Source organism: Paraburkholderia sp. SIMBA_030 (genome assembly GCF_046535245.1).
In the GTDB taxonomy this organism is placed as follows: domain Bacteria; phylum Pseudomonadota; class Gammaproteobacteria; order Burkholderiales; family Burkholderiaceae; genus Paraburkholderia.
The window spans coordinates 1-56,772 of the sequence record NZ_JAWRXB010000013.1 but is presented as its reverse complement, the minus strand read 5'-3'; the positions used below and the strand labels follow the sequence as shown (position 1 = coordinate 56,772).

Below are 56,772 nucleotides of genomic sequence, written 5' to 3'. Positions count from 1 at the left end.
TGGGAAATCCGTCGAGTGGAGGGCATTCATGCGCCCGAACGGCGAAGTTAACGTAGGAACAATTTTTGTGATTCATTGATATGCGCCGCGAGCTAACTGATTCGGAACAAACATTCATTCGTGAGATTGCCGCGCGGCTTGGCAGCGTCGATGGTGCAACTCTTATGAGTGACTTGGAAAACGCTACCGCCGAACCCACTCTAGACGATGGTTCTATGATCTATTTCCATATCAACGGCTACGACCGGCCAAAAGAACGGGGGCAACATACGTACCCATACGAAGGTACTGTCAAAGATGCGGACGGCGCAGCCGTAGATGTTCTCCTGTTTGCTGATCCTGCTGGCCGTCTTTATCAGTTGGAGTACTTACGTTGGGGGGATGGGCCGTTGCAAGAACCCGATTGGACTTCGCTGAAGATTGTGCATATTAGCGAACGAGGAAAAACCTGACACTCCTTGGAACCTCAAAGTCAGGCTTAACAAAAAAGCGCGAGAAATCGCGCTTTTCTCTGCATGCGGCGCGGTGGCCGTTCCCTGGAAGTTAGTGCTACATTGCCACCTGTCGTGCATTGGCGGCGACGGGGGGCCAGCCGCGTCAATTCGGAATCTCTTTGCCAAACGCGCTGCGAGTAAAACGTGTCGTCTCGGCGCGACTTGCGCTTCCGGACTGGTGCATATATGCGGGACGAGAAGCGTCCAACAGTTGATCTCGGAAAGCTTATCGGCCGGAAGTACGCCAGAACAAAAAAAGCCACCGTCGCAGGCGACACCCCTAAGCAGCAAGACCAACCACTACGCTTCGCGGCTTGAGCAAGTGGCTGAAGCAAGCTGGGTTTGTCTGTTGTTCGGATGTGCTGCATCAATCAAAAAGGCGCGATTGCTCGCGCCTTTTTTGTTATTTACGGATTCGCGGCACCGTTTTTTGCCGCAATCACGTCAGGTACGAATCGAAGCGTAGACCAGTTTGGGGCTTGCAATGCGTCCCCGTCCCACCGCAGATATTCAAGCTCGAACAACCGATCTGCCGGGTCGGCGAACAGCAACAACTGCATCTGCGACCCATCTTTATCTTCCATCGCTCCTTCAACTGGAAATAGTCGCTGCCCGACATAGGGTGCACGCTGATATCCAACGAGATGAAATCGGACCAGTGCCCCGTCTGCCAGCAGAGGTTCGGCCTGCGCTCTGGACAAGTCATCCATTAACCTATCGCGCGCTTCGACGCCGAGTCGGTTAGCAACGCCACAGATGAAGGATTTTTCGTGACTGGTTAGTTCTCGAAGCATATCAATGTACCGGAAAGAGAGTTCCAACGTTCGCTATGCCGTTTGGTCGCGTAAACAATCGGAATTCCACAAGCACACCATCAACGGTCGTTCTTCCGACTGTGTAGGTATTGGGTAGCATGTCGGGCATCATGCCGCTTACGATATCGGCGACTTGGCCTTCAGCGTTCGCGACGTTCACGCCACATCCGCAAAGCTCCAGCCTCACCCATCGCATGCCGCGCCTGAACCAGCGAAGTCCGAGCCGCCCGGGCATCGACAGCAACCTGAATCAGCGCCCCGATCTGCGACGGCTGCCGCAGCAACTCCCGCAGAATCGGCGCAAGCGCAGTACTCCCATCATCCCGCAGACCAGCCGTAGCCGCCGCAGGCAACGTCCGCCAGGCCGGATCGACAATCGCCCGGCACACGGCAAACGGCAAACCATGCGCCGCCGCAGCAGCCCCGGCAATATGCGATTCCATATCAACGGCCAAAGCACCGGTCGAGCGATGCAACACGCGCTTATCGTCAGCGCTGACCAAAGGCGCAGTAACGGCCGCCATCGAACCGCGCCGCAGTCGCGCCACAAGCGGCCCAACTGCCAACGCCGCGGCCAGCCTATCCGCCCACCGCGGATCGGTTTCGAGCCGCCCAAACGGCCCTTCGACCGCATCCGCGACGATCAGCGTGCCCGGCTCCAGATCGGGCGCCAAACCACCCGCCGTGCCAAAACTGACGATCCCCGAACACCCACGCGCAACCGCCGCGCTTAGCGCGCGCTCCAGCAAATCGGCACGCGCGGCGTACACCGCCTCGACGCCCTTGCCGCGCGCGATGCGCGCCTCGAACGCCATGCCTGTCACCGCGATCACCGGCAAGGTACTGCTGCCGGCACCGGATAACGGCGTTGTCGAAAAAGGCATCCGTTACATCCCGACCGCGACGCGCGTCAGCCCGTTACGTTTCAGATGCCGGAAGCGCGCCAGCGCCCACAACGGGAAGAACTTGCGATAACCGTGGTAGCGCAGATAGAACACGCGCGGAAAACCGGTCGCTGTAAAGCGCGTTTCGTCCCACAGACCATACTCGCGCTGCTCGCGTTGCAGATACTCGATGCCGCGCGCGACCGCCTCGTGATTCACCTCGCCTGCCGCCATCAAACCCATCAGCGCCCATGCCGTCTGCGAGGCCGTGCTCGCCGCGCGTTCGTAGCCGCGGTAGTCGAGCTTGTAGCTCTCACCGCCCTCGCCCCAGCCGCCATCGTCGTTCTGGATCGACAGCAGCCACTGCGCGGCGCGCTTGATACGCGGGTCGTCGTGCGGCATGCCCGCAGCGTTCAGCGAACACAGCGCGGTCCACGTGCCGTAGATGTAGTTCAAGCCCCAGCGCCCATACCAGCTGCCGTCCGATTCCTGCTCCTTCAGCATGTAATCGAACGCGCGTTGCGCCGGTTCGCTGCTCGCCGGCAGTTCGCCGAGTTGCGCGAGCATCGACAGACAGCGCCCCGATACGTCCGCGGTCGGCGGATCGAGCAACGCGCCGTGATCGGAGAACGGAATGTTGTTCAGGTAGTACTGCGTGTTTTCCGGTTCGAACGCACCCCAGCCGCCGTCGCTGCTCTGCATGCCGACCACCCATTCGCGCGCCCGCGCAATGGCTTCGCGATCGACATCCGATTGCGTCAGCGCCGCTGAACGCTGCATCGCCATCGCGACCACTGCCGTATCGTCGACGTCCGGATAGTGCGCATTGTTGTACTGGAACGCCCAGCCGCCAGGCCGCACGTTCGGACGGCGCGAGATCCAGTCGCCGCGCACGTCGAGAATCTGCAGCGGACGCAGCCACGCCAGCCCGCGTTCAGCGGCCTGCTCGGCATGCGCTTCGCCGGTTTCGAGCAACGCATGCGCGGCGAGCGAGGTATCCCACACCGGCGACAAACACGGCTGGCAATACGCTTCGTCATCCTTGATAACGAGCAGCTTTTCGATCGACTGGCGGGCAACCGCGCGATTCGGATGATCGGCCGGATAGCCGAGCACGTCGTACATCATGACCGAATTGGCCATCGCCGGAAAAATCGCGCCGAGGCCGTCTTCGCCGTTCAGCCGTTCATCGACGAAGGCGACCGCCGCGCGCACCGAGCGTTCGCGTGTCGCTTTCGGTAACAGGCCGTCGACCGCGCGCAGCATCACGTCCACGCCGCGGAAAAAGCGGAACCAGCCGAGGTGCTGATGCGGTGCCCGCTCACGCATGCCGGTATTGACCGGTGCGCCGCGGAACAGCTCGTCGATGCGCACGCGGCGCGGATTGCGCGCGACCGGCCGCTTCGCGTTGAGCACCAGCAGCGGCACGATCACCGTGCGGGCCCAGTACGACACCTTCGACAGATGGAACGGGAACCACATGGGCAACAGCATGATCTCGACGGGCATCATCGGCACCGCGCGCCACGACACCACCCCGAACAACGCGAGCAGAATCCGCGTGAACACGTTCACCGTTTCCGCGCCGCCGTGCGCGAGAATCGCTTCGCGCGCGCGGACCATGTGCTCGGCGTTTTCAGGATCGCCGATCATCTTCAGCGCGAAATACGCTTTTACGCTGGCGCTGATGTCGAGCGCGCCGTCGGTGAAGAGCGGCCAGCCGCCGTTCGCCAGCTGGATGCGGCGCAGGTAGCGGGCGATCTTCTGTTCCAGTTCCAGGTTCGGCGTTTCGCCGAGGTAGTGAACCAGCAACACGTATTCGGCGGGAATCGTCGCGTCGGCCTCGAGTTCGTAGACCCAGTGGCCGTCCGGCTTCTGTGCGGCGAGGATCGCATCGGTCGCGCGCGTGATCGCGGCGTCGAGCGAGGCGACGGATGCTTGCGGCACAACGGCCGGCGCGTCAGGCGACGCATCGGCGAATTCAGGCAGGACGGCGCCCAATTGCCGGGCTTGAGATAAGTCGTTCATCGGCGTTCCATCGGTTGATTCAGCAGCATATCCGCGGCCTTCTGGCCGGAGCGGATCGCGCCTTCAATCGTCGCAGGCAGGCCGGTGGCCGTCCAGTCGCCCGCGAGCATCAAGTTATTCCAGCGAGTACGCGTGCCGGGCCGCAGCGTTTCCTGATCCGGCAACGCGGCAAACGTCGCGCGTTTTTCCATCACGACTTGCCAGGCCGGCATCGGTTCGGCCGGCAAACTGGCCGCTTGGGCGACTTCGGCCCAGACGGTTTTCGCCAGCGCTTCGGGTGGCGTGTCGAGCCATCGATCTGCGGCGTTGATCGTCACGGAGAGCCGGCCATCGAATGCGAACAGCCAGTCGGCACTCGCGTTGAGCAGCCCTGTGATCAGCGGCAAACCGAACGGCGGCTCGACCGCGAAGTGCACATTGGCGATCGCGGCGAAGCGATTGGGCGCGCGCAAGCCGGGCACGAGCGTCTGCGCGATATCCGGTGACACCGCGAGGACCACGGCCTGGTTCGCATCGATCGCGATGCTTTCATCGGCGAACTTCAGTGACGACACGCGACCGCCGTCCGCAAACTGAATGTCTTTCAGGCGCGAACCGAGCCGGATCGCCGCACCGCCATGTTGCAACAGGCGCAGCGCCGGATCGACAAAGGCGCTGCCCAGTCCGTTACGCGCCACCAGAGGCCGGCACGCCTGACCGCCGGCGATGAAGGTCTCCCTGACCATCGCCGCGGCCAGCTCCGCCGAGGCTTCGCGCGGCTCGACGTTCAGCATCGTGAGAAACAACGGCCGCAGCATGCGGTCCCACAGCACGCCGTTACAGCGCATGGTCTGTGCCATGCTGCGGCCAGGTTTGGCGAACAGCAGCGGCGCAAGCGTCAGATAGTCGGTCGGGCCGGTGTTCGGCACGCGTGTGTTCGGATCGAAAATCCACCAAGGCAAGCGGCCCGGCGACATGCGCACGGTCCAGCGCGCCCGCGTGGCCAGATCCACGAACGGATAGTCGGGCTGGGCCGGTCCGGTCAGTTCATCGGCGGCGCCGATCGCACGGGCATAGTTGAGCGTCGCGTAGTTGCCGGACAGCACCAGATGATTGCCGCTGTCGATGGTCGCACCCAGCGTGCTGTCGTAATACGAACGGCAACGGCCGCCCGCCTGGGACAACGCTTCATGCAGTACGACTTGCGCCCCGCGCCGCTGCAATTGCACCGCAGCGGCCAGACCGGCGAGGCCCGCGCCGATCACGTGTACGAGCTTCTGCATCAGCTCAGAAGAGCGCGTATCGCGCGACGATCCACAGCAGGCGCAGGCGCGGCTTGCTGACCTTCGTACGCGGAATGTCGAAGCCGCGATCGAGCGTGCGTTCGAGCAGCACGCGATAGACGCCCGACATGATGCGCGGCGCGCGAACGTGATTGCGCGGCTCGCGGTCCATGATCGCGTCGGAGGCGGCGAAATGCTTCCTGGCGCGCTCGGCGAGCGTCGCGCACACGCGCGGCAGCGACGGATCGTCGGCGATCTGCGCCGGACTCGTCACGGCGATGCCTTCGCGCGCCAGCAATTCGTGCGGCAGATAGCAGCGGTTGATGCCGGCGTCTTCGTCGATATCGCGCAGGATGTTGGTCAGTTGCAGCGCGCGGCCCAAGTGGTGCGACAGCAGGCGGCCGGGCTCGTCCTGCATCCCGAATATCCTCACCGATAGACGGCCGGCCGCGCTCGCGACACGGTCGCAGTACAGGTCGAGCATGGCTTCATCGGGCGCGCAGATGTCGGCGGCGGCGTCCATCGCCATGCCGTCGATCATCGCGTGAAAATCTTCGCGTTGCAGGTGGAACGTATGAATGTGCCGCGTCAACGCACGCAATGATGCGCGGGGCGCACCGGCGTAGCACGCGTCGATGTCGGCCCGCCAGCGCTCGAGCGCGGCAGCGCGCTCGGCGCGCGGCAGATCGCTGTCGGCGATATCGTCGACGGCGCGGCAAAAGGCGTAGACCCGATACATCGCGTCGCGCTGCGCGGCCGGCAGGATGCGCATCGCGAGATAGAACGAGCTGCCGGACGTGGCGGCAGCGGCGTCGATTTCTGTATCGTCCACGACAAGATTGGAAGCAGCCAAGACGATCTCCGCTGGAGGCGCCCGCTGAAAGGCGTTCAAGAATTCATGCTTACCCGCAGGGCAAGCGGCCCGCGCGCGCGGACACGCGCGAAACACCCGGCCGGGATGCCGGAAACGGCGAAAAGTATAACAACCTTTGTGAGATGCCGCAGTTCTGGGGACGAATAAGGGGTCTGAAGCGGACCCGCACTCGCCGGTGGCCTCGCATCCGATGGCGCGCGGCGCAGGCAAAAACCGTCGGCGTTGGCGTCAGATAAATGCAACCGACCGGTTGCGTCCCTGCCGCTTCGCGCTGTAAAGCGCCGCGTCGGCTTCGTTGATCAGCACGTCGTACGCCGGCACGCCCACGCGCGCCGCCGCGCCGCCGACACTCGCCGTCACCGGCACGCTCGTGCCCTGCACTTCGACCGGCGTGTCGCCAATCGTCTGGCGAATCTTTTCCGCCACCCGCATCGCGTCTTCAAGCGGCGTACACGGCAGCAGCAAGGCGAACTCCTCGCCGCCGAAACGCCCAAAGGTGTCCTGCGCCCGCACCACCTCGGCGACCCGCTGCGCCATCACGCGCAACACCGTATCGCCGACGCCGTGACCGAACTGGTCGTTGATTTTCTTGAAGTGATCGAGATCGAACAGCAGCACGGACATGTCGCCGCCGTAACGCTGCCAGCGCGTGTATTCGTCGCGCAGGCGCGCTTCGAAGTAACGGCGATTGGCGATCCCCGTCAGACCGTCGCGGTCCGCATATTCCTGCAGCTTGGCGACCGCCTCCTCGCGCTCGCGTTGCACGATGCTGACGTGCGTGACATCCGAGATGGTCACGCATACGGCCACCACCTCGCGATCACGCGTAAGCGGCATGAAGGTGCAATCCTGCTGCATGAAATCGACGCCGCCGGTAATCGGCCGGTCGTGATCGAACTTGAACAGGTACGGGCGCTGTTCCCATGAACTGAACGCGAAACTGCCAAGCTGGAACACGCTTTCGATCTTGCGCGACAGCCACACGCGCGGCAGTTCGGGAAAATGCGTGAAGATCGATTTGCCGACCACCTGTTCCGCCGACAAACCGCTGTGATCCTGCATGAACCGATTCCACATCAGCACGTTCATCTCGCGTTCGAGCACGAAAATACCGAAGCCGACACGTTCGACAACCAGATCGCTCAACGAATCAGCGGAAACGTTCATAGGCTGGACAGGAGGGCGTCGAGCGCCTCGTTCATGTGGCGGATCGATTCTTCGGCCATCAGCATCACGAGATGCGCGCGGAAGCTCTGGTCTTCGAGGGCGAAATTCACTTCGACCAGCAACGCGACTTCCCATTGCAGCACGCCGGGCTGGAACACGTCGTCGAGCGTCATGGCTTCGCCGAGCAGACCGGGCGCCGAGAAAACCGGTGTGCGGCCGAGCTGGTCGAGAATGCACGACACGCACGCGCCCGTCAGCACGTTCGCGACATCGAACACGAGTTCGTTCTGGCTGACCGTCTCGTAGGTGGAGCGCGCGTACGGGTCGTTCACGAGCGAACACAGTTGCTCGAGGTTGTCGCTGCGGCAGATCACCAGCGCCTCGCCCTTGATATCGGAGCGAAAGCCCTGGCGCACCGCGCTGACCGTGTCTTCGATCCCGGTCATCTCGCGCAGCGCCTGCGCGGCTTCGCTCACCGCCACCATCTTCACGCGCGGCACCGACAATTCGATGAACGCGTCGAGCAGCCGTGCGAGGCGCGTCGCGGCTTGGCCCATCGCCAGATTGGCGACCTCCTGCAGCGCGTCGCGCCGATCTTCGTTGAGGACTGGCTCAGACATACAACCCGTACTCCTTGAGGATGGGTAGTACCGCCTCGGGCGTGACGGGCTTGGCGATGAACGCCGCGGCGCCGAGCGCGCGCACGCGCGCCTGGGCCACCGGCTGAACATCGGCGGAGACGACGATCACGAAGGTGTTCAGATCCTCATGCTGCAACGCTTCCAGCACCTGATAGCCGGTCATGTCCGGCATCGTCAGGTCGAGGAACATCACCGACGCTTTGCCTTCGCGATACAGAGCAAGCGCCTCGCGCCCGTTCGTTGCGTAGGTCACGTCGACATCCCAGTCCGACGGCAATGCCTTGGTGAGCACCTTTCGGGCAAGCAACGAATCATCGGCGATCACAATAGGCAAAGACATGGGCAGGTCGGAAAAACGAAATTGGCTCTTGCGCGTTAACGGCGGGTAGCGGCGATTTCTTTAGCGCGGGGTCTGTCGACCGGCGGCAAGAAGGACTGATAGAACTGATGCTTGCGGGAATGCAGGTTGCGAACGGCCGGGGAGCGCGCGCCGCGAGGCGCTTGTGGTGAAACCGCCGGGCACGCATGAATGCGTGCGCGCACGGTGGACGACGGCGATGACCGGCATGTTCGAAGCCTACCCCGTAGATGAATCTGCGCGGCTTCGGGGATCGGGCTGGTCCTCTTGCCGCGCGCGTGATTCCACGAACGCCGTCCATCACGCGTTGTGCGCGTTGTCTGGTGGCCCTCGCGGCCGATGTGTCCGAACGTGGCGGACGCATTATTTATCGTGGTGTCGATTTTCGAAGTAATTGGGCGGAAAGGCAACACGCCAATTTGGCCTACACTAATCAGATTTCCCCAATTAATGCTATTTTTTAAAATATTCCCGTGGGCCTTGGCGGCTTTCTTTTACCTTTATACTTTTGTGTACGTTTGCGCTTGCCGATTCGTCGCTGATTCAGAAGGCAGACAAATCTGTACAGCCATTTGCCGCAGCAACGACTCGCGTCGCCACGAGTCTATGCTTCTCTTATGATGATGCCGGCTTGCCGTTTTTTCGTCTTGCACGACCGTAGCGCTAATCGAAAATGACACCTGACCGGTCCGACCCGCCTCAAGCGAACCGCCTTTCCGCTAACGGGCAGGACAAGGCGTTGTTCCCAGCCGTGCCGGAACAGAATTTCCACGTCCGGCGCATGACGCTGATCGCGCTGCTGATCGCAGCGATCGTCCTGCCATGCGTGTACGTGGCGACGATGGCGTTCAACGATCTGCGCGCGCGCGAGGCCGACGCCACCGACATGACGCTCCGCACGGTGCGGGTCGCCGAAGAACACGCGCTGAAAGTGTTCGACATGAACGAGACGCTCGATTCGCGCATTGTCGATCTCACGCAAGGACTCGACGACAACGGCATTCGCGCCGGCGAATCCGCCATTCACGACAAGCTGCGCACGATGGGCGGCGGTTATCCGCAGGTGGCCGCCGTGTCGATCTTCGGCCGCGACGGCGACTTGCTCGCCAGCAGCCGTTTCTATCCGGCGCCGCCGATGTCGATTGCCGGGCGCGAAGATTTCACCGGGATTCGCGACGGCAAGGACATCGAGCACGTGTCGAAGGTGATGACGGGGCACGTTGCCGGCGAACAGGTGTTCAACATGGGCGTTGAGCGGCGCACCGCCGACGGCGCGTTCGCCGGGGTCGTGTCGGTCGCGCTGCGGCCCAGCTATTTCAGCGCGTTCTACCGTGAACTGTTGGGCGGCAGCGACAGCACGCCGATGACCATGAGCCTGATCCGCACCGACGGCGCGATCCTCGCGCACTATCCGCGCAGTCCGCGCGAGCCGGTGACGGTGTCGCCGCAGTCGCCGCTCGCCCAGGCGCTGGCGCAAGTACGGCGGGCGGGCGTCGTGAAAATGCGTTCGGACATCGACGGCGACACGCTGATCCTCGCGTACCGGCGCGTCGGCGCGTATCCGGTGTACGTGTCGTGCGGCTATCGCGCTTCGGCGATCTGGGCCGGCTGGTACCGGCATCTCAGCATGCTGATCCTGTCGATGTTTACGCCGTCGGTCGTGCTGTGGGGCGTGATCTGGCTGTCGTTGCGGCGCCTCGGCGCCGAAGAGGAGGCGTGGGAGCGCTGGCAGGCCGAGGCGTCGATGCGCCGCTCGATCGAGTCCGCGTATCGTCAGTCGCGCAAGATGGAGGCGCTCGGCAATCTGGTCGGCAGCGTCGCGCACGACTTCAACAATCTGCTTATGATCGTGTCGGCCAACGTGCAGATCGCGCGGCGGCGTGGCACGCCGGGGCTCGACCGTGAGATGTCGGCCATCGAGCGGGCGCTCAAGAGCGGCCAGTCGCTCACGCGGCAACTGCTTGGCGTCGCGCGCAAGCAGCCGTTGAGAAACGAGACGCTTGCCCTCGAACGCTGGCTGCCGGCGTGCCGCGAATTGCTGCGCGCGTCGCTCGGCGCAAAGATTTCGCTGGTGATGGATATCGGCGTCGAAGTCTGGCCGATGCGCATCGACGTGGCCGAACTCGAACTGGCGCTGATCAACATCGCCGTGAACGCGCGCGATGCGATGCCCAACGGCGGCCGCTTCACCGTGCGCGCCACCAATATCAATTTCCGTCACGAGGACGGCTTTCCGCTCACCGGCGACTTCGTGCAACTGTCGCTCGAAGACACCGGCGGCGGCATGCCGCCTGAAGTGCTCGCGCGTGCCTTCGAGCCGCTTTTCACGACCAAGCAGAAAGGCATGGGCACGGGTCTCGGACTGCCGCAGGTGTTTGCCTTCTGCGAGCGCTCGGGGGGCCTCGCGGCGATCGACAGCGCGATCGGCGCGGGCACGTCGGTGCGTCTCTATCTGCCGCGCGCCGCGGCGGCGCCTGAGGCTGAGCGGCCGGCCGAACCGGGCGTCGAAGAAACCGGCGCGCACGGTCTGCGCATTCTGCTGGTCGAGGATAACGACGAAGTCGCCGCCGGCACCGAGGCCTTGCTGCAGATGATGGGTCACCAGGTCACCTGGGTCTTCAATGCCGACACCGCGCTGCGCCTGTTCGACGACGCTCACGCGAAGCAGGCCCGCACCGGCGAGTCGCTGCCGTTCGATCTGGTGCTGTCCGACATCCACATGCCCGGCACGATGAACGGCATCGATCTGGCTGAAGCGGTGCAGGCGTTCGATACCAGGCTGCCGGTCATTCTGGTCACCGGCTACGCGGAAGAACTCGACCGCGCACGGCATGTGGACGTGCGCGTGCTGTCCAAACCCTTCGATATCGCGTTGCTCGACAAGCTGCTGCAAACGATCCAGCGCGATCTGGCGCAGTCGGGTACGCACCCGGCGGCTCACCCGGCTGATTAACGCTCTTCAGAAATCACCGTGATTTACCGGCAATTGTAAAAACGCCGCGGCTGCAACGGGCGACACACCACGCTTTTTGCCTTCCGAACGGGCGCGCACGGATATGGGACATTTCCGGCATGAAGGTTGCGGCACGGTTGGGGAAGGAGAGCTGCGCGTTCGCGCGCTGGCCACTCCGCTCAAGACGTCGGGAGGCTGCAATGCGACACACCGTGATTGGTTTATTCGACACCTATTCACAAGCGGAAACCGCCCGCGACACGCTTGTGCAGACCGGTTTTGCACGCGAAACGATCGAGTTGCAGGCAAACCCGGAACCCTCCGTCGGCTCGGCAACCGATGAAGCCGCCAGCGCGGGTGTGCTGGCCAACATCGAACGCTTTCTGTCCAGCCTGTTTGCCAGCGGCCCGCGTGCGTTCGAAGCGGCCCGCTATGCCGAGGCCGTGCGCCGCGGCGCCGTGCTGGTGTGCGTGGACGCGGCGAGCGAATCGCATGCGGAACTCGCTCGCAATACCTTGAGGAGACTGGGCGCTACCGACGTCGGCGAGCGCTCGCCCGACTGGGACACGCCGCCGAGCCGCGACCATTCCATACTCGACGAACTGGGCATCGGCGCGATGACAGCGGGCACGCCTCGCACATCGAGCGTCACCACGCCGGGCGCGACCACCCGGCCCGCGACGCAGGCCGATCCGCAGTATTCGCCGCCGCCCGTGGGCACCGATGCCGGCGCGACCAAAACTTTTACGCCGCCACCGCGGGCCGAGCGGCCGGTCACCGATCCGGTCAACGAGCCCATGACCGATCCGCTGGTCGGCGATGCGGGACGCAGCGCGATTGCCGCCGGAGGCATGCCGGGTTCGGGCGCGATCATGCAGCCGTCGGAGCCCGACCCTGAAGCGCACCAGCCGACCGCCGGCACGGGCGAGCAGATCCCGAACGAATATCTGGAATACGAAGAGGATTTCCGCAGTCACTACGACGAGGAGTACGCGACCGACGATTCGCGTTACGAAGATTACGTACCGGCTTATCGTTACGGCGCGGCGATCGGCCGCGACGCGCGTTATCGCGACCGCCCGTGGGACGACGTCGAGCCGGAAGCCCGGCGCCACTGGGAATCCACCTCACCGGAGAGCACGTGGGAGCGCTTCAAGCTCGCCGTGCGTCACGGCTGGGAACGCGTGACGGGGCATCACCACGTATAGACAAACGGGAGCGGTAGCGCCGGCGTGCCGCGAGGTGACGGCAACGCCGGCGCTTTTCATTTACCCGATCGCTTTTGCAGCAACGCCATCAGGCGGCGGTATGCAACTTGACCCACGCGACGTAGCGCTCGACGAATGTCTGCAGGAACTTGCGCGCGCCGTCGTTCAGGATCTCGCCTTTCTCGTTGATGACCGCCGCGTCGTGCTTGATGAACACTTCGGGCTGGCCGAGCGTGGCGACATCGAGATACGCCAGCACATTACGCAGATGCTGTTGCGCCAGCGCCGTGCCGGTCGCGCCGAGCGACGTGCCGATCACCGCGCCTGGCTTGTTGGCCCATGAATTGGTGCCCCACGGACGCGAGCCCCAGTCGATTGCGTTCTTCAGCACACCGGGCATGGAGCGGTTGTATTCGGGAGTGACGAACAGCAGGCCATCGGCAGCTTCGATGCGCTGCTTCAACTGTTTCGCGACCTCGGGAAAATCGGCATCGTATTCCTGGCTGTAGAGCGGCAACGAACCGATGTCGATAAATTCGAAGGTAAAGTCGGCGGGCGCGAGCGAAATCACGGCGTGGGCCAACTGACGGTTGAAAGACTCGCGGCGCAGGCTGCCGACGACGACTGCGATGTGATGGGCCATGTCTCGTTCCTTGGGTGTGAGGCGCTTGACGCGCAAAAAGGTCCGGACTGTCAATCATAGGCAAAAGCCGAACGGGATGACGGCCACGGCGACAAAAACGCTAGCGATCGGGAAAACGGGAGCAAACGATGGCAGTGGCTGCTGGTGGATAACCCGGCAGCACGCAAAGTTATCCACAGTTTCACTGAATAACCTTGTGGATAAGTAGTACTTTTGCCTTGTCAATCAAGCCTGCTTCCGGTGTATGAAGATTTGAGGCAAATGGACGTTCTGCCTTGGCGGCATTCGCCGCAAGTGTGTTGGCCGTGAATGCAAGAAGGGCGCCGTTATCGGCGCCCTTCTTTTTACTTCGTGAGTCCGTTTCGTCGGCAAGCTGTGAGCCGGAATTTCGTCCGGCCATGCCCACCAGGCGATCAGTTACCGAAGAACACGTTGCAGTACGATGCCGGACCGTTGCATTGTGCCGGCGAGGCAGCTTGGGCCACGCCCGAAGCAGCGGCAAACAGGGCAACGGAAGCGATCAGGGCGGAAAGAATGCGTTTCATGGTGCTACTCCTCTTCAGCGTTTGGTTCGCGATCTGGTGCGATCGATGGAGTGAAGAATAGCGATTCAGCGTTCACATAAAAACATCGAAGTCGAGAAGATATTTTTTCAAATAATGAAATAATTGATGTGCTGTGTGACGATGGATGGATGTGCGTCCGCCTTGGCTTCAGTCGTGGCGCATAGGCTTCAGGACCCGGGTTGAACCCGAGTCTGCTTTCAATTTACGCAACAATGTATTTCACTGTCATAAAAGCCTTTCCGGCGCGACCAACGTCATCGGGTTATTGCTTTCCGGCGGGCACATGTTCAATACCGATTCGCTTGCGCAGGAACGTGCGGGAGAATGGCGCACGAGTCCAAAAACAGCGCGAGGAAAGTCACCCGCTCATGAACAACAACGATTCAATAGAAGACGTGCGGCAGCCGTTGGCGCGCCGACGGAGCGCGTCATGGCTCAGATAAGCGGACCCGCGCTCGACGATCCCGTCTATCTGACGCAGTTGCGGCGCGACCTGTTGCGCTTCGCCCGTTTGCAACTGCGCGATGCCGCAGCCGCCGAAGACGCCGTCCAGGAAGCGTTGGCAGCCGCGTGGACGCAAGCGGACCGGTTCGCCGCGCAGTCGGAACACAAGACGTGGGTGTTCGGCATCCTGCGGCACAAGCTCGTCGACACCTTGCGCGCCCGGCAGCGCACGGTGAACCTGTCGGCGCTCGAATCCGAACTCGACGGCGAGGCGCTACTCGACCGGGAACTGTTCAAGGACAACGGCCACTGGTCGCGCGAGACCAAACCGCAGCCGTGGCCGACGCCCGAAACCGCGCTGCGTCAGCAGCAGTTCTGGACCTTGTTCGAGATGTGTCTCGAACATCTGCCCGAACACATCGGGCGCGTGTTCATGATGCGTGAATTCCTCGATCTCGATACCGATGCCATCTGCGCGGAATTGCAGATGACCGCCAATCATTGCAGCGTGCTGATCTACCGGGCGCGGCTGCGCTTGCGCACTTGCCTGAGCGAAAAGGGCCTATCCAGAGAGGATGCGAATGGGGAAGTGTAAATACATCACGCGCCTGCTGTCCGATGCGCTCGACCGTCGATTGACGACCCGCGAATGGGTCGCGATCCGGCTGCATCTGCCGACTTGCAGCGGCTGCCGCAACTACCGCAAACAGATCCGTCTGCTGCGGGTGGCCGCGCATGCGGCAAGCGGGATTGAAGCGCCGGGCGCGGCCGGAGCCGATGATTGATGTGTGACGCAGAGTCTGCTAGAAGCGCGTCAACCAGGCGCCTTGCTTAGCGCTCGCCTGGCGGCGTGTTGCGGTAGTGGGCGAAAAAGCTCGCGTGCGACGCTTCGTCGATGCCGACGGGATGCGGTTCAGTGCGAGCCGGATGCCTGGCGAGCTGCGCCCGCGTACGGATCGGCCGATGCTGGAAATTGCCGCCGCAGTTCGGGCACACATTGCGCAGCGTGCTGAGCGCGCACACTTCGCAGAAGGTGCATTCGTAGGTGCAGATCATCGCGTCGGGCGCGTTCGGCGGCAGTGATTTGCCACATCCTTCGCAGGATGGTCTCAGTTCAAGCATGGTTCTGGCTCCGCATCGACAGGGGAAAGCGAGCGCGTATGCCGCGTAAACCGCGCGCGCTTGCCGGATGCGATGCAGTGTAAGCGGCAAGCTCGATGCGGAATTGACAGCAGCGCGTCAATTCCTGCCACCACGCCCGCTCGCGCGCGCCGGCAATCGCACCAATGCCTGGGCCGCTGCCAGGTCAACACCGTCCCACGTCACGAGCGTCAACGCGAAGCCGACGTCGCACGGTGAAGCAGGTGGACGGCCGGAGCGGTAGTGCGCCATGACGGCTGCCGCCTCCGGCGTGATTTGCTTATGCGAATTTATCGGTTCGTCCAGGTTTGCAGACGGCTTATCGTCGGTGGCAATCGGTCCGTTTTGCGTCCGTCTTTTTAACGAGCACTGCTATGTCCCGTCATCCGCCGCTTACGCGCCGCACATTTATCGCCGGCGTGGGCGCCTCGCTGGCCGCCACGGCCCTGCCCATCGTCTCCATCTCTGCCTTCGCCGCCGATGCGCGTACGAAGGAATTTCGCATCGGCTACCAGAAAGCGGCCAACACGCTGGTGCTGCTCAAGGCGCACGGCACGCTCGAAAAGCGGCTCGCGCCGCTCGGCATCACGGTCAAATGGACGGAGTTTCCCGCCGGGCCGCAGTTGCTCGAAGGCTTGAACGTCGGCGCCATCGACTTCGGCTATGTCGGCGAGGCGCCGCCGGTATTCGCGCAAGCGGCTGGCGCGGACTTCGTCTACACCGCCTACGAAATCCCCACTCCGCACGCGGAGGGCCTGCTCGTGCATCAGGACGCACCGATCAAAACGCTCGCTGACCTGAAGGGCAAGAAAATCGCCTTCAACAAGGGTTCGGACGTCCACTGGTTCCTGGTCGCGGCGTTGGAGAAGGCCGGCTTGAAATACAACCAAATCCAGCCGGTCTATCTGGCGCCCGCCGATGCGCGCGCGGCCTTCGAGCGCGGCGCGATCGACGCATGGGCCATCTGGGATCCGTTCCTCGAAGCGGCGAAACGGCAATCCAACGCACGCCTGCTCACCGACGGCGAAGGTATCGTGAATCACCATCAGTTCTTTCTGAGCGCACGGCCGTTCGCGCAGCAAAACGGCGATGTGCTCGCTATCGTGATGGACGAAGCCGGAAAAGAAGGCGCCTGGGTGCGCGGCCATTACAGCGAAGCAGCCGCGCAGCTTGCGCCGATTCAGGGCCTCGATGCGGGCGTGATCGAGGCCGGATTGCGGCACTACGCGCACATCTACAAACCAATCGATGCGAACGTGCTCGCCGAGCAGCAGCGTATCGCCGACACGTTCAACGATCTGCGCATCATCCCGACGAAGATCGTTACGAAGGACGCGGTGCTGGCCGCGAAGGCCTAGATCATTTCGTTTCGACGGTCAGCAAACAGCGCTTCGACATTTTCTGGCGGGCGGCCGATTACGGCCCGCCCCGTTTCGCACGACGATCGGGCGTTGCAAAAGAATCGGATGGCTGGCCAATGCTTCGTATAACTGATCGTTGGTCAGGGTGAGATCGGAAAGCTGAAGTTCCTTGTACCCAGCTTCTGTGTCCCGGATCATCCCGCGGACCGTGCAACCTAGCTGCGCGTTGAGTTGCTTCAGTTGCGCAATTGTTAGCGGCTGCTTCAGGTATTCGACGATTTCTGCCGGTTCGTTTGTGCTGTTGTAGGTGCTTGCGATCAGCTCACAGGCAGCACGCGATTTTGAACAGCGCGGGTTGTGATAGATGGTGATCATGGTGGTTTTTGTGGTCGCGGTTTCTGGGTGTTTTTTCGTGGTGAATTTTAGAGGCTGTGAGCGGCGCGGTGGTCTTTGATGGGATCCCGGTTTGTCGATGGGGTTGTGCGCGATTGATCGCTGGTGGGAAGCGCTCTCTGGGTCTGGCGGGTATGAGGCTTCCAGTGAGAACGGTCTTTGCGACAGCGATAGATCCGCATCGTCTTGCTCAACGGGAGCATGGGACGGGACAGGGGCAGGTGCCTGCTCTTCGCGCCCGGTGGCGAAGTAAAAGCGAGTGAAGGTGCATAAGAGTGTGGACGAGAGGCGATGTAGGACCGCCCACCCGCGCTGCAGCGAGAAGCGTATCGCTTTACTTTATGCGCATAAAGCGCGGACCTGTCACGTGAGCCTCTCGATTGGCACGCACCCGGCCGTACAGGTCGGCATTTTGCAGGCCGTTGAAACGGGCCTGCTCGGTAAGCACGAGTGGAGCGGCCTCGTTGCGCCTATCACCAAATCGTCGAATGCGGTTGCCGCCGAGACAATGTATCGATCTGGCGCGCCAAGACACCGCTGCGCAGCCTCGCACGTAAGCGGTTTCGGGAAGCACGTTTATGCGCATAAAGATCCGCCCGTTAACCGATTAAAGCGCCAATCCAAAACAGCACGAGCATCCGAGTCCACGGCTGTGACAAGCCGACTTAAGAACGAATACGCCTGGAATATTCCGAAATGGCGCGCCGCTCATCTCGTCCAATGCCGCCTCACAGTCTCCGCGCAGCGCCCTCCATCGTTTATGCGCATAAACCTATCCCGAATGGCTATTTCTTCGCGTGTTTACACAAAATCGATTGAAATACGAATTCATCCAGGTAAAATCCATCTGCGTCTAAAAAGAGGAGGTGAAGATTGGCAGCAGAAATCATCGCGGTAACTCAGCAGAAAGGCGGGGTCGGGAAGAGCACTATCGCGATGCACCTCGGCGCTGCGTTCCATGAGAAAGGCAAACGCGTCCTCGTCGTGGACGCAGATGGTCAAAACACACTGATCCATTGGGCCAGTGCCTCATCCGACGGCGAATCCGGCATCCCGTTTCCAGTCGTCAACCTCTCCGAAGCCGGCAGCCAAATCCATCGCGAGATCAAGAAGTTCGTCGCAGACTACGACATCATCGTGGTCGACTGCCCGCCCTCCATCACCGAGAAAGTGTCTGGCGTTGTGTTGCTCGCAGCGAGCGTCGCCGTTATCCCGACCTCATCGTCGCCCGCTGACTATTGGTCAAGCGTCGGTCTGGTCAAACTTGTCCAGCAGGCCCAGGTCATGAACGAAGACCTGCGCGCAGTCTTTCTGCTCAATAAGACCGAAGAGAAGCGGATGCTGACGCGTGAACTGAAGCGCGCATTAGAGGAACTCGGATTCCCGCTACTCAAAACCCAAATCCCAACCCGCGAAGCGTACAAGCAGGCGATGGCATTAGGGCAAACAGTGCTTCAGATGAACGATCGCGGCGCCAAGCTCGCCGGCATCGAAATACGGGCGTGCGCCAACGAAATCGCCGCCCTGCTTCCGTGAATTTATGCGCATAAAGGACCCTGAATGAAACCCTCCCAATTCGCCAAAGGCTTTCAAGCACGTCCTGACACGACCAGCAGCGAAAAGCGAACCGCTCTCGATCGCCTGAATGCCATCGACGGTTTGGTTAAGAACGGCCCCACGCCGAGCCGCGTGAACCAGCCTGTGATGCCGCAAGTCGTCGCGGACGCCGAATCGGCTGACACCGCCAATGAGTCGTCGGCCTATCGCGCGTGGCGCATCGAGCATGGCTACCGGCCGGGCCAGGTCATCGATCTCGCGCTCAAAACGATCAAGCCGAGTCCATTCAATCCCCGGCACTTCTATCTGAAGTCGTCGATTGCCGAGCTTGCCGTCAATCTGGCCAAGCAGGGACAGCAACAGGCCATTCACGTCATTCCGGATTACGACAATCCCGGCACGTACTTCGTCAGCGACGGCGGCCGGCGTGTTCGAGCGCTGAAAGAAGCGAACAAGGAATCGGTGAAGGCGATTGTTATCGACCTGCCGATCGGCATCCAAAGCTATAAGCTCGGCTACGACCTCAACGTCCAGCGCGATTCGCAGACGGTATTCGATAACGCCGTCGTGTGGAAACGCTTTCTGGAGGATCGGCATTTCCAGAGTCAGAAGGAACTTGCCGAACACCTTGGACTAGACGAGTCGACCGTTGCCGTCGCCTTGTCGATTGCGAAGCTGCCCGAAGTGGTGATGCATGAGATGGTCGCGAGACCTGACCGGTTCGGCTCGAACATGGCCTATCAGGTAGGTCGGTATCACACCGCCCGCGGCGCCGACGCGACGCTGCGTTTGATCAACAAAATCCTCTCGGATGATCTGAGCACGCGGCAAGTCGCCGACATCGTGAAGGGCAGGGCAAGCGCACAGGAAAGCACGAAACCGGCAGGCCGGCAGCGCTATGCGCAGCGTCTGGAAATCAAGCTCGGCGGTGTTTCGGTCGGCGATCTGAAATCGTATGGCGACGATCGAATCGAACTCCGCCTGAAGGGTCTCTCACGCGAAAAGCGCGACGACATTCTTCGTCAGATCGAACAGATGTTGAAATAAGAGAAGAGCAGGTTACGGCGGCGTTGAAGTGTGGCCGCCGTCCTGCAACAGGAATTACGCCGCGCGCGATTGGCTCAGCGTGAAGGCGAGCAGATCGCCATCGGTGGGCTCCCCCCACGTCTTACGAGCCAGCCAATCGAAGAACGCCGTTTCGACAATCTTCGAATCCAGTCCGCGCCGACGCCAGTCGTCCCGCATGTGAGTGCCGAGCCCCGGCAATTCGTCTTCTTCAAACGACTGCCGCGCGATCTCCCGCTCGGACTCACCTTGTTCGTCGTAAAGCTCGCGCGCCTCTTTGCGGCGATACGCCGAATACTCGCCAAGCAGACGGGCTTTCAGATCGTCTGCCGGCGCAACGACCGCCGCCTTGCTACCGCCGATGGACGGCACCGCTTCAACTGGCGGCGCATAGCCTTTCTTCAACGCATCCTTGAACAGCGCGGGCGCGCTGCGCACGGGCGGCAAGGACGTGCTGCGCATGCGTTGCTCAGTCATTTGCAAAGCTGCGCGAATACGATTTTCTTCGCTATCGGCGTACAGCGTTTGCGCTTCTTTCAGCGGAATGCCGATCTTCACCATGCGGTCGACCAGCGTGCTGTCGAACACGTTCGGATGTTCGTCGAGCGCGAGCATCGGCTGCTTGCGCTCCGTCACGCGGAACTGGATCTCGGCGACCCGCCGCCCTTCCCGATGCTCGATCAACTCGACAAAGATGTTAGTGACGGCGTTCACTTCGGCGATTGCTGGACGCAGGTAATCGCGCTTGAAATACTTGTATTCGCGTTTCGCTTCGTCGCCGGCTTCCGTGTCAGGCGTGCCCGAGAGGATAGGGCGCCACCACTCCCACGTTTCGCGCATCGTCAGATGACTCGGGTTCGTCAGGTAGCGCACGCAGATTTCGTAGAGCGCAAGGCCCGCGCTGCTGCGCAGCTGGCTCTGGAACTGCAGACTCAAGCGTGCGTACTGAACTGGATCGAGCAGCTTCTTCTTGATCTTCGGCGCAAACGAGAACTCGACCCACACGCGGCGAGTGGTGGGGTCTTCGAGAATTTCAGCGTCAGCGATCAGCGTGGAGATACCCCATTTGCGGCCCGGCTTCTGACTCGACGTACCGGTACTCCATTCGACCTGCACCGACACCATGCGCCGCAAGTGTTCCTTCACGAGCGCGGTGTCATTCGAATCGAACGCGGAATTGGCGACGATGTCCGAGAGCAATGCCCGATAGGTGTCGCCGGACTCGTCCGCTTGCTGCGCGACTGCGAGGAGCACGTTGAACAGCTTACGGGTGAGGAGTGTGATTTTGCCGCTCTTGGGCTGGATGGCGATCGCCTCGACGGCTTTTCGCAATTCGGCCGAACTCGGGCTCACAACATCGGTCTTCTTCGCGCGCTTCGTGGCCATGCGTCGGGTCGAGGAGGGATTTGGCGAGAGCATACCGGCTGTGGTGATGCACGTCTATAGCGAGCGTCTCACCGTTCCTGGTGAAGTGAGCTTACGAGTCGCAACTCACCTCGAGCAACTCCCGAAAACCCTCACCTCAAGCATTTCGCGCCAAGTTCGGGGCATCCTTGCAGGTCGCGGCGTCCGGAAATCCAGACCAATTTCGGACCTGCCTCGAACGGGACGCGTCCGATCCCGAATCTCCTCACCTTAAAAAAATCTCGTGAATTTTGGCTGCGCCCACGTTGCGTGTGGGCCAACTCGCGTCGGGTCAGCGCAGCGAAAATTTTATGCTCCGTTCTCGAGCGGCAGGGCAGGGGAGAACTGGATACTCATCCAACGTCGACCCGGGAGTCTGCGTGCGCCCGGCTTCGCCACGAGCGGCGCCAGTGGCCGGAGCCCGTTGTCTCGTACCGCCCGAAGCGGACTGGACGGCATACGCCCCACGCCCGCAAGCCTTTATCCGAGGTCCCACGCCGCATTGGCGCCGTCGGATCGGCCTCCCAAACCGGCGTCTACCCAAACAGCCGGCGCACCCACGCTGCCCCGAATGGAGACACGCAGCGTACGGCTACATGCCCTCGCCGCATAGACCGACAGTCGCGCCGAGGACCTCGGCGGCACATATCGCGGCATGCCTGCATCGAGCGAAGGGCGACCAAATGCCAGGCAAGCGTCTCAACTTACCGATGCTTGCGAGTCAACGCCCGACAAACTCCCCCGAAAAAGCTCACCTTTCAGCCTATTCAGCGCTTGAGTTGATGCGGCCTTCAGACCTGGTAGCCAGGAAAACCGCCGACAAACACTCCCGAAAAGCCTCACCATTGAGCGCGACTCGAGCTCGCGCATAGCATGATCAGCGCCTCCCGAAAAACCTCACCCTTGCCTCGCGACGATAAATTAATCCATATATTCATGTAGTTAGCAAAGCACCTCAGTCGACAACGCAGTCGTCCACTCCCGAATTTCCTCACCTTTCGCAGTTTTTCCACGAATCCCGCAGCTCCTGAGCGCGGTCCCAAAGGTCCCGAAAAAGCTCACCACTCAAACTCCGCAGCAGCTAAACCAGACTGCCTCCGAGAGCGCCGGTAGGGCATTTCCGGCGGATGATGACAATTTTGGTCCCGTATTTCCTCACCTTAACGATTGCCGGCACCTAAAAATCCTCCCGAAAAGCCTCACCTTTGGCAAAAAATAGGCCAATTATTGGCGCGCGGATCGACCCGCCCCCCATCTCCCGAATTCGCTCACCTTTGTCAAAAGGTCAGCGTCAATTCCAATAACGGTATCAACTGAATTTCGCCCAAAACGCGGCACACCTCCCGCAAACACTCACCTTAGCGGCCTGAGTGCCTAGATTTAAGGCAAAAACAGCACCTTGTTCCCGTAAAATCTCACCTGCGGTTCGCGTTCGGTCCCGCGTTGACTCACCAATGAGGTTTGGGAGGCTCAAATAAGGCCCAAAAATAGGGTCCAGAGCGGTCCCGAAAGCGCTCACCCCCAGCAGGGCCATGCTCTAAACGCACTTTCGAGCGCTGCCGGGCGATCTGCGCTCGTCAGGTCCCGCAAAACCTCACCTTTGGCTGAGCCTCATTTTTGCAGCGCCTCCTGAACCCGCTCACGTTCTGTCCCGGAGCCACTCACCGACGTCCCCGAACCCCATCACTCAACAGTCCCGCAAGACCTCACCACCTCTCCCGCAAAGCTTCACCTTACCGGGCTGGAAGCCTTGCCAGGTAAGGATCTGCGGTGGCGTTAACGTTTTTAACATGGGTTCAAGGGTGTTTACTTTTATTACTCTCTAGAATTTCCCCCGCGTGTCCCTCAGCCAAGACCTTCCCACCACCTAGCCATCATCGAGCGTTCGTGAAACAGTGCGCGATCAGTAAATAGCCGCCAAAACTTCTTTCTTTACAAGAACTTATTGGATACTCTTTATTTTGTTTCACGAAAAAGAGGCGCTGCTCCGATCCATTGGTCTGCTTGTCCCGATAAAACCATCTAATTCATCAAACCTTAACCGGCACACATAAATACGTAGCAAACAATACGTAGATTGTTATGATTCATCCAATTCGAGCAACATCGAGGTGTAAATGAATCTGGACGAAGAGCGTCAAGCCATACGTGATGAGCTTGAATCGATGCGAGCGAACGGCGCGCGACGCCAGGAGCTATCGCTCCACGCCTGCAAGCGGCTTTTTTTTGATCTTGGAATCCGTCCGTCGATGGCCGCCGTTCGCGACCTGACCCAAACAGGCAGCGCGAGCGACATTCCAAAGGACATCGACAGTTTCTGGGAACGCATCAGAAATGTGTCGCGTGTAAAAGTCGGCGCCGGCGCGATTCCAAAAGCGCTGGAAGACCGGGCCGGTGAACTATTGGGAGCACTCTTCGAAGAAGCCGTCGTGCATGCCCGTTCAACGCTCGACGGGGAGCGCGAGGAAATTCGCGCGCAGATCGCCGCCGCCGACCAGCGCACACGAGAAGCGGAAATCCGCCGCGACGCGTCGGAAGAAGCAGTCAAACGCAGCGAACTGCGAGCGGAAGTCGCGTGGGAGCGGGTCCGCGCGCTCGAAACCGAGTTATCCAGCGCCACCACACATGGCACAGCCCATCAGGAAGGCTTACAAGCAACGGTGCAGCGACTCGACCGTGAAAACGAAGCACTTCGCCAGCGCCTGGACACTGAGCAGTCGACCAATGCCACGCTTCGCGACCGGATCGACGCTTTGCATGTCGAATTGCGTCAGAGCACGGAACACTATGCGCAACAGATCAAAGACGCGGTCGCCGAGGCTGAGCGGCGCGTCAAACCGATGTTGGTCGAACTGGATTCCTTGCGCAGCATGGCCACCACCTATCAGTCAGGGGTACGCGACGCGAGTCGCAAGGAGTTCGATTTCATTCAGCAAATTGCCTCGGCCAAGGCCCGCGGCGACCGGCTGGACGCGCAATTGCGCGAACAGTCCGACGAACTGGATGTTTTGACGAAGGAAGTCGCCGAGTTGCGCGGTCAGCAAGGTATCGATCCGGCGGTTGCAAGGCTGCTGTGCACGCTGGTCGAAACCGGCCGGCTGACGAACGACGAGCTGGCGGCGATCGGCACCGCGGCCGACGGTCATGTCACGCTGCCGCTGCGATGTCCGAAATGCGAAGAAGGTGAGCCCGAGCTATCGCAGGTGGATCACCGCTTTGAATTGCAATGTCCGGAATGCGACCACTCGTCGGGACCCGGCGAGTCGCGCCTGGAGGCAGTCAGCCGGTTTTTGTCGAAGGGATCGATTTCCGCGTCGGCATGATGGTTCGACGCGGTCGCAATAGCGGATAAATTGCCAAAGGTGAGGAAATTCGGGACCTCGAAAGTGAGGATTTTCAGGACTCGCCCGACCCCGCTTTCCTCGTCAAACGCCCGTCATGCCTTGGTGTTGGCAATGGCGGGGCGGCTGGGTCCGGTTCGTCGACGGCCGGCGAATCCTGCTGTTCCGCCCATTTCTGCCACGCTCGATACAAACGATTCGCGGATACCGCCTGGACAAATCCCAGCCATTGTCCGACCAGCTCTGCCTCGACCCCGCTTTCGAACAGATCCGCGGCGAAAGTATTGCGCAATGTTTGCGGACTTGCGCGTGATGTTCTGGACGCGGCAATTCCGGCGGTGTCGATTAGCGCGTCGACTGCTCGCAACATGGTCGCCTTATGCATCGGCCGTCCCGACGGCGAAGCGGGAAATACAAGGTTGCCAGCCAGTTCGGAGAGCCGCCGCTCGGCAAGCCATGCATCGAGAATCGCTACCGCGAACGGCGCAAGCCGGGTACGGCGTGTCAGCATCGGATTGGCCGACTCGATCGTCACCCACGGGGAGCCCACGTTTGCGCAACTAACCGTTAGCGCTGCCGCTTCGCCCGTTTTCAATCCGCCGCCGAGAAATACCGCAATCAACGCGCGATCGCGCCGCTCTCTCCAGCGTTGCGCCGCGGACAAAGCCGTCAAAGGCGAAAACAGCTGTGCGATCAGCGCGGCACGTTCAGGATGGCTGAGAAAACCAGTTGGCTCGTTATCGCGCGCGTTTCGCCACGCGGCTTCACCGTCTTGAGCAATGAAGCGCGCTGGATTGGTGGAAGCCGATTCGATCTCGCGAACATGATCCAGCACGCGTTCGATCAGGCGCAGATATCGGACGCGCTGTGTCTTTTTAATCGCCAGGCCGGCGATGAATTCGGCAATCGTCTGCGCGTCGACTGTAACGAGACTCTTCTGGCGAAGCGCTAGCCAATCGAGGAACGATCCCCATTGTGCTTGATAGACCTCGGCGGAGGAACGCCTGAAATGCTGCTTGGCAAGCCACGCGTCGAAGGCAATTTGCGGGTCGCGGCGCCAGTCTTCGCGTTCCTGATCGAAGAGATCAGTAGACGGCGCTCGACGTTCGATCGGGTCGGACAGATGGGGAGGAGACATAGACTATCTTTCCGTTAGTTGCGCATATTGTAGGTTGCAACTATCGAAAATTCAGCTCAACCGCCCCACGCCCGTGCTCGTTTGAGCGACGGGCCACCGGGAACGGCTTGCGCGGCACGCCGTGACGCCTCTTCATAGGCCGACACCGCAAACGCGAACACCGCTGGCAACGCGGTCGAGGTGCCGAAATCCACCGCTTCGTCCGTTTCTGGGTAAGGCAAGTCGGACGGCCGTTGAAACAAGCCCAGCATCAACGCGTCATGACGGCTGGCAAACCCGAGATCTGCCAAGGCTTCAGCTTCGATTGCGTGTAGCAACCGCCACGTGAGCGGCACTTGCTGCACGATGTAGCGCACGGCGATATTGCGCACGATGTGTTCGAGGTCGCGCGCCGCGGTTTGAAAGCGCAGCGCGGCCAGATCATGGTCGGCATGGTCGGTCGTCAGGTCGTTCATTATCGGCTCCAGTCGATACCTGTACTGTACAAATATACAGTGTCACGTGCAACCTCGGCCGAACGGCCAATTCCGCCAACGGCTAGCAATGGTGCGCCCGGCGCTCAGCCGTGGATCACCACTAGCAGTGCTTTCGCCTCGCCTTTGCCGACGTTGCGAATCGCGTGCGGCTCGTCGGCGACGTAGCGTGCCGTGTCCGCCGCCTTCAGCCGTTTCGTCGCACCGGCCGCCTCGATTTCGATCGATCCTTGCAATACGGTCAGATGCTCGCGCGTGCCGGGTTCGTGCGCGTTCGATACCAGCGCCCCACCCGTCTGCAACGTGAGTTCGTACCACTCGAACTTGCCGGCCAACTCGATCGGCCCCCACACGCGCAGTTGATACTTGGCGTCGTGTCCGCTCAAGGTGGGAATCTCATGCGGACCGGACACGGCGATCGCCTCGGGCGCTTTTTGCGGCGCGAACAGTGAATCGAGACTGACGCCGAGCGCGTTCGTCAGACGCCAGGCCACCGCAATCGTCGGATTCGCCTTGTCGCGCTCGATTTCCGATAGCATGGATTTCGATACGCCGGCCGCGCGCGACAAGTCGTCGAGCGTCATGCGCCGTTCGGCGCGCAAGCGCTGAATCTGCTCGCCGACGCGAGGCGGCGCCGCGATCGCCGGGACCGAGGTCGAGCCTGAAGTGGGTGTCGCGCTGGGTGCGGCCTTGACTGCGGCGCGGCGGGTCCCCGAACTTGCCATTTACGGACCTATCGTTTAGAGTTGTTCGATATACCGGATTTTAGTTCGAAAAAACGAAAATTTCCGATAAAACTGACGGCTGACTATAACAGGCCGCCCCGTGGCCGCAAATGCCAGAACATGCTGGCCTCGGGTGCCAGCACCCTTTCAGGAGCCTGCTTCATGCGTGACCTTTACCTCGCCCACCTGCGCGGCACCCTCGAGCAGATTCGCGCCGACGGTTTTTACAAGAGCGAGCGCGTGATCGCAAGCCCGCAGTCGGCCGACGTCCGTCTCGCGAATGGCGCCGACGTGCTGAATTTCTGCGCCAACAACTATCTGGGCCTCGCCAATGACGAACGCCTGATCGAGGCCGCCAAGCAAGGGTTGGACAAAGACGGTTTCGGCATGGCGTCGGTGCGCTTTATTTGCGGCACGCAGACCGTGCACAAGGAACTCGAAAAAGCGCTCGCCGCCTTCCTGCAGACAGACGATTGCATCCTTTACTCGAGTTGTTTCGATGCGAACGGCGGCCTGTTCGAAACGCTGCTCGACGAATCCGACGCGATCATCAGCGACGAGCTGAATCACGCCAGCATCATCGACGGCGTGCGGCTGTCCAAGGCGAAGCGCTTTCGCTACAGGAACAACGACCTCACCGATCTCGAAGCAAAACTGAAAGAAGCCGACGCGGCTGGCGCGCGCTTCAAACTGATCGCCACGGACGGCGTGTTCTCGATGGACGGCATCATCGCCGACCTCGCGGGCATCTGCGATCTCGCCGACCGTTACGGCGCGCTGGTGATGGTCGACGACTCGCACGCGGTCGGCTTTGTCGGCGAACATGGGCGCGGCACGCCGGAACATTGCGGGGTGCTGTCGCGCGTCGACATCGTGACCGGCACGCTCGGCAAAGCGCTGGGCGGCGCATCGGGCGGCTATGTCGCCGCGCGCCAGGAGGTGATCGATTTGCTGCGCCAACGCTCGCGTCCTTATTTGTTCTCGAACACGCTGACGCCGAGCATTGCCGCCGCATCGCTGACAGTACTCGAACTGATGGCGAGCGACGAAGGCGCGCAACTGCGCGCACGCGTGCGTGAAAACGGCGCGCACTTTCGCCGCGCGATGAGCGCGCTCGGCTTCACGCTCGTGCCGGGCGAACACCCGATCATTCCGGTCATGCTCGGCGACGCGCAACTCGCGTCGAACATGGCCGATGCGTTGTTGAAGGAAGGCGTCTACGTGATCGGCTTCTCGTTCCCGGTGGTACCGAAAGGCCGCGCGCGCATCCGCACGCAGATGAGCGCCGCGCACACGTCCGAACAGATCGACTGCGCCGTGGATGCATTCGCGCGCGTCGGCCGTCAACTCGGCATTATCTGAAGCAAAGGCGCATATGAAAGCATTGGCAAAACTCGAACGCGCACCGGGCCTCACGCTCACGGACGTCCAGAAACCCGAAGTCGGCCACAACGACGTGATGATCCGCATCACGCGCACGGCGATTTGCGGCACCGACATCCACATCTGGAAATGGGACGACTGGGCGCAAAAAACCATTCCGGTACCGATGCACGTCGGCCACGAATACGTCGGCGAGATCGTCGAAATGGGCCAGGAAGTGCGCGGCTTCGCGATCGGCGATCGCGTGTCGGGCGAAGGGCATATCACCTGCGGTTTCTGTCGTAACTGTCGCGCGGGGCGCCGGCATCTATGCCGCAATACCGTGGGTGTAGGCGTGAATCGGGAAGGCGCGTTCGCCGAGTATCTGGTGATTCCCGCCTTCAACGCGTTCAAGATTCCGCCGGAGATTTCCGACGATCTCGCCGCGATCTTCGACCCGTTCGGCAACGCCACGCATACCGCGCTGTCGTTCAACCTGGTCGGCGAGGACGTGTTGATTACCGGCGCCGGGCCGATCGGCATCATGGCGGTCGCGATTGCAAAGCACGTGGGCGCGCGCAACGTCGTGATTACCGACGTCAACGACTACCGGCTCGAACTCGCGCGCAAAATGGGCGCAACGCGTGCGGTGAACGTATCGCGCGAAACGCTGCGCGACGTGATGGCCGATTTGCACATGACCGAAGGCTTCGACGTAGGGCTGGAAATGTCTGGCGTGCCAAGCGCTTTCACCAGCATGCTCGAAGCGATGAACCACGGCGGCAAGATCGCGCTGCTCGGTATTCCGCCGGCGCAAACCGCGATCGACTGGACCCAGGTGATCTTCAAAGGCCTCGAAATCAAGGGCATTTATGGCCGCGAGATGTTCGAAACCTGGTACAAGATGGTGGCAATGCTGCAAAGCGGCCTGGATCTGTCGCCGATCCTCACCCACCATTTCAAGGTCGACGATTATCAACAGGCGTTCGCCACGATGCTGTCGGGCGAAAGCGGCAAGGTGATTCTCGACTGGACCGCCGCGTGAGCTGAAACCACAACGCGACAAACCGCAGCACTCCGAATGAAACGCCCGCAGCGCGCTCAAGCGCCTGCGGGCGTTTTAACGAACTCGGCCTGAATGCGTACATGGATATCGTCGCCGACGGCCGGATACCACGTCGACAGACCGAACTTCGCGCGGCTGAGATGACCGTCCGCAGAAAAGCCGAGCGTGTCTTTTTTCGTGAGCGGATCGGGTGCGAAGCCGTTAAAGGTCACCTCCAGCGTGACCGGTTGCGTGACGCCGCGAATCGTCAGATCGCCAGTCAACGTTCCGCGTGATTCGCCAGTGCGCTCAAAGCGCGTGCTGACAAAACGCAACTGCGGATAGCGCGACACGTCGAGCATGCTCTCGCTTTTCACCATCTTGTCGAGTAGCGGTACATTCGTATCGATGCTCGCCGCGTCGATCGTCACGGCTACGGTACTTTTATCCAGACCGCCTTCGTTCCAGTCGAGTTGCGCCTGCTTGTGATCGAAGCGCATCGTGAAGCGCGAGTATTTGAAGTGATCGACATCGAAGGTAATGCTGCAATGGTCCGGATCGAGTTCGTAGTGGCCCACCGGCACCCGCGTCTCGTTCTGGCTGACCGTATGCGTGAGTACTTGCAGCGGCGTGCAGGCCGTCGACGTTAGCAGTGCCGCGCTGAGCAACGCGCGCATGAACGTTGCGCGGACAGTAAATGTGCTCATGAAGTTCGTCCTGGTTGACCGATCGTCATCACGATAGCAGCTAGCGTACTCAATCCGCAAAAGCACGCGAAAACTTGACGGAGGAGAATGATCGTTCTACCATCCGCGCATGGCTACGCAAACTGAAACTGAATCTCTCGCGCCGGGCAGTGCGCGCGAACGGCTGCTCGATGCCGCTGAAGCATTGATTTACGCCGGCGGCATCCATGCAACCGGCGTTGACGCGATCGTCAAGCAGTCCGGCACCGCGCGTAAAAGCTTCTACACGCATTTCGAATCGAAAGATGCGCTGGTGGCCGCTGCGCTTGAACGGCGCGATGAACGCTGGATGAACTGGTTCATCGCGGGCACGCAGCAGCATGGCAAGACTGCGCGCAAACGCCTGCTCGGTATGTTCGACGTGCTGCGCGAATGGTTTGCGTCGGAGGATTTTCACGGCTGTGCGTTTTTGAACGCGGCCGGCGAGATTGGTTCCGCGGACGATCCGATTCGAATCGTCGCGCGCGAGCACAAGGAACGTCTGTTGGCCTTCGTGCGAACACAGTGCGATGAATACGCGTTGGAATCCGACATGGACCGTCGCCGCGCCGCGCGTTTGTCGCGTCAATGGTTGATTCTGCTCGACGGCGCGATCGCCGTCGCGCTGGTGAGCGGCGAACCCGACGCCGCGCTCGACGCGCGCGCTGCCGCCGAAGCATTGCTCGACACCGAATCCACAGGCAAATCCGCACACAACTGGCCGCCATCCCGGCGGACCGCAACCTGACTGAGGAGCCATCATGGCCGACCCGTTCGAAACCCGCCCACCGCTGCCGCCGTTCACGCGCGAAACCGCGATCCAGAAAGTGCGCGCCGCGGAAGACGGCTGGAATACCCGCGACCCCGAGCGCGTGTCGCTCGCCTACACGCCGGACAGCGTGTGGCGCAACCGCGCCGAGTTCACGCATGGCCGCGCGGAGATCGTCGGACTGTTGCGCCGTAAATGGGCGAAGGAACTCGACTACCGGCTGATCAAGGAACTATGGGCGTTCACCGATAACCGCATCGCCGTGCGCTTTGCGTACGAATGGCACGACGATTCGAACAACTGGTTCCGTTCGTACGGCAACGAAAACTGGGAATTCGACGAGCATGGGTTGATGGCGCACCGTCATGCGAGCATCAACGATTTGCCGATCCGTGAATCCGACCGTTTGTATCGCTGGCCGCTGGGCCGCCGTCCCGACGATCATCCGGGCCTCTCCGATCTCGGGCTCTAAACCTTCGAGGTGAACGCCCGCCGTGCGTTCACCGCTCTGCCTCGGTTCCCCGCTATTGTTGTGCCTGGGCCGCAGGGCGCGTCCTGTGCCTGAGCGCCCGAGCGTGTCCTCCACATCGCGTGTGCGGGTTGAGGTACAGTGCGCGACGGACGGCAAGCAGGAATACCCAAAACGTGAATGACACCGGCACTCGACCGGTGACGGAGAGGACATGCATTTTCGGCAGATAAAAAGAAATATCCGACGCACCGCCGTGGCGCTCGTCGCGAGCCTCGCTGCGGTGTCCGCCGCGCATGCGGGCGACTGGTGCAAGGGCGGCATATGGGGTGACATGATGCTCGGCTCGTATCACATCAACCCCGACCCCAACACCCATTTCGAACCGTTCAATCCGGGTTTGGGCGTCGAATGCTGGCTCAACAACCAGTGGGCGCTGACCGCCGGCGGCTTTCGCAACTCGCTGCGGCGGCCTTCGTACTACGGTGGCGGCGTTTGGTCGCCTGACTTCGCGCACTGGGGCATCGTCCGGATCGCGGCGATCGGCGGGATCATCTCGGGCTACAACTACGGCAACTGGGGCCTGGGCCGCGACCATACGATCGGGCCGGTGGTCGCGCCGATCGTGATGGTCGAATATAAACGCGTCGGCGCGAACTTCATCGTGATTCCGCCGATTCCTTCGGACAATCTTCCTTTCACGATCGGGTTTCAGGTGAAGGTGAAGTTTTAGGCGTTGGACTGGAATTTCCTATCACTTCGTCTGGGAAAAAACCTAAGAATTCGGCTGATTCTGTTTCCCAAGCCGACCTCTCCGACGCGACCGCATCGACAGAACGTAACGCGTCGACGGTCGCGCTTCGATTTGATACAAATTGCCATGACTGTGGCCGTACTGGCGCGATAACCGCTTGCGCCGATTCCAGGGCGCTCAGCAGAGCGGACGCGTCCGGCGTGTAGACAACGAAGCCTTCATTGCTCAGCGCGACGCTGGCGATTCCGAGTCCCTCGCAAAGAGCGGCCTTTGCGTCGACGTCGGCAGCATCTGTGTTGCGCGACTCTGCGATCAACGCTGCGATTTGCGCATCGACGATTTTTCCTTGCCTAAGTAGCGGTGTGGTGGCCTGTGTCCACGCTTCGGGCGGACATCCTTTCTGCTCCGGGTTCAAGGGAATGAATGGGTTGATCTCCGCCGGATAGATACGGCACACCAGCGGCCGGCTTTCGTATACGCCGCACCGCATATCTTCCTTGAGGTTCGGACACGGACCATCGAACGCGGCGACAATCACCGCCACGACCCGTATCGGTAGAGAGCCGCTTGAGGCGGGAAACGAGCGCCGGCGTTTGTGTGCCGCCACCAAATTATCGTCCGCAGGCTCTTCGGGCCACGGGATAGCCTCGAGAAATAGCTGAACGTGGTGACCCCGTTTTAGCCAGGTGATTGCTTCAGCCACCGTCAACGGTAACCGAAGGTTGTGACAACACTTGCCGCACATTGTGCAGTCGAAGTCGATATCCATTCGTCAAGCTCCTCTGCCCGTTGGGCCATCCAGTTGTGCCCGCCTTCGTCTCGATAGCCTGGAAACGAACGAGCTATCGCTATAAGACAGGGCGTTGGACTTAGTCGGAGCATAGGCGCAATTCTTACAGCGGGGGCGGATAATAATTTTCTCGCGGTGGATAAGACGTTAGCGCAGGGGGATGGTGAGGAATTCCAGGAGATGGTCCGCAAAGGTGAGTCATTCCAGGAGTCAGGACGATCCGCTGCGAGCGTGACGACGCAATTAGGTGAGGATTTCCAGGAAGTCCACATCAGACCCGCCGACGGTGATGGTTGAGCACGACGGCGCAGCACCGCATGAATGCGCGCGAGCAGTTCCTGCGGCATGAACGGTTTGCCGAGATAGTCGTCGGCCCCGCGTTGCAGGCCGATCACGCGGTCCACGCCGTCTGCGCGCCCTCTATACTGCGCAGCAACAGCTCGCATCGGATAGTCTTTAGCGACAGGTCAATCTCGTAACCTGGTACAAGGTGCTGGGTGCTGGGTGCTGGGTGGTGGATGGGCGTGAGGCCGACCGTCGATAGGTGAGAACATTCGGGAACGCGCGTGGTGAGAATCCTGCTACCTGTCGACGCACTTCAAACTCAAAGGTGAGGATATTCGGGATGACACCCAACGTATTCGGCGACGAGATCAAGGCGGCGCTCGCCCCGCACGCCGATGCCCAGCGCGCGCTCGCGATGCGCGCTTATATGCGCAACCACTTCGAGTTCATCGGCGTGCCGACGCCGCTGCGGCGGCAAGCGATATTGCCGGTCTTCAAGCGGCTGCCGGTCGAGAGCGCGGAGCACCTGCTGGCATGCGCACACGTCTTATGGTCCATGCCGCAACGAGAGTACCAAAGGTTCGGCGTATCGCGATGATTCATCAACTCGGCTGGCGCGAGCATACCGCGCACGAGACGTTGTCTCACCGCTCACATTGCGTGAGGCCGCGAAGCATCTTCCGTCGATTCGCTGACGGTTTGTTCGTCGCGCGTGGCGTGCTATGTCGGTTTGCCTACGGCGTCGCCTTTCCTTGCCTTGATATTGGTTTATCAGCATTTAGTCATCGCTCGGTAACATGCGCCCGGAATAATCGTACGCGTTGCACGCATGACCAGATTTCGTAAAAAAACGCGCTGCCCCGCGAGAGGGCCGACGCACCAGGCCACACCCCCGGGGGTTCCACATGACTATCCGTCATCGCATCACGCTATTGGTTATCTTGATGTTCGTCGCCCTGTCGGCGATCGGGGCCTACGCCGTCTATCAGACGCGCGGCAGCGCGGCCGAAGTGCGGCAGGTGACGGAGGGCGTCGTGCCCAGCGCACTCGCGTCCGCCGACCTCGTGTCGCAAGTCAAAGACGTGCAACTCGCCACGATGACGCTGGTCTACGCGCCGGACGACAACATGGTCGCCCAGGCACAGGACGAACTGAAGAAGAAAAAAGTCTCGCTGCAACAGGCGCTCGCGCTGCAAGCGAAAGACGCCGCCAGCCACGCGCAAAAAGGCCTGGTGCTGCAAGCCAATGACAGCCTGGAAAACTACTTCTCCGCAATCGCCGAGACGGCGAAGATGAAGGCCGCGGGCAAGAACGAACTCGCGCAAGCCTATCTGTTTGCCAACGTCGCGCAGTATCGCGACGAACTCGAAGGCATCGTCGAAACCTTGCGCGTCGAGAAGAACCGCGAGAAAGACGAAGCGATTACCACGCTGAACGCAAGATTGGCCACCACCACGACGGCGATCGCCATCGTCACCGGCATCGCGATCATTCTGCTGACCTCGATCGGCTCGCTGCTCTACCGCCAGATCACTCGCCCGCTCAGCCGCATGCAGGCGATGATGAGCGAGATCGCCTCGAGCCAGGATTTCACGCGGCGCGTGCCGGTGGGCCGGTTGGATGAGATCGGCCACTCGATCGTCGCCTTCAACGGGATGATCGAAAAGATTCAGGAAAGCTCGACACAACTCAAACAGAAGACCGCCGACATTCAGGCGATGTTGCAGAACATGCAGCAGGGTATTCTGACGGTGATCGATGGCGCCGTGGTTCACGCGGAGTACTCGGCGTATCTGGAAGACATCTTCGAAACGAAGGACATCGCCGGCCGCAGCCTCATGGACCTGGTGTTTTCAGACACCGATCTCGGCTCGGACGTCCTCTCGCAAGTCGATGCGGCAACGCATGCGTGCCTCGGCGAAGACTGCATCAACTTCGCGTTCAATCAGCATCTGCTGGTGGGCGAGATTTCGAAGCGAATGGCCGATGGCCGCGTGAAAATTCTCGACCTGAGCTGGTCGGCGATCACCGACGAAAACGACGTCATCGTGCGCCTAATGCTGTGCGTGCGCGACGTTACCGAGTTGCGCAAGCTTGCTGCCGAAGCCAGCGAACAACGTCGGCGCCTCGACATGATCGGCGAGATTCTCGCGGTCAGCGAAGAGAAGTTCCATCACTTCATCGAAAGCTCCGCTGGGTTTGTCAGCGAGAACGAACGGATCATTCGCAAGCATTCGGAAGCGGACCACGCGGCGATCGCCGAGCTGTTCCGCAATATGCACACGATCAAGGGCAACGCGCGGACCTATAACCTCCAGCATTTGACCAACGTCGTCCACGAAACGGAGCAGAGCTATCACGAACTGCGCCAGCCGGACGCGGACCGTTCGTGGGATCAGGAACATCTGATGCAGGAACTGACGCGCGTTCGCGAAGCCATCGAGAGCTACGCGAAGATCAACGAACTGAGCCTCGGCCGCAAGGGCGCGAACCGCACGAGCAATGCAGGCGACGCTGGCCGCTACGTGATAGTCGAGAAGGAACACATCCAGCAGACCCTGCGATTGCTCGATGCAGCCAATCCGGGCGAGCTGCATGAGTTGCAGGCAATGCGCGATGCAATGCGCCAGAACTTGTCCGCACTGGGCAGCGAAAGCGTGCGCGATGCGCTGTCCGGCGTGCTCGACTCACTGCCGTCGCTCGCGCATGAATTGGGCAAGCAGGCGCCGAACGTGCGTATCGACGACAACGGCTATCGCTTGCGTGCTCAGGCAGGCGGCACGTTGAACAATGTGTTCATGCATCTGCTGCGCAATTCGATGGACCACGGCATCGAAACCGCCGAGGCGCGTACTGCGCAAGGCAAGACGCCGGCCGGCACGATCGATATCGAAGTCGGCGTGGACAGCGGCGCGCTGCAGATCACGCTCAGCGACGACGGCCGTGGCCTCGCGCTCGAACGGATTCGCGGCATCGCCATCGAGCGCGGCTGGGTCGGTCGCGACGAATCGCTCAGCGACGAAGCCATTGCCGATTTCATTTTCCGGCCGGGTTTCTCGACGGCGGAAACGGTCACGGAAGTATCGGGTCGCGGTGTCGGCATGGATGCCGTGCGCGACTTCCTTAAGCGCGAGAACGGCAGCATCGAATTGCGCTTCACCGACGATCACAAGGGCGCATCGTTCCGCCAGTTCCAGACGATCGTTTGCCTGCCGGACAACGTCGCTGTCGATACCTTAGGTGTGCGTGCGCGTGGCGACGCAGGCGAACTGCGACTCGACGCGATGGCTGATTGAGCTTTTTGATGGATTTCGGAAGGATCGGTTGTGATTCAACAGTATCTGATAGCCGCGGTAGCAGGCAGCGCAATCACTGCGCTGCTGGCATTCGCCGCGCACAAGTTGCAAAGCAGACAGACCGTCGCCCGGTTGCGCGCTGAAAGCGAAGCGCGCATCAACACGCTGCTGTCCGAGCATGCGGGTCATGTCGAAACGCTCCGTGAGCGCGAGCAGTCGGCGCTCGACCTGGAGGCGTCGCTCGCGCAGTTGCGCGAAGAGGTGGCGCAGCAAGCGGCCGCCTCTGAAGATCTGCGGGCAGCGTTGAAAGCCGCCGACGACGACAAAGATCAGTGGACGCATCACGCGCAACAGATCGCAAGCGAAGCCGCGCGTCTGAAGAGTCTCGGCGCGACGTTCGAACGCTGGCACGAGCAGATGATTTCGCTGATGACGCAGAACCACGACATGCACACAAAAAATCAGGAGCTTTCGTCGATTGTCCGGCACGTGGTGATCGTTTCGCTGAACGCGTCGATCGAAGCCGCAAGAGCGGGTACGGCGGGACGCGGTTTTGCGGTGGTGGCGAGCGAGGTTCGCGAGCTCGCGGCGCGCTCCGAGGAATTGTCGAAGAGCTACCGCGACAGCCTGCACCGCAATGACCTGACCACGACTTCGACGTTTCAGGACATCCAGGCGGGCGGCAAGATGATCGCTGCTTCGCTGAGCAGCGTCGAGTCGCTGGTCAATCAGTTTCAGGCAAAGCTTCACCAGGTGCCGACGTGATCACCGGCCAGGCGAAGGAGAGCTTCGAACGCATTTTTCGCAAGGCGGCGCAGGCGCGCCTGCCGCTGCAATCGAGCGATACGTGCGAGATCGTGCCGATCGCGGAAGCCGGTACGGGCGCAACCCGTGACACCCAGGTCGTCGTGCTGACCATCTCGTCGATCGTGTTCAGACTGCTGCTGATTCTTCACTTCGATGAAAACGACAGCGCCCGCAATTACTTCCTGAAAGATGCCGCCGACCAATCTTTCCAGGAAGCGTTTCTGGAAATCTGCAATCTGTGCTGCGGCGCGATGAATCAGGAACTGCTGCACTATTTCCCGGACCTCGGCATGTCGACACCTTACGTGTTGAGCGCCCGTTGCCTGTCGTATTTGCAGGAATTGAAACCGGATTTTCTGTCTTCGTATTCGATCACCATCGACGGTTCAGTGCAGCTTGCCGCGACGGTGTGCGTCTGCGCGGATGCGCCGATCGACTTCATGGCGGATATGAGCGCGATCGAAGAAACCAGCGGAGAGCTGGAGCTGTTCTGATTGTTGTCATAGGAAAAAACATGTCGAAGATTCTCGTGGTGGACGATTCGAGCACGGTGCGCGATGAAGTGGCCGGCTTCCTGAAGAAGAACGGCCTGGACGTCGACACCGCCGTGGATGGCAAAGACGGTCTCGCCAAGCTGAAGGCCAGCCCCGGCATCAAACTGGTGATCAGCGACGTCAACATGCCGAACATGGACGGTCTGACGATGGTCGAAAAGATTCGCGGCGAACTCGCGAACCAGACCGTCAACGTCATCATGCTGACCACCGAAAGCAGCCCGGCGATGAAGGAGCGCGGCAAGGCGGCCGGCGTCAAAGGCTGGATCGTCAAGCCGTTCAAGGGCGACGCGGTGCTGGAAACGTTCCGCAAGCTGGCGAGCTAAGCGATACAAACGCGGCGGCGCAGGCCAAAGGTGAGATTTTTCGGGAGCTGATGCGTGGCGCGCTCAACTGGCTGATGAAAATCCGGTAGAGGGCGCAGGCAGCATCATCGTCGATGCGCAACCGTGAGCAACGCCGGTCGACACATCGTCTCTTACCTGGGTATGCAAAATACTCAAACGCGTTCAAAGGTGAGGGTTTGCGGGAATAGCCTGTCCTGACCCACCGGTGCCACGCCCAGCATGCCTTTGCCGCCTGACCCTAAGCCCCGGCGGTGAGCTTTTTCGGGAGTGGACCGATCCCCGCCTCGCGCCTTGCCCCGGCCGCTCCGTGCCAAAGGTGAGACTTTTCGGGAGTTGAGCCGTGCCATGTGCGAACGGTGCGGAGATACGACGCTGTGTTCGTGCCGCGCGGTGAGATGGAGATTGGCGTTGCCGGGCGCGGAGCGATGGTCGCGCCCGGCATGTGCTTGATCGGCTAGTCAGCCGAAAGGTGAGAGTTTTCGGGAGCAGCGAAACCGCGCCTCAGGCTTGCTTCGCGATCTCGCGAATGTCGGCCACGGGTGTTTGCCCGAACGCATCGCTGAAGACGTAATCCAGCAACTGGGTAGCGCATTGTTCAGGTGTCGAAAGTTGACCGTTGCGCTTAAGGTCTTCGAATTTTTCGCGCATCGGAAATTGCTCGGCGTCGCTGCCGCGAATCTGTGCCTGCATATTCGTATCGATGACGCCCGGTGCCAGGCTGCAAATACGCAGCGCGCGATTCGCATCGAGTGCGACGGCGCGCGCATGATGGTCGAGTGCGGCTTTGGTCGAGCAGTAGATGCTCCAGCCGGGGTATGCATTGCGCGCCGCGCCGCTCGAAATATGCACGATGCGCCGATCGCTGGCGTCGACGCTGGCCGCCGCGACGGCGCTCGCCAGCATCAGCGGCGTCGCGACGTTCAGACTTACCGCGCTGGCGATGGCCGCGGCGTCCTGCCCTTCGAGCGGACCGATCGGCTGCACCATGCCCGCGTTGTTGATGAGCAGCACGCTTTGCGCGCCGCTGACAAAGCCGCGCAGTGCGTCGCCCGCCAGCCATTGCGCGACACGCGCGGGGTCGGCCAGTTCCAGTTCGATCTCTTCGAGCAACGCCGCGAAGCGCTGTGCAAGCGTGGCGTGACGCGAGCGGGACAAGCCCAGCACCGCGACATTGCGCGCGAGCAGTTGTTCTGCGAGCGCAGCGCCGAGGCCGCGAGTATGGCCGGTGACGATCGCGCGGATCGGAGAGGAGGTGGTCATGTCGTTGTGATGGATGGCCTGGAGAAGCCGCCATTTTCTCATGCAGCATTGCATGCTTGCAGCGACGCCGCCAATCGGGCTTCCTTCAGGCGGAGCGAAAGCGCTCCCGATACTGCATCGGCGTCACGCCGATTCGCCTCGTGAAGACAATGCGCATCCGGTCAGCGGTGCCGAAACCGCAATCGTAAGCAATCGTCTTGAGCGCCGCACCGCTGCTTTCGAGCAACTTGCGCGCCGCATCCACGCGGGCGCGCTCGACGAACTCGTGCGGCGTGACGTTGGTCTCCTGCACGAACACGCGCGCGAAGTTTCGCGCGCTCATGCCCGCGACGTCGGCCAGTTGCTTCACAGTGAAACGCTCGCGAATCCGCTCCATCACATGCGCCTGCACCTTGGCCACCGGTGAGGTTTCATCGGCCGGCGCACTCAGGTAGGGACTGAACTGCGACTGGCCGCCTTGCCGTTGCGCGAACACCACCAGCCGCTTGGCGACAGCCAGCGCCGTGCGCGGCCCATGGTCCTCCGCCACCAGCGCAAGCGAGAGATCGATTCCCGCCGTGACGCCGGCCGACGTCACCAGTTGCCGGTCGCGCAGATAGATGCGATCGAAGTCGACGCGCGCTTGCGGAAATTGTGCTGCCAGTTGTGCCGCGTGCTGCCAGTGCGTCGTGACGTCGTGCGCGTCGAGCAGTCCGGCATGGCCGAGCGCGAAAGCGCCGGTGCAGATCGAGCCGTAGCGGTCGCACTGCATGGCGACCTTCGTTAGCCATTCCAGCAGCCGCGCATCGGGCGCGGCGTCCGGCAACGCGGGGCCGCCCGCGACCAATGCGAGGTTGAAGGGGCGGCGCGCCTGTTCGAACGTGGCGTCGGCAGTGAGCGTCATGCCGTTGGATGCGCGCAGCGGTCCCGGCTCCGCGCTCAGCAGCGTTACCTCATAGCGATCTTGCGGTGCAACGAACCGATTGGCTTCGGAGAAAACATCGACGGGACCGGCGACGTCGAGAGCCTGCACACCCGGAAAGATAGCGATCACGACGGTAGGCATCGAATGACTCCCTTTAACGATGAACCGGATCCGCAGGGCGCGGCAGTTGACGCCGTGCGTTTGGCAGTGTTCGGCGGTCCACCGCGATTGCCCGTGATAACGCGTTCGCCAATACTGAACTTCATCGACGCGTGGTTTGAGCAGCAGAAAAAGCGTCACGAACCAGCATACCAAACGCGCTTTCAACTCACCAGGACCGCGCGCCTTCTTTACCGCATCATTCACGGAGCACAGCACATGACCACGATCGCAGGCATTCAGATTCCCGACAGCATGATGGCGCGCGAGGCCACCCAGCTCGTGCGCGATACCGAAACCGAATTGCTCTACCATCATTCGCGGCGCGTGTTCCTGTTCGGCTCGCTGGCCGGCACGCGCAAACAGCTCAAGTACGATGCCGAGCTGCTGTACATCGGCGCGATGTTTCACGACATGGGACTTGTCGCGCCGTATAGCAGCGAACACGATCGCTTCGAAGTGGACGGCGCGAACGCGGCGCGTGATTTCCTGCGGCGCCACGGCATCGGCGAGGACGATATCGAACAGGTGTGGAATTCGATTGCGCTGCACACGACGCCGGGCATTCCGCAATATATGAAGCCGGTGGTCGCGCTGGTCACGGCGGGCGTCGAGATGGACGTGCTCGGCCTCGCCTACGACGAGTTCACCGAGCAACAGCGGCATGAGGTGATCCATGCGCATCCACGCGGCGCGCATTTCAAGGAAGGCATCATCGATGCGTTTGCGCATGGCACGATTCACAAACCGGAGACGACTTTCGGCAACGTGAAGGCGGACGTGCTGGCGCTGAAAGACCCGCATTATCATCGCGAGAATTTCTGCACGATGATTCTTGGCTCGGCGTGGAGGGATTAGGGGGTTAGCTGGGGGCCGCACCTATTTTCCGTGTCTGGCGTCAGAATAGACGCATTGCTCAACGACGCGGCGCCACGCCATGGTAATCAAAAACCTTCTACGAAGGCTCGACCTCACCACGCTTCAACTCTTTCTCGCCGTCTACGAAGAAGGCACGCTCACGCGTGCCGCCGAGCGCGAAGCGATTGCCGTGTCGGCCGCGAGCAAACGTCTGCTCGAACTCGAACAGGCGGTCGGCGCCACATTGTTCCGGCGCAACGCGCGTGGCATGACGCTGACGCCGGCCGGCGAAACGCTGCTGCATCATGCGCGCCGCGTGATGCGCGACATCGAAAATATCGGCATCGAACTGGCTGGGCACGCAAGCGGCGTGCGCGGCTACGTGCGCATGATGGCCAACCTGTCTGCGATTGTCGAATTCCTGCCGGAGGATTTACGCGCGTTCCAGTTGCAGCACGAGCGCGTCAAGCTCGATCTCGAAGAGCGGCCGAGCGGCGGCGTGGTCGAAGCCGTCGACGATAGCCTCGCCGACCTCGGCATCTGTTCCGGCGACGCCGACACGCGCGATCTGCACGTTACGCACTATCGGCACGACTCGCTGGTGCTCGTGATGCGCGACGATCATCCGTTGGCCGGCCGCAGCAGTATCGCCTTTGCTGAAACGCTGGACGGCGATCACGTCGGCCTGCACGCGGCCAGTTCGATCAACGCCCGCACGCATATGGCCGCGCGCCAGGCGGGCAAACACTTGCGTTTGCGCATCCACGTGCCGGGCTTCGACGCAGTGTGCCGGATGGTACAGGCTGGCATGGGCGTTGGCGTCTTGCCACTGAAGGTCTATCAGATCATGGGCCGTACGCTTGGCCTGATCGGCGTGCCGCTGGAAGACGCCTGGTCCGAACGCAACCTGCTGCTGATAGTGCGCGATGTCGAGGCGCTGTCGCCGGTGAGCCGGCTGCTGTTCGATCACCTGCGCTCAATCGAGGCGTCGGAAACCTTGCCGGCAGTGTCCAATCGCTGAGCGTTCGCCGTTCGCGAACGGCCGTTGGCGAATTGCGGTTGGACGCTACTGCGGCTTCGCTTCTAAGCTGTCTCTCAACACGAAACCAGCTTCGGAGACAGCATCATGGGTGGACCCCTTCAGGGTATCCGCGTAGTCGAGATCGGAACCCTCATCGCCGCGCCGTTCGCCGCGCGCCTCATGGCCGAGTTCGGCGCCGAAGTCATCAAGATCGAAGCCCCGGAGATGGGCGATCCCCTGCGCAAATGGCGCAAGCTGCATGAAGGCACCTCGCTCTGGTGGTATCTGCAGTCGCGCAACAAGAAATCCATCTGTGTGAATCTGAAGTCGGCGGACGGTATCGATATCGTCAAACGGCTCGCCGCCGACACCGACGTCGTGATCGAAAATCTCCGTCCTGGCGCGCTCGAAAAGCTCGGTCTCGGCTGGGACGTGCTGCACGCGATCAACCCCAAACTGACGATGGTGCGCATCTCCGGCTACGGCCAGTCCGGTCCTTATCGCGACCGGCCGGGCTTTGGCGCGATCGGTGAAGCGATGGGCGGCATCCGCTATACGACAGGCGAAATGGACGGCGCACCGGCGCGCGCCGGCGTGAGCCTCGGCGATTCGCTCGCTTCGCTGCACGGCGTGATCGGCGCGTTGATGTCGCTGCTGCGCGTGAAGACGGGGCAGGGCGAGGGCCAGGTCGTCGATGTCTCGCTGGTCGAGAGCGTGTTCAATCTGATGGAAAGCCTCGTGCCCGAATACGACTTGCTCGGTCACGTGCGCGAGCGCAGCGGCGGCGCGTTGCCGGGCATCGCACCATCGAACACCTATCCGACCGAAGACGATGGCTACGTCGTGATCGCCGGCAACAGCGATCCGATCTTCAAACGCCTGATGCATGTGATCGGCCGAGCCGATCTCGCCGACGATTCCGCTCTCGCTCGTAACGACGGCCGCGCAAAGCAATGCGCGCTGCTCGATCAGGCGATCACTGCGTGGACCTCGCATCATTCCACCGAGGACGTGCTGGCCGCGCTCGAACGCGCCGAAGTGCCCGCGGGACGCATCTATTCCGTCGCCGATATCGTTGCCGATCCGCACTACCAGGCGCGCGGCATGCTGCTGCAAGCTGACCTGCCCGGCGGCGCCTCGGTGAAGATGCCGGGCATCGTGCCCAAGCTGTCGGACACGCCGGGCGAAGTGCGCTGGCAAGGGCCGGCGCTGGGCGAGCATACCGAAAGCGTGCTGAGCGAACTTGGCTTCGGCGGCGGCGATACCGAGCGGCTGCGCCGCGAAGGAGCAGTGCAATGAACGCTTCCAGCTTCGACAAGCTGATCGTGCAGGAAGTCGCGCCGCGCGATGGCTTGCAGATCGAACCGACATGGGTCGAAACCGCAGACAAGATCGCGTTGATCAACGCGCTTTCGATCGCGGGGTTCACGCGCATCGAGGCGGGTTCGTTCGTGTCGCCGAAAGCGATTCCGGCACTGCGTGACGGCGAGGCCGTATTCCAGCAGATCGAGCGGCATCCGAACGTGATTTACGTCGGGCTGGTGCCGAACCTGAAGGGCGCCGAACGCGCGCTGGCGTCGCGCGCCGGTGAACTGAATCTGGTGATGTCGGCGAGTCAGACGCACAACCGCGCCAACCTGCGGATGAGCTGCGAGGCGTCGCTGATGGCTTTCGGCGATATCGTGAAGCTCGTCAAGGGTTCGTCGCAGGCCACGCTCAACGCGACTGTGGCGACCGCGTTCGGTTGTCCGTTCGAAGGCAAGATCGATGAAGACCGCGTGATCGGCATTGTCGATACTTATCGCGAGATGGGCATGCAGGGCGTCACGCTGGCCGATACGACCGGCATGGCGAATCCGCGCCAGGTCGCGCGGCTTGTCACGCGCGTGCTCGAACGTCTGCCCACTGCGGCGCTGACGCTGCACTTTCATGACACGCGCGGTCTTGGCCTCGCCAACGTGCTGGCCGCGTATGAGGCCGGCGCGCGCCGCTTCGACGCGGCGTTGGGCGGCCTCGGCGGCTGTCCGTTCGCGCCGGGCGCGTCCGGCAACATCTGCACGGAAGACCTCGTGAATATGTGCGACGAGATGGGCATTCCGACCGCGATCGATCTGGAGAAGCTGATTGCGTTGTCGCGCGGCTTGCCTGCTTTGCTCGGTCACGAGGTGCCAGGCCAACTGGCGAAAGCGGGCCGCAATTGCGATCTGCATCCCGTGCCGGAATACGTTCTGCAGATTTGATCTTCTTTTAACCGACTATACGACCGGGCGGCGCTGCCGAATCCGGCATTGGAGATAACCATGAGTGACCTCGGCGCAGTCGCAACCGGCAGCCGTCAGCACAGCGGACACGACGCCGCGGCAATCATCCGCAAAGTTGCGTGGCGGCTGATGCCGCTGATCATGATCTGCTATCTGTTTGCGTTTTTCGACCGTATCAATATCAGCTTCGCCAAGTTTCAGCTACAGAGCGACCTTGGGTTGTCCGATACCGCGTACGGCCTTGGCGCGAGTCTGTTCGTGATCGGCTATGTATTGTTCGAAGTACCGAGCAATCTGTTTCTGTACAAGGTCGGTGCGCGTCGCTGGATTGCCCGGATCATGATTTCATGGGGTTTGGCGACGGCGGCGATGATATTCGTCCATATCGAATGGCAGTTCTACGGGTTGCGATTTCTGATCGGCGCGATGGAAGCGGGCTTTGCGCCGGGCGTGCTGTATTACCTGACGCTGTGGTTTCCGCCGAGCTATCGCGGGCGCATCACGTCGATGCTGTTTCTCGCGTCCGCATTTTCAGGTCTGGTCGGTGCGCCGGTTGCGGGTCTGGTGATCGGGCATATGAACGGCGTGCTCGGCATGCCGGGCTGGCACTGGTTGTTTCTGCTCGGCGGGTTGCCTTGCGTGGCGCTCGGCATTCTCGTGCTGAAGCTGTTGAAGGATCGCATCGAGGATGCAGGATGGCTGTCGGCGGCGGAGAAATCGTATCTGTCGAGCCAGATCGCACAACAAAGCCGGCACCCCAGTAGTGGACATTCGTTGATGGGTGCAATTAGAACGCCCGGTTTCCTGACGCTTGGGCTCGTCTACTTCCTGATTCAGGTTGCGTCGTATGGACTCAACTTCTGGGCGCCGCATCTGATCCGCGTCGCCGGCACCGACAATCCGACGGTGATCGGCTTGCTCACGGCAGTGCCCTATATCGCCGGTGCGATCTGCATGATGGTTGTCGGCCGGATGTCGGATGCCACGGGCGAGAGGCGCAAGTTCGTCTGCGGTCTGCTCGTGATGGCGGCGGTCGGCTTCTTTGCCGCAGGCTTCTTCGATAAACAAACCGCGTTGCTGGTCGTTGCGCTGGCCGTGATGGGCGCGGGCGTCGTCGCTTCCATTCCGGCGTTCTGGGCGCTGCCGCCGAAACTCGTAACCGGCGCGGGCGCCGCAGGCGGGATCGCGCTGATCAATACGCTCGGGCAGATCGGCGGCATTGTGAGTCCGGTGATGGTCGGCCGCGTGCGCGACCTGACGGGCAGCACCACGCCGGCGCTGTATGTGATCGGCGCGATGAGCCTGGTCTGTGCGCTGATCGTGCTGTACGGTCTGCCGGAATCGTTGCGTCGGAAGGATGCGTCGCAATGATGCGTGTCTTCAGGTGAGCGAAAAGCCGTCGAGACTATTTTCTTCCCTCTGTCATTTCCAGTCAGCGTCCGCGACTAAGCCCATGAAACACCCGGCCGGTGTTCTTAAGAACCGGTCCGGGTGTTGTGTTCCCAGAGCAGGCGTGTGTGACGGATCCCACCGGAGCCAGCCGTTCTGAGTGCTTGAACGTCGCTTATGCCGCCCGCCTCGATGGCCGGCTATTCACGTAAAACTGGAGATGACATGAAATCGATTCGAACCATCATTCTGTGCGGACTGCTGCCGCTGGCGCTCGCAGCAGGTTCGGTGCAGGCACAGGGAATCGGGCGCGCCGGCACCTACGTCATGCCGCCGAACTACAGCATGATGATGGATAAGCTCACGCCCGAACAACGCACGCAGGCCATCGGCATTCAACAGAAGATGATGCAGATGGAAATGGAGTACCAGGACACGATGGCGCAGATGGAGATGAAACATGCGCACGAGATGATGGCGATGCAGAACCAGTTGCTCGATCTGTTCAAGGGGCACTGATTTCGCCGATGGTCGACTGAGGCTGCGTCTGGATCGGCGCAGCTTCGTCGTGAATCAGGTCGGACCGATGCATGCGCAACAGTTCCTTGCGACCCGCCGCCGCGGTAATCATCAGAATCGTCAGATACGCGTCGTCCAGATACCGCAGCAGCTTGACGACGACAAACCGGGGCGCGATCCCGACCGCGACGCCGCCAAACGCAAGAACCTAAACCTTCAGCGCCGAAGGAGCGCTCCCTTCCTGCGATTGCACTTGCAAAACCGCATCGCGTTTATCCAGCAAATGCTGCCGAAGAATCGCGCTCAACTTCTTTCCATCTCGCGCTTCAAGCGCCTTCAACATTTCATCATGATCATGAATCGCGCGATCCCACTTCGGGGTCTGAAAATTCGATCGAAACCGCAGCGCCTGCAACCGATGGTTCACCGAAATATAAATCTGCCGTAGCGCCGAATTACGCGCTGCTTCGTTGATCTTGTCGTGGATCGCCTGATTGCGACTGTAGTACCCGGCCAGATCGTTCTGTGTCCGGCACGCGAGCATCGCGTAATGCAACGCCTTGATCTCCGCAAGCTCAGCGGCCGTCATCCTCTCAGCCGCCAGCTCGCCGGAAAACGCCTCGAGTCCGCTCATCAACTCGAAGGTCTCGCGCATCTCCGCTTCCGACATCTTCGATACCGAGGCCCCGCGGTTCGGCGAAATCTCAATCAGCCCTTCGGCCGCCAGCACCTTTAACGCTTCGCGCAACGGCGTGCGCGAAATGCCCAGCGTCTCGCACAGTTCGCGTTCGTTCAGCTTCTTGCCCGGTTCCAGCGCGCCTTCGACGATAAAGCGGCGGATGTGCTCGACCACCGTGTCATGCAACCGCTGACGCTCCACTTTCGGCATCAGCGGAGGCGCGGCAATGCGTGCACCCAGATCCGAATTTTGCATGCAAAAGTCCTCAATATCGTGTTAGTCGGATTTTATCGGAAGCCAATCGATTAGTTAAGAGTGCGGGTAAACACGGGCATCAACGGACGATTTTTGCCTTGGGATCGTCGGTGATCGTCTGATATAGTTTTTTGCATGCAAAATTCAAACGGAGGAACCCAATGCTCAAGCTAGACTTTCATCCCGCTGGCCGCCATTTCCTGCAGATTCCGGGTCCGAGCCCGGTGCCCGACCGCATTCTCCGGGCGATGAGCTACCCGACTATCGACCACCGTGGCCCGGAGTTCGGCGAACTTGGCCTCAAAGTGCTCGACGGCATCAAGAAGATCTTCAAGACGCAGCAGCCGGTGGTGATCTATCCGGCGTCAGGCACCGGCGCGTGGGAAGCGGCGCTGTCGAACACGCTGAGCCCCGGCGACAACGTGCTGATGTTCGAAACCGGCCACTTTGCAACGCTGTGGAAAAAGATGGCCGAAAGCCTCGGATTGAAGCCGGAGTTCCTCGGTTTGCCCGGCATCGAAGGCTGGCGGCGCGGGGTTCAGCCGCAAATGATCGAGGAGCGTCTGCGCGCCGACACGCAGCACGCGATCAAAGCCGTCTGCGTGGTCCACAACGAAACCTCCACGGGCGTCACCTCCGATATCGCCGCCGTGCGCCACGCCATCGACGCCGCCGGTCACCCGGCGCTGTTGCTGGTCGACACGATTTCGGGTCTGGCCTGCGCCGATTATCGCCACGACGAATGGGGCGTCGATGTCACGGTGTCGGGTTCGCAAAAAGGCCTGATGCTGCCGCCGGGCATCAGCTTCAACGCGATTTCGCCGAAGGCGTTTGCCGCCAGCAAGCAGGCCAAACTGCCGCGCAGCTTCTGGGACTGGAGCGAGATCGTCGAGATGAACAAGAGCGGCTACTGGCCCTACACGCCGAACACGAATCTGCTGTACGGGCTTTCCGAAGCGCTCGAGATGATTCTCGGCGAAGGGCTCGACAACGTGTTCGCCCGCCACGAGCGTCTCGCCGAAGCAACCCGCCGCGCGGTGCGCGCGTGGGGGCTGGAGATTCAATGCGCCGATCCGGCCGTGTATAGCCCGGTGCTCACCGGCGTGATGACGCCCGACGGCGTCGATGCCGACGCGGTCCGCAAGGTCATCTATGAACGTTTTGACATGTCGCTCGGCACGGGCCTCGGCAAGATGAAAGGCCGCATGTTCCGCATCGGCCACCTCGGCGATTGCAACGATCTGATGCTGCTGGCAACGCTGGCCGGCTGCGAAATGGGCCTGAAGATCGCGGGCGTGCCGCTCAAGGAAAGCGGCTTGCCGGCCGCTATGGAATGGTTGAGCAAGCCGGCGCACGCATCGGGCCTGAAAGCGGCGGCTTGAGCACAGTAGCGCATCCGCGCAACAAGCAACTCGCAGCAAGGGAAAACGGGGCGTGCTTCGCTCACGAAGCCGCGCACAGAACGCGGCCCAAACAACTTGCGATGATCCCGCGGCGCACGCCGCTGACGGGACGACGACGCAGCGCGCCATTCCAGGCGCGCCGTCGACAGACAGCAATGGAGAGAGACGATGAAACGGTTTCGTGTGACCAGTGCGACCAGTATCGTTCTAGTGATGCTATGCGTCATGTATTTCATCACTTACCTCGACCGCGTCAACGTCAGCACCGCGGCCGCTGGTTTCGGCAAGGAATTCCACCTCTCACATACGGAAGTCGGTCTGGTGTTCTCGGCATTCGCGTATCCGTATCTGATTTTTCAGATCATCGGTGGCTGGGTTAGCGATCGCTTCGGCGCCAAACGCACGCTGATTTTCTGCGGTGCGATCTGGGGCCTCGCCACCTTGCTGACCGGTCTGGCCGGTGGCTTGATTTCGTTGCTGGCTGCGCGGGTGTTGCTCGGCTTCGGTGAAGGCGCGACTTTCCCGGCGGCCACCTCCGCAATGGCGCGCTGGGTTGCGAAAGAACAACGCGGCTTAGCGCAGGGCATCACGCATGCGGCATCGCGTATCGGCAATGCGGTTGCGCCCGGTCTGATCGTGCTGGTGATGGCGACGTGGGGCTGGCGCGAATCGTTCTATATCTGCGGCGTGTTCAGCTTGCTGTGGGTCGCGGTGTGGTCGTTCACGTTCACCGAACATCCGAAGGATCATCCGCGTATCACGACCGAAGAACTCGAGGTTTTGCCCGCGCCGAAGCCGAAAGCCGCAGGCGTGCCGTGGAAAGCACTGTTTCGCCGCATGGCGCCGGTCACGATCGTCTACTTCTGCTACGGCTGGACCTTGTGGCTGTTCCTCAGCTGGATTCCGCAGTACTTCCTGCACAGCTATCACCTGCAACTGCAGAAGTCGGCGATCTTCGCTTCTGCGGTGTTCTTTGCCGGCGTACTCGGCGATACGCTCGGCGGCGTCGTCACCGACTGGATCTTCGCGCGCACCAGGAGTCTGAAGCGCGCGCGCAGCTGGATGGTGTCGGTGTGCATGATGTTCTGCCTGATCTCGCTCGTGCCGCTGATGTTCACGCACAGCCTGTATCTATCGATGGCGTGCCTTGCGTCCGGCTTCTTCTTCGCCGAAATGACGATTGGTCCGATGTGGGCGATTCCGATGGACATCGCGCCGGAATACTCGGGCACCGCGAGCGGCATGATGAACACCGGTTCGGCATTGGCCGCGATCATCTCGCCGGTGGCCGGCGGCTTTCTGATTGACTACTTCGGCAGTTGGGAATTGCCGTTCGTCGGCAGCATGCTGTTGATGGCGATCGGCGTGGTGCTCGCGTTCCGCATGCAGCCGGACAGCAAGTTCGCTGTCGACGATACCGAAAAAGCGCACAGGGCCACGCGCTTGGGTGTGTAAGCGGACTGCGCTGCGCTCTTTGTTCGCCCTCATCAAGCCGACAGCCAACATCCTGCCTTCACTCAGGCCGATGATATGACGAATGCCACCTCCGCTGTTCTCGTCAAGCCGATCCATCTGGTGCGCCCCGGAGGAAGTCGCCATGGGGGACCGTCCGCCGCGCGCGTGACGACGCCGCTCGCGCAGCATCTGCGCAAGTCGTTACGCGGCGACGTGCTATTCGATGCAGCGAGCCGCGGCCGTTACGCGACCGATGCGTCGATCTACCAGATCACACCGATCGGCGTAGTGGTGCCGCGCGATCAGGACGATTTGCGCATGGCGCTGGAAATCGCGCGCAGCGAGAAAGTGCCACTGCTCGCGCGCGGGGCGGGCACGAGCCAATGCGGCCAGACGGTCGGCGAAGCGCTGGTGATCGACACCAGCAAGTGGCTGAACAACATCGTCGCTTTCGATGCCGATGCGCAAACGGTGACGGTCGAACCAGGTGTCGTGCTGGACCATCTGAACGCTTGGCTGAAGCCGCACGGACTCTGGTTTCCAGTCGATGTCTCGACGGCCGCGCAATGCACGATCGGTGGGATGGCGGGCAACAATTCGTGCGGCTCGCGTTCGATCGAATACGGCAACATGGTGCACAACGTCGAGGCGATCGACGCGATTCTCGCCGACGGCAGCGAAGCGCGTTTTGCATCGTTGCGCGACGCGCCGCAAGGCGCGCGCTTGCAGCAGATTCTCGAAGGCGTGAAGCAGATTGCCGAGCGCGAGCGTGACGAGATCGTCGCGCGCGTGCCGAAGGTGTTGCGCCGCGTGGCGGGCTACAACATCGACGTGTTCGATTGCCAGAATCCACGCGCCTATACCGATGACGGCATCGCGAACCTTGCGCATCTGCTGGTCGGTTCGGAAGGCACGCTCGCGTTCAGCCGGCAATTGACGCTGAAGCTCGCGCCGCTGCCCGCGCACAAAACGCTTGGCGTGGTCAACTTCCCGACCTTCTGGCAGGCGATGGACCTGACGCAACACATCGTCAAGCTGACGCCGGTGGCAGTGGAGCTGGTCGATCGCACGATGATCGATCTGGCGACGAGCAATCCCGCGTTCCGGCCGGTGATCGAAAGGGCGCTGGTGGGCCGGCCGCAAGCGATCCTGCTGGTTGAATTCGCGGGCGAGAACCGCGATGCGCAACGCGCGTCGCTCAAGCAACTGAGCGAACTGATGGCCGACCTCGGGTTGCCGGATTCGGTCGTCGAGATGCCTGACGCGAATGAACAGAAAGCGTTGTGGGAAGTCCGCAAAGCCGGACTGAACATCATGATGAGCATGAAGGGCGACGGCAAGCCGGTCTCCTTCATCGAAGATTGCGCGGTGCCGCTCGAACATCTGGCGGAATACACGAGCCGCCTGACCGAAGTGTTTCACCGCAACGGTACGGAAGGCACGTGGTACGCGCATGCGAGCGTCGGCACGCTGCACGTGCGGCCGATTCTCGATATGCGGCGCGACGGCGCGGCAAAGATGCGCGCGATCGCCGAAGAAGCAGCGGCGCTGGTGCGCGAATACAAGGGCGCGTATTCAGGCGAACACGGCGACGGCTTGTGCCGTGGCGAATGGGTCGCGTGGCAATATGGACCTCGTTTGAACCAGGCGTTCAACGAGATCAAGACGCTATTCGATCCGGACAATCGCTTCAATCCCGACAAGATCGTGCGTCCGCCGAAAATGGACGACGCGCGCAATTTCCGCTTTGCGCCAGGCTATCAAGCGCATCGGATCGAGACTGCGCTCGACTGGTCCGCATGGAACGTCGAACGCGATCCGCTGACGGGACAAGAGACACCGCAGGGCAGCGGCAACGATCTGTCCGGCGGTCTCGCGAAGGCTGTCGAGATGTGCAACAACAACGGCCATTGCCGCAAGTTCGACGCGGGCACGATGTGCCCGAGTTATCGCGTGACGAAAGACGAACAGCACGTGACGCGCGGACGTGCGAACACGTTGCGTCTGGCGATCTCGGGGCAACTTGGCGAAGCAGGGCTCGCCAGTGACGACGTCAAGGACACGCTCGATCTGTGCGTGTCGTGCAAGGGCTGCAAGCGCGATTGCCCGACTGGCGTCGACATGGCGAAGTTCAAGATCGAGGCGCGGGCAGCGCGCGTGAAGCAGCATGGCTTGAGCGTGCGCGACAGGCTGGTGGCATTCATGCCGCGCTATGCGGGAATGGCGAGCCGTATGCCTGGCGCGATGGCGCTGGCAGACAACGTGCCGGTCTTGTCGGCGTGGTTCAAGCGGTCGGTGGGTTTTGCGCCTGAACGCACGCTGCCGCGTTTCAAAAAGTCGTTTCTGTCGACAGCGAAGCCAGGCAAGCCGGCTGCTGGCGGGGCGTTGAAAGAAGTGCTGTTGTTCGTCGACACGTTCAACAACAATATGGAGCCGGAAAACGCGCGCGCGGCGCAGCGCGTGCTGGAGGCGGCCGGCTACACGGTGCATTTCAATACGCGACAAGGCGAGCGGCCAGTGTGTTGCGGCCGGACGTTCCTTGCCGCGGGTTTGGTCGATGAAGCGAAGCAGGAAGCGCGGCGCATGCTCGACCTGTTCAAGCCGTTTGTGGCGCGTGGCGTGCCGATTGTCGGTTTGGAGCCGTCGTGTTTGCTGTCGTTACGTGACGAGTTCTTGCATTACGGCTTTGGTGAAGAAGCGCAGCAGCTATCGAAGCAGGCATTTCTATTCGAAGAATTTCTGGTGCGCGAGGAAAAGGCCGGGCGTTTGCAGCTCGCGTTGAAGCCCTTGGCAAAGGCGCAAGCGCTCGTACACGGCCACTGCCATCAGAAAGCCTTCGACGCGTTCACCCCCGTGCAAACCGTGCTGAAATGGATCCCTGACCTGAAGGTATCGACGGTCGAGTCGTCCTGCTGCGGCATGGCGGGCAGCTTCGGTTACGAAGCTGAGCACTACGCAACGTCGCAGGCGATGGCGGAATTGTCGTTGCTGCCGGCAGTGCGCAAGATCGACGGCAATACGCTGATGGTCGCCGACGGTACCAGTTGCCGTCACCAGATTCACGACGGCGCGGGCGTTGAAGCGATTCACGTGGCGCGCGTGCTGGCGATGGCGCTTGAATAAGGGCGCGGCGGCGGCGAAAGTGGCTAATCCACGCCAACCGCCTGCCGGTATGCAGTCGGCGCCACGCCGACGCTTTCGCGAAACCGGTGGCTGAAGTGGCTGGCGTTCGCGTACCCGCAACGCTCGGCGACTTGCGTGAGCGGCAGCGACGTGGTGCGCAGCAACGTGCGCGCGCGTTCAAGCCGCTGTTGCGCGATCCATGCAGCGGGTGGTAGTCCGAACGATGTGCGGAACATCCGCGCGAGGTGAAATTCCGACAGCGTTGCCACGCTGGCCAGCTCACCGAGCGTGAGCGATTCCGTCAAGTGACTCTCGATATAGTCGCGCAAGCGCCGCCGCGTGGCGACCGACAAACCGCCCTTGAGCGACGCATCGGTCCGGCGCACGCCTTGCGCGCGCAGCAGCAAGCTCAACACCTGGTGCGCGGTTTCGTTGGTGCGCAGCAGACTATCGGGGTCCTGCCAGCTTTCGTTGACAAGCGATTGACACAGCGTGGCGATACGAGCGTCTTCGAAATAGGTGCGATCGGCGAGCGTCAGTTCTCGAGGTTCGCGATCCAGTTCCTGCACGGCACGCTGCGTGAAATGCTCGGGCAGAAAGTACAGGTGCATGAAGTGCATGTGACCGCGTACCCACCAGCGCGATTCGTGGTCGCCGGGTAGTGCGCAAAGCCGCGCGGGCGCGCCGTAGCGGCCGGGCAATTTCTGCCGCTCCGTGCGATAACCGCCGTCCAGATAACACGACAGCGTGTGATGGCCGGGCTGGTCATAGACCGTTTCAGCTTCTTCGGTATCGCGTGTCCAGAGCGCGATTGCCAATTGATCGCCGAGCCACGCAAACCGTTCGAGATTTGCGTTGGCGTCGCGCAGTGTGTGACATACCGACTGCAGGCCAAACGGCGTGTCGGCGGAATCCATCACGGGAGCGGGAGGCGTGGCGTTCACGGGGCGAGCGGATGCTGTCGGGTCAATGAGTAAGCGCCAGTATACGGCGAGCCTTTAGCAGCGGCTTGCCGCTACGAAAAAATGCGCAATCCTGGACAAGTGCCACCGCCCGTGCCACAGCATAGTCGAGTCCCTGATTTCACTGCTGCCGGGTTTGCCATGAATATGTTGCTCTATGCCGCCACCGTTCTGATCTGGGGCACCACCTGGATCGCGATCAAATGGCAACTGGGGGTCGTGCCGCCACCGGTATCGATCGCGTGGCGTTTCTGGATAGCGGCGCTGGTGCTATTCGTGCTGCTGCGCCTGATGCGCAGACCGATCTGGCCGCCGCGCGCCGCATGGCGCTTCCTGGTTGCGCAGGGGCTGGCGCTGTTTTGCGCCAACTTCCTGTGCTTTTACTACGCCGAACAGGTTGTGCCGAGCGGACTCGTGGCGGTGGTCTTTTCGATTGCGCCGCTCCTGAACTCGATCAACGGCCGTCTTTTCATGGGCCGCCCATTGCAGCCGACCGCGATTGCCGGTGCGCTGCTGGGCCTCGTCGGCATCGTGTGCCTGTTTGTCCAGCAGATGGCGGGACACCTTGCCGACCATGCTGCGTGGTTGGGTCTCGCGATCGCGTTCCTTGGAACATTGTGCTTCTCGACCGGCAATCTGCTGTCGAGCCGGATGCAATCGATGGGCTTGCATCCGTTCGCTACGAATAGCTGGGCAATGCTGATCGGCGCTAGTGTGTTGACGGCAGGCAGCGCGCTGGCCGGCTTTTCCTTCGCCATCGAGCCGTCCGCACGTTATCTCGGCGCGCTCGTTTATCTGGCGATATTCGGCTCGGTGATCGGCTTTACGGCGTACCTGATGCTGGTCGGGCGGATGGGGCCGGAACGGGCCGCTTACTGCACCGTCCTGTTTCCGATTGTGGCGCTGGCCGTGTCAACGGTGTTCGAGGGCTACCGATGGTCCGTGTTGGCGGTGGTCGGCCTCGTGCTGGTGGTGGCAGGCAATCTGGTGGCGTTCGATTTGACGCGGCGCATTTTTGTGCGGCGGGTGCGGGTTTCCTGAGCGGCATCTGCCGCTCAGGCGGGGTGGGCACTACGCCGTGCACGCCGCGCTCGCGCAGTTGCATTCTCAGATCCCGTTCCAGATTGCGTACCGCCTGGCCTCGGCGAACATATCAACGAAGGACTCGCGGCGTTTTCCGCGCGACGGCCACCGGTGTTTGATGGAAAGCGAGCCATATGTCTGCCGGACTGAGCGATGCCGTTCGAAGTTCATCGCTCAAGGGACGGTGATGATCGGAATGGTCCCGTACGCACCAGTGGGTTTTTAAGGTGAGCGTTTTCGGGAGCGACGGATCAAGGGAAGAAACTGCCGGTGAGCTTTTTCGGGAGCTAAGGAAACCGCAGGCACACCAACCGTCGCTCACGAAGCGCGGCAAAGCCCGGGTTCAGGCAGGCAACTGCCGCGCAGCACTGACGTCTTCGCGCCCGTTCGCCGTAAACCTGCAATGAAACTATTGTCTAAACCGAGCTTCAAAGCGTCCCAAGATCTCAAACTCAACCGCTCAAGAATTTCATCCAACCTGGGCGTCGCGTTGAAGTACAAGGCGTTCCATAAGACGTCCGCGTCAAGATGATTTTCGTTGTCGCCGTTTATCAAAAGCTCTTTAAGCAAATCAATGCCCGCGCTTGCCAAAATCTCCTTTCTATGGGTAGCCTCCAGGAGGCCACACCTGACGTTGATGCATAGAAAGTCGAGTCGATTACTGCACGCTTCCACACGCTAGGGCTTCGGCCGAACTGCCCGCCGCATACGTGCGGAAGCGCTGCATTCGGCGTGAAGTCGTCGAGGCTAGAAACGATTAATTGTCGCTGGTAGTCAATTTCGGGGAAGGAGGACATGTCTACCTCATTATCGCGGCCGGTTGCGACAAGATTGCCGCTCGCGCTGGTCTTGCCGGCAAGCACCAGCCGGCCGTTTGATTGCAGCGTCAGGTCGCCCGCCTGCGCGGCGATCACGCCCCGGTTCGAAACACCTACACCGTACTCGTTGCCAGCCAGAAAAATACGCCCACTGTACATTCCGCCCAGCTGGCTTACGTCGATCGACACGGCCGGTGCCGGACCATTGCCCGCAATCGGCGTGGCCGCCAGCGAGTCATGATCGATCTGGTTCGCACCGGTGATAACGTTCAGGTTCTTCCCGGCGTAGATCGCCGCATTGACCTGCACCGCGCGAGCGAGCAGATCAACCTGATCGACAGCCGAACCGTCTAGCCCCGCGCCCTGCACGGTGATGTTGCCGCCGGTCACATTGAAGCCCGCGAGTGACCCATCGGGTGCGAAGTTCGGTGAACCGGTCGTCAGGATCGCGCGCGAGGTGTTGATGAAGCCACCGCCGTTCACGCT

Annotated in this window: 53 protein-coding genes and 3 pseudogenes (1 of these 56 only partly in view); 31 read left to right on the top strand and 25 right to left on the bottom strand. The window is 61.4% G+C overall.

All coding sequences use genetic code 11. The features are described from left to right. Both SB772_RS22465 and SB772_RS22460 read left to right on the top strand, forming a co-directional pair. Positions 1-79, top strand: partial view of an RHS repeat domain-containing protein gene (locus SB772_RS22465; protein WP_410835588.1) — the final stretch only. 2,255 nt of this gene lie to the left of the window's left edge; only the last 79 of its 2,334 coding nucleotides appear in the window; the start codon falls outside the window, past its left edge; its stop codon occupies positions 77-79. A 1-nt stretch (position 80) separates the two neighbouring features. Continuing rightward, positions 81-452, top strand: coding sequence for a DUF6984 family protein (locus SB772_RS22460; RefSeq protein WP_410835406.1), 372 nt, complete (start codon positions 81-83; stop codon positions 450-452). A 449-nt stretch (positions 453-901) separates the two neighbouring features. Here the strand turns inward: SB772_RS22460 and SB772_RS22455 are convergent, their stop codons facing one another. The 8 genes from SB772_RS22455 to SB772_RS22420 form a co-directional block, all read right to left on the bottom strand. Beyond that, positions 902-1,315 carry a DUF6984 family protein gene (locus SB772_RS22455; protein WP_410835405.1) on the bottom strand — a complete coding sequence of 138 codons (414 nt, stop codon included), beginning with the start codon at positions 1,313-1,315 and terminating at the stop codon, positions 902-904. A gap of 134 nt (positions 1,316-1,449) precedes the next feature. After that, a complete protein-coding gene (locus SB772_RS22450) occupies positions 1,450-2,193 on the bottom strand; it encodes a phosphorylase (RefSeq protein ID WP_410835404.1) in 744 nt (247 codons plus the stop codon). A gap of 3 nt (positions 2,194-2,196) precedes the next feature. Continuing rightward, positions 2,197-4,221, bottom strand: coding sequence for a squalene--hopene cyclase (gene shc, locus SB772_RS22445; protein ID WP_410835403.1), 2,025 nt, complete (start codon positions 4,219-4,221; stop codon positions 2,197-2,199). Beyond that, entirely contained in the window at positions 4,218-5,483 is a 1,266-nt protein-coding gene (gene hpnE / locus SB772_RS22440; protein WP_410835402.1) for a hydroxysqualene dehydroxylase HpnE, read from the bottom strand. Before hpnE ends, shc begins: the two co-directional genes overlap by 4 nt. Before the next feature lie 4 nt (positions 5,484-5,487). After that, positions 5,488-6,336 carry a presqualene diphosphate synthase HpnD gene (gene hpnD / locus SB772_RS22435; protein WP_410835401.1) on the bottom strand — a complete coding sequence of 283 codons (849 nt, stop codon included), beginning with the start codon at positions 6,334-6,336 and terminating at the stop codon, positions 5,488-5,490. Positions 6,337-6,585: 249 nt separating this feature from the next. Next, on the bottom strand, positions 6,586-7,524 hold the full coding sequence (locus SB772_RS22430) for a diguanylate cyclase (RefSeq protein WP_410835400.1): 939 nt from the start codon (positions 7,522-7,524) through the stop codon (positions 6,586-6,588). Further along, on the bottom strand, positions 7,521-8,144 hold the full coding sequence (locus tag SB772_RS22425; protein ID WP_410835399.1) for a chemotaxis protein CheC: 624 nt from the start codon (positions 8,142-8,144) through the stop codon (positions 7,521-7,523). Before SB772_RS22425 ends, SB772_RS22430 begins: the two co-directional genes overlap by 4 nt. Then, positions 8,137-8,505: a response regulator gene (locus tag SB772_RS22420; protein ID WP_410835398.1), complete on the bottom strand. Its 369-nt coding sequence runs from the start codon at positions 8,503-8,505 to the stop codon at positions 8,137-8,139. Before SB772_RS22420 ends, SB772_RS22425 begins: the two co-directional genes overlap by 8 nt. Positions 8,506-9,196: 691 nt before the next feature. Here SB772_RS22420 and SB772_RS22415 point away from each other — a divergent pair. Next, positions 9,197-11,476 carry an ATP-binding protein gene (locus tag SB772_RS22415; RefSeq protein ID WP_410835397.1) on the top strand — a complete coding sequence of 760 codons (2,280 nt, stop codon included), beginning with the start codon at positions 9,197-9,199 and terminating at the stop codon, positions 11,474-11,476. 200 nt (positions 11,477-11,676) lie between these two features. Continuing rightward, positions 11,677-12,684 carry a hypothetical protein gene (locus SB772_RS22410; RefSeq protein WP_410835396.1) on the top strand — a complete coding sequence of 336 codons (1,008 nt, stop codon included), beginning with the start codon at positions 11,677-11,679 and terminating at the stop codon, positions 12,682-12,684. Between the two features lie 88 nt (positions 12,685-12,772). Here SB772_RS22410 and SB772_RS22405 read toward each other — a convergent pair whose 3' ends face one another. The 3 genes from SB772_RS22405 to SB772_RS22395 form a co-directional block, all read right to left on the bottom strand. Further along, positions 12,773-13,327 (bottom strand): NADPH-dependent FMN reductase, encoded by a 555-nt coding sequence (locus SB772_RS22405; protein WP_410835395.1) that lies wholly within the window; start codon positions 13,325-13,327, stop codon positions 12,773-12,775. A 181-nt stretch (positions 13,328-13,508) separates the two neighbouring features. Next, positions 13,509-13,733, bottom strand: coding sequence for a hypothetical protein (locus SB772_RS22400; protein ID WP_410835394.1), 225 nt, complete (start codon positions 13,731-13,733; stop codon positions 13,509-13,511). A 7-nt stretch (positions 13,734-13,740) separates the two neighbouring features. Continuing rightward, positions 13,741-13,872, bottom strand: a complete 132-nt coding sequence (locus SB772_RS22395) for a hypothetical protein (protein ID WP_279635189.1) — start codon at positions 13,870-13,872, stop codon at positions 13,741-13,743. 451 nt (positions 13,873-14,323) lie between these two features. On the opposite strand from SB772_RS22395, the gene SB772_RS22390 reads away from it, so the two are divergent. Beyond that, complete coding sequence (locus SB772_RS22390; protein WP_410835393.1) at positions 14,324-14,932, top strand: RNA polymerase factor sigma-70; 609 nt, start codon at positions 14,324-14,326, stop codon at positions 14,930-14,932. After that, on the top strand, positions 14,919-15,122 hold the full coding sequence (locus SB772_RS22385) for a zf-HC2 domain-containing protein (RefSeq protein WP_410835392.1): 204 nt from the start codon (positions 14,919-14,921) through the stop codon (positions 15,120-15,122). Before SB772_RS22390 ends, SB772_RS22385 begins: the two co-directional genes overlap by 14 nt. A 46-nt stretch (positions 15,123-15,168) precedes the next feature. Here SB772_RS22385 and SB772_RS22380 read toward each other — a convergent pair whose 3' ends face one another. Then, positions 15,169-15,459 carry a DUF1272 domain-containing protein gene (locus SB772_RS22380; protein WP_410835391.1) on the bottom strand — a complete coding sequence of 97 codons (291 nt, stop codon included), beginning with the start codon at positions 15,457-15,459 and terminating at the stop codon, positions 15,169-15,171. Positions 15,460-15,851: 392 nt separating this feature from the next. On the opposite strand from SB772_RS22380, the gene SB772_RS22375 reads away from it, so the two are divergent. Continuing rightward, positions 15,852-16,835 (top strand): sulfonate ABC transporter substrate-binding protein, encoded by a 984-nt coding sequence (locus SB772_RS22375; protein WP_410835390.1) that lies wholly within the window; start codon positions 15,852-15,854, stop codon positions 16,833-16,835. Here SB772_RS22375 and arsC read toward each other — a convergent pair. Then, positions 16,832-17,213: pseudogene (gene arsC / locus SB772_RS22370) on the bottom strand (arsenate reductase (glutaredoxin)). The gene SB772_RS22375 and the pseudogene arsC sit on opposite strands and share 4 nt — an antisense overlap. A gap of 385 nt (positions 17,214-17,598) precedes the next feature. On the opposite strand from arsC, the gene SB772_RS22365 reads away from it, so the two are divergent. Genes SB772_RS22365 through SB772_RS22355 form a run of 3 tightly spaced genes read left to right on the top strand, consistent with a single transcriptional unit; the run spans position 17,599 to position 19,835 of the window. Continuing rightward, complete coding sequence (locus tag SB772_RS22365) at positions 17,599-18,129, top strand: hypothetical protein (RefSeq protein ID WP_410835389.1); 531 nt, start codon at positions 17,599-17,601, stop codon at positions 18,127-18,129. Next, positions 18,105-18,767, top strand: coding sequence for a ParA family partition ATPase (parA, locus tag SB772_RS22360; protein WP_341317288.1), 663 nt, complete (start codon positions 18,105-18,107; stop codon positions 18,765-18,767). Before SB772_RS22365 ends, parA begins: the two co-directional genes overlap by 25 nt. Positions 18,768-18,791: 24 nt before the next feature. Further along, positions 18,792-19,835 (top strand): ParB/RepB/Spo0J family partition protein, encoded by a 1,044-nt coding sequence (locus tag SB772_RS22355; protein ID WP_410835388.1) that lies wholly within the window; start codon positions 18,792-18,794, stop codon positions 19,833-19,835. Positions 19,836-19,889: 54 nt separating this feature from the next. On the opposite strand, the gene SB772_RS22350 is transcribed toward SB772_RS22355, so the two are convergent. Continuing rightward, on the bottom strand, positions 19,890-21,239 hold the full coding sequence (locus SB772_RS22350) for a replication initiation protein (RefSeq protein WP_410835387.1): 1,350 nt from the start codon (positions 21,237-21,239) through the stop codon (positions 19,890-19,892). A 2,135-nt stretch (positions 21,240-23,374) separates the two neighbouring features. Here SB772_RS22350 and SB772_RS22345 point away from each other — a divergent pair. Next, positions 23,375-24,580 (top strand): DNA-binding protein, encoded by a 1,206-nt coding sequence (locus SB772_RS22345; RefSeq protein ID WP_410835386.1) that lies wholly within the window; start codon positions 23,375-23,377, stop codon positions 24,578-24,580. Positions 24,581-24,653: 73 nt separating this feature from the next. On the opposite strand, the gene SB772_RS22340 is transcribed toward SB772_RS22345, so the two are convergent. The 3 genes from SB772_RS22340 to SB772_RS22330 all read right to left on the bottom strand — a co-directional run bounded on the left by SB772_RS22340 (position 24,654) and on the right by SB772_RS22330 (position 26,934). Further along, positions 24,654-25,736: a tyrosine-type recombinase/integrase gene (locus SB772_RS22340; protein WP_410835385.1), complete on the bottom strand. Its 1,083-nt coding sequence runs from the start codon at positions 25,734-25,736 to the stop codon at positions 24,654-24,656. Between the two features lie 56 nt (positions 25,737-25,792). Further along, positions 25,793-26,191, bottom strand: coding sequence for a DUF2471 family protein (locus SB772_RS22335; RefSeq protein ID WP_410835384.1), 399 nt, complete (start codon positions 26,189-26,191; stop codon positions 25,793-25,795). A gap of 104 nt (positions 26,192-26,295) precedes the next feature. After that, a complete protein-coding gene (locus SB772_RS22330) occupies positions 26,296-26,934 on the bottom strand; it encodes a helix-turn-helix domain-containing protein (RefSeq protein ID WP_410835383.1) in 639 nt (212 codons plus the stop codon). A 162-nt stretch (positions 26,935-27,096) separates the two neighbouring features. On the opposite strand from SB772_RS22330, the gene SB772_RS22325 reads away from it, so the two are divergent. Together SB772_RS22325 and tdh are read left to right on the top strand one after the other, a co-directional pair. After that, positions 27,097-28,296 (top strand): glycine C-acetyltransferase, encoded by a 1,200-nt coding sequence (locus SB772_RS22325; protein WP_410835382.1) that lies wholly within the window; start codon positions 27,097-27,099, stop codon positions 28,294-28,296. A gap of 13 nt (positions 28,297-28,309) precedes the next feature. Beyond that, positions 28,310-29,341: an L-threonine 3-dehydrogenase gene (gene tdh, locus SB772_RS22320; RefSeq protein WP_410835381.1), complete on the top strand. Its 1,032-nt coding sequence runs from the start codon at positions 28,310-28,312 to the stop codon at positions 29,339-29,341. Positions 29,342-29,397: 56 nt separating this feature from the next. Here tdh and SB772_RS22315 read toward each other — a convergent pair whose 3' ends face one another. Then, positions 29,398-30,048, bottom strand: coding sequence for a YceI family protein (locus tag SB772_RS22315; RefSeq protein ID WP_410835380.1), 651 nt, complete (start codon positions 30,046-30,048; stop codon positions 29,398-29,400). A 109-nt stretch (positions 30,049-30,157) separates the two neighbouring features. Between SB772_RS22315 and SB772_RS22310 the strand changes: the two genes are divergently transcribed. The 3 genes from SB772_RS22310 to SB772_RS22300 all read left to right on the top strand — a co-directional run bounded on the left by SB772_RS22310 (position 30,158) and on the right by SB772_RS22300 (position 32,037). Next, entirely contained in the window at positions 30,158-30,814 is a 657-nt protein-coding gene (locus SB772_RS22310) for a TetR/AcrR family transcriptional regulator (RefSeq protein ID WP_410835379.1), read from the top strand. A 13-nt stretch (positions 30,815-30,827) separates the two neighbouring features. Then, positions 30,828-31,307, top strand: a complete 480-nt coding sequence (locus SB772_RS22305) for a DUF1348 family protein (protein ID WP_410835378.1) — start codon at positions 30,828-30,830, stop codon at positions 31,305-31,307. Positions 31,308-31,518: 211 nt separating this feature from the next. Then, positions 31,519-32,037, top strand: a complete 519-nt coding sequence (locus SB772_RS22300; protein WP_410835377.1) for a hypothetical protein — start codon at positions 31,519-31,521, stop codon at positions 32,035-32,037. On the opposite strand, the gene SB772_RS22295 is transcribed toward SB772_RS22300, so the two are convergent. Beyond that, positions 32,003-32,827, bottom strand: a complete 825-nt coding sequence (locus SB772_RS22295) for a YkgJ family cysteine cluster protein (RefSeq protein WP_410835376.1) — start codon at positions 32,825-32,827, stop codon at positions 32,003-32,005. The genes SB772_RS22300 and SB772_RS22295 overlap by 35 nt on opposite strands. A 299-nt stretch (positions 32,828-33,126) precedes the next feature. Continuing rightward, positions 33,127-33,264: pseudogene (gene ompR / locus SB772_RS22290) on the bottom strand (two-component system response regulator OmpR); the annotation flags it as partial. Positions 33,265-33,473: 209 nt separating this feature from the next. On the opposite strand from ompR, the gene SB772_RS22285 reads away from it, so the two are divergent. The 5 genes from SB772_RS22285 (at position 33,474) to SB772_RS22265 (ending at position 38,116) form a co-directional block, all read left to right on the top strand. Continuing rightward, on the top strand, positions 33,474-33,731 hold the full coding sequence (locus SB772_RS22285; protein WP_410835375.1) for a DNA alkylation repair protein: 258 nt from the start codon (positions 33,474-33,476) through the stop codon (positions 33,729-33,731). 307 nt (positions 33,732-34,038) lie between these two features. Beyond that, positions 34,039-36,429, top strand: a complete 2,391-nt coding sequence (locus tag SB772_RS22280) for a HAMP domain-containing protein (protein ID WP_410835374.1) — start codon at positions 34,039-34,041, stop codon at positions 36,427-36,429. 30 nt (positions 36,430-36,459) lie between these two features. Next, the gene (locus SB772_RS22275; RefSeq protein ID WP_410835373.1) at positions 36,460-37,194 is read left to right on the top strand and encodes a methyl-accepting chemotaxis protein; all 735 of its coding nucleotides are present in this window, start codon (positions 36,460-36,462) and stop codon (positions 37,192-37,194) included. After that, complete coding sequence (locus tag SB772_RS22270) at positions 37,191-37,730, top strand: hypothetical protein (protein ID WP_410835372.1); 540 nt, start codon at positions 37,191-37,193, stop codon at positions 37,728-37,730. The genes SB772_RS22275 and SB772_RS22270 overlap by 4 nt, the downstream gene beginning before the upstream one ends. A 20-nt stretch (positions 37,731-37,750) precedes the next feature. Then, positions 37,751-38,116, top strand: a complete 366-nt coding sequence (locus tag SB772_RS22265; protein ID WP_175151774.1) for a response regulator — start codon at positions 37,751-37,753, stop codon at positions 38,114-38,116. A 522-nt stretch (positions 38,117-38,638) separates the two neighbouring features. Here SB772_RS22265 and SB772_RS22260 read toward each other — a convergent pair. Together SB772_RS22260 and SB772_RS22255 are read right to left on the bottom strand one after the other, a co-directional pair. Beyond that, positions 38,639-39,397: an SDR family oxidoreductase gene (locus tag SB772_RS22260; RefSeq protein WP_410835371.1), complete on the bottom strand. Its 759-nt coding sequence runs from the start codon at positions 39,395-39,397 to the stop codon at positions 38,639-38,641. Between the two features lie 85 nt (positions 39,398-39,482). Continuing rightward, positions 39,483-40,442 carry a GlxA family transcriptional regulator gene (locus SB772_RS22255; protein ID WP_410835370.1) on the bottom strand — a complete coding sequence of 320 codons (960 nt, stop codon included), beginning with the start codon at positions 40,440-40,442 and terminating at the stop codon, positions 39,483-39,485. A gap of 237 nt (positions 40,443-40,679) precedes the next feature. Between SB772_RS22255 and SB772_RS22250 the strand changes: the two genes are divergently transcribed. From SB772_RS22250 to SB772_RS22225, 6 genes are all read left to right on the top strand, one after another. Then, on the top strand, positions 40,680-41,318 hold the full coding sequence (locus SB772_RS22250; protein WP_341317265.1) for an HD domain-containing protein: 639 nt from the start codon (positions 40,680-40,682) through the stop codon (positions 41,316-41,318). 79 nt (positions 41,319-41,397) lie between these two features. Then, a complete protein-coding gene (locus SB772_RS22245; protein WP_410835369.1) occupies positions 41,398-42,339 on the top strand; it encodes a LysR family transcriptional regulator in 942 nt (313 codons plus the stop codon). 105 nt (positions 42,340-42,444) lie between these two features. Then, complete coding sequence (locus tag SB772_RS22240) at positions 42,445-43,638, top strand: CaiB/BaiF CoA transferase family protein (RefSeq protein WP_410835368.1); 1,194 nt, start codon at positions 42,445-42,447, stop codon at positions 43,636-43,638. Then, a complete protein-coding gene (locus SB772_RS22235; protein WP_410835367.1) occupies positions 43,635-44,579 on the top strand; it encodes a hydroxymethylglutaryl-CoA lyase in 945 nt (314 codons plus the stop codon). The genes SB772_RS22240 and SB772_RS22235 overlap by 4 nt, the downstream gene beginning before the upstream one ends. Positions 44,580-44,639: 60 nt before the next feature. After that, positions 44,640-45,971: an MFS transporter gene (locus SB772_RS22230; RefSeq protein WP_410835366.1), complete on the top strand. Its 1,332-nt coding sequence runs from the start codon at positions 44,640-44,642 to the stop codon at positions 45,969-45,971. Between the two features lie 243 nt (positions 45,972-46,214). Continuing rightward, on the top strand, positions 46,215-46,508 hold the full coding sequence (locus SB772_RS22225; RefSeq protein ID WP_410835365.1) for a hypothetical protein: 294 nt from the start codon (positions 46,215-46,217) through the stop codon (positions 46,506-46,508). A gap of 208 nt (positions 46,509-46,716) precedes the next feature. On the opposite strand, the gene SB772_RS22220 is transcribed toward SB772_RS22225, so the two are convergent. Further along, entirely contained in the window at positions 46,717-47,442 is a 726-nt protein-coding gene (locus SB772_RS22220) for a GntR family transcriptional regulator (protein WP_410835364.1), read from the bottom strand. Positions 47,443-47,603: 161 nt separating this feature from the next. On the opposite strand from SB772_RS22220, the gene SB772_RS22215 reads away from it, so the two are divergent. From SB772_RS22215 to SB772_RS22205, 3 genes are all read left to right on the top strand, one after another. Continuing rightward, positions 47,604-48,824 carry a pyridoxal-phosphate-dependent aminotransferase family protein gene (locus tag SB772_RS22215; RefSeq protein WP_410835363.1) on the top strand — a complete coding sequence of 407 codons (1,221 nt, stop codon included), beginning with the start codon at positions 47,604-47,606 and terminating at the stop codon, positions 48,822-48,824. Between the two features lie 189 nt (positions 48,825-49,013). After that, on the top strand, positions 49,014-50,300 hold the full coding sequence (locus SB772_RS22210) for an MFS transporter (protein ID WP_410835362.1): 1,287 nt from the start codon (positions 49,014-49,016) through the stop codon (positions 50,298-50,300). A gap of 75 nt (positions 50,301-50,375) precedes the next feature. After that, entirely contained in the window at positions 50,376-53,423 is a 3,048-nt protein-coding gene (locus SB772_RS22205; protein ID WP_410835361.1) for an FAD-binding and (Fe-S)-binding domain-containing protein, read from the top strand. 23 nt (positions 53,424-53,446) lie between these two features. Here the strand turns inward: SB772_RS22205 and SB772_RS22200 are convergent, their stop codons facing one another. Further along, on the bottom strand, positions 53,447-54,367 hold the full coding sequence (locus tag SB772_RS22200) for a helix-turn-helix domain-containing protein (protein ID WP_410835360.1): 921 nt from the start codon (positions 54,365-54,367) through the stop codon (positions 53,447-53,449). Positions 54,368-54,526: 159 nt separating this feature from the next. Between SB772_RS22200 and SB772_RS22195 the strand changes: the two genes are divergently transcribed. Beyond that, positions 54,527-55,426 carry a DMT family transporter gene (locus SB772_RS22195; RefSeq protein ID WP_410835359.1) on the top strand — a complete coding sequence of 300 codons (900 nt, stop codon included), beginning with the start codon at positions 54,527-54,529 and terminating at the stop codon, positions 55,424-55,426. 851 nt (positions 55,427-56,277) lie between these two features. Here SB772_RS22195 and SB772_RS22190 read toward each other — a convergent pair. Beyond that, a pseudogene (locus SB772_RS22190) lies at positions 56,278-56,772 on the bottom strand (hypothetical protein); the annotation flags it as partial.

What these genes read in the sequence shown, in the direction of transcription:
- SB772_RS22340 (WP_410835385.1), bottom strand. Translation starts at nt 25,736, where the DNA reads ATGTCTCCTCCCCATCTGTCCGACCCGATCGAACGTCGAGCGCCGTCT.
- SB772_RS22385 (WP_410835392.1), top strand. Translation starts at nt 14,919, where the DNA reads ATGGGGAAGTGTAAATACATCACGCGCCTGCTGTCCGATGCGCTCGAC.
- SB772_RS22375 (WP_410835390.1), top strand. Translation starts at nt 15,852, where the DNA reads ATGTCCCGTCATCCGCCGCTTACGCGCCGCACATTTATCGCCGGCGTG.
- SB772_RS22280 (WP_410835374.1), top strand. Translation starts at nt 34,039, where the DNA reads ATGACTATCCGTCATCGCATCACGCTATTGGTTATCTTGATGTTCGTC.
- SB772_RS22235 (WP_410835367.1), top strand. Translation starts at nt 43,635, where the DNA reads ATGAACGCTTCCAGCTTCGACAAGCTGATCGTGCAGGAAGTCGCGCCG.
- SB772_RS22315 (WP_410835380.1), bottom strand. Translation starts at nt 30,048, where the DNA reads ATGAGCACATTTACTGTCCGCGCAACGTTCATGCGCGCGTTGCTCAGC.
- SB772_RS22325 (WP_410835382.1), top strand. Translation starts at nt 27,097, where the DNA reads ATGCGTGACCTTTACCTCGCCCACCTGCGCGGCACCCTCGAGCAGATT.
- SB772_RS22195 (WP_410835359.1), top strand. Translation starts at nt 54,527, where the DNA reads ATGAATATGTTGCTCTATGCCGCCACCGTTCTGATCTGGGGCACCACC.
- SB772_RS22415 (WP_410835397.1), top strand. Translation starts at nt 9,197, where the DNA reads ATGACACCTGACCGGTCCGACCCGCCTCAAGCGAACCGCCTTTCCGCT.
- SB772_RS22395 (WP_279635189.1), bottom strand. Translation starts at nt 13,872, where the DNA reads ATGAAACGCATTCTTTCCGCCCTGATCGCTTCCGTTGCCCTGTTTGCC.
- SB772_RS22420 (WP_410835398.1), bottom strand. Translation starts at nt 8,505, where the DNA reads ATGTCTTTGCCTATTGTGATCGCCGATGATTCGTTGCTTGCCCGAAAG.
- SB772_RS22410 (WP_410835396.1), top strand. Translation starts at nt 11,677, where the DNA reads ATGCGACACACCGTGATTGGTTTATTCGACACCTATTCACAAGCGGAA.
- SB772_RS22255 (WP_410835370.1), bottom strand. Translation starts at nt 40,442, where the DNA reads ATGCCTACCGTCGTGATCGCTATCTTTCCGGGTGTGCAGGCTCTCGAC.
- SB772_RS22240 (WP_410835368.1), top strand. Translation starts at nt 42,445, where the DNA reads ATGGGTGGACCCCTTCAGGGTATCCGCGTAGTCGAGATCGGAACCCTC.
- SB772_RS22350 (WP_410835387.1), bottom strand. Translation starts at nt 21,239, where the DNA reads ATGGCCACGAAGCGCGCGAAGAAGACCGATGTTGTGAGCCCGAGTTCG.
- SB772_RS22390 (WP_410835393.1), top strand. Translation starts at nt 14,324, where the DNA reads ATGGCTCAGATAAGCGGACCCGCGCTCGACGATCCCGTCTATCTGACG.
- SB772_RS22285 (WP_410835375.1), top strand. Translation starts at nt 33,474, where the DNA reads ATGACACCCAACGTATTCGGCGACGAGATCAAGGCGGCGCTCGCCCCG.
- SB772_RS22215 (WP_410835363.1), top strand. Translation starts at nt 47,604, where the DNA reads ATGCTCAAGCTAGACTTTCATCCCGCTGGCCGCCATTTCCTGCAGATT.
- SB772_RS22305 (WP_410835378.1), top strand. Translation starts at nt 30,828, where the DNA reads ATGGCCGACCCGTTCGAAACCCGCCCACCGCTGCCGCCGTTCACGCGC.
- SB772_RS22260 (WP_410835371.1), bottom strand. Translation starts at nt 39,397, where the DNA reads ATGACCACCTCCTCTCCGATCCGCGCGATCGTCACCGGCCATACTCGC.
- SB772_RS22230 (WP_410835366.1), top strand. Translation starts at nt 44,640, where the DNA reads ATGAGTGACCTCGGCGCAGTCGCAACCGGCAGCCGTCAGCACAGCGGA.
- SB772_RS22300 (WP_410835377.1), top strand. Translation starts at nt 31,519, where the DNA reads ATGCATTTTCGGCAGATAAAAAGAAATATCCGACGCACCGCCGTGGCG.
- SB772_RS22335 (WP_410835384.1), bottom strand. Translation starts at nt 26,191, where the DNA reads ATGAACGACCTGACGACCGACCATGCCGACCATGATCTGGCCGCGCTG.
- SB772_RS22250 (WP_341317265.1), top strand. Translation starts at nt 40,680, where the DNA reads ATGACCACGATCGCAGGCATTCAGATTCCCGACAGCATGATGGCGCGC.
- SB772_RS22265 (WP_175151774.1), top strand. Translation starts at nt 37,751, where the DNA reads ATGTCGAAGATTCTCGTGGTGGACGATTCGAGCACGGTGCGCGATGAA.
- tdh (WP_410835381.1), top strand. Translation starts at nt 28,310, where the DNA reads ATGAAAGCATTGGCAAAACTCGAACGCGCACCGGGCCTCACGCTCACG.
- SB772_RS22405 (WP_410835395.1), bottom strand. Translation starts at nt 13,327, where the DNA reads ATGGCCCATCACATCGCAGTCGTCGTCGGCAGCCTGCGCCGCGAGTCT.
- SB772_RS22310 (WP_410835379.1), top strand. Translation starts at nt 30,158, where the DNA reads ATGGCTACGCAAACTGAAACTGAATCTCTCGCGCCGGGCAGTGCGCGC.
- SB772_RS22425 (WP_410835399.1), bottom strand. Translation starts at nt 8,144, where the DNA reads ATGTCTGAGCCAGTCCTCAACGAAGATCGGCGCGACGCGCTGCAGGAG.
- SB772_RS22430 (WP_410835400.1), bottom strand. Translation starts at nt 7,524, where the DNA reads ATGAACGTTTCCGCTGATTCGTTGAGCGATCTGGTTGTCGAACGTGTC.
- SB772_RS22210 (WP_410835362.1), top strand. Translation starts at nt 49,014, where the DNA reads ATGAAACGGTTTCGTGTGACCAGTGCGACCAGTATCGTTCTAGTGATG.
- SB772_RS22295 (WP_410835376.1), bottom strand. Translation starts at nt 32,827, where the DNA reads ATGGATATCGACTTCGACTGCACAATGTGCGGCAAGTGTTGTCACAAC.
- SB772_RS22355 (WP_410835388.1), top strand. Translation starts at nt 18,792, where the DNA reads ATGAAACCCTCCCAATTCGCCAAAGGCTTTCAAGCACGTCCTGACACG.
- SB772_RS22245 (WP_410835369.1), top strand. Translation starts at nt 41,398, where the DNA reads ATGGTAATCAAAAACCTTCTACGAAGGCTCGACCTCACCACGCTTCAA.
- SB772_RS22450 (WP_410835404.1), bottom strand. Translation starts at nt 2,193, where the DNA reads ATGCCTTTTTCGACAACGCCGTTATCCGGTGCCGGCAGCAGTACCTTG.
- SB772_RS22225 (WP_410835365.1), top strand. Translation starts at nt 46,215, where the DNA reads ATGAAATCGATTCGAACCATCATTCTGTGCGGACTGCTGCCGCTGGCG.
- SB772_RS22330 (WP_410835383.1), bottom strand. Translation starts at nt 26,934, where the DNA reads ATGGCAAGTTCGGGGACCCGCCGCGCCGCAGTCAAGGCCGCACCCAGC.
- hpnE (WP_410835402.1), bottom strand. Translation starts at nt 5,483, where the DNA reads ATGCAGAAGCTCGTACACGTGATCGGCGCGGGCCTCGCCGGTCTGGCC.
- shc (WP_410835403.1), bottom strand. Translation starts at nt 4,221, where the DNA reads ATGAACGACTTATCTCAAGCCCGGCAATTGGGCGCCGTCCTGCCTGAA.
- SB772_RS22345 (WP_410835386.1), top strand. Translation starts at nt 23,375, where the DNA reads ATGAATCTGGACGAAGAGCGTCAAGCCATACGTGATGAGCTTGAATCG.
- SB772_RS22205 (WP_410835361.1), top strand. Translation starts at nt 50,376, where the DNA reads ATGACGAATGCCACCTCCGCTGTTCTCGTCAAGCCGATCCATCTGGTG.
- SB772_RS22460 (WP_410835406.1), top strand. Translation starts at nt 81, where the DNA reads ATGCGCCGCGAGCTAACTGATTCGGAACAAACATTCATTCGTGAGATT.
- SB772_RS22380 (WP_410835391.1), bottom strand. Translation starts at nt 15,459, where the DNA reads ATGCTTGAACTGAGACCATCCTGCGAAGGATGTGGCAAATCACTGCCG.
- SB772_RS22220 (WP_410835364.1), bottom strand. Translation starts at nt 47,442, where the DNA reads ATGCAAAATTCGGATCTGGGTGCACGCATTGCCGCGCCTCCGCTGATG.